Consider the following 57,671-nt stretch of genomic DNA (forward strand, 5'->3'; position numbering starts at 1 on the left):
TTTCCCTGTTGTAAATGCCCTTAATGCAAAATCAAATATCAAAAAAACAATTGCCCAGTAGTTTGAAAATACCATACAGGTAATTGCAATCACTGCTACCATAAAGGCGATAATCCTCACTACATTTTCATTTACTCTTTCAGCTGATACCGGGCAAGATAATTCCATTAGATGCTATTTTGAAAGTAAATTTAAGGAATTTAATTGACCACACCCAGCCCCTACCTGAAAGATGGTAAATAACTAAATTTTCCCGCCCTTATTCAAATTCATTCTTATCTTTAGTAAAGTAAAATTACGCACTACCAGATATAGAATGGATAATTCCGAAAAATTAAATCTGCTCATGATCAAGCTCGAAAACCTGTTGCTTAGGCAACAAGGTTTTGAAGCCGAAATTCAGGCATTAAGAAATGAAGTCAAAGCATTGCAATCGCCAGGTGCTGCAACCATAGCACCAGCAAAGCCTGCCGAACCTGTAATTGCGCTCCCACCAAGAAATACACCACCGAGCGTTGTTATACAAAATCAGGCAACACCCCGCCCCATTCCTGTTCCGGCTCACGTTCAAACGACAGCAAATCAACCACAGCCCAATTTTGCCGAGCGCTTTACCCGCGAAAATATGGTTAAATCTGATTTCGAAAAATTTATCGGAGAAAACCTGATTAGCAAAATTGGTATCCTGATTTTAATTATCGGTGTGGCCATTGGCGCTAAATATGCCATAGATCATGACATGGTAAGTCCACTTACCAGGATTATATTGGGTTATGCGGTTGGTGCCGGCTTAATGGCCTTTGCTATAAAGCTCAAAGCCAAATACGAAAATTTCTCTGCGGTATTAGTAAGTGGGGCTATTGCCATTATGTATTTTATCACCTACGCCGCTTACGATTTTTATGCGCTCATTCCACAGGCACTGGCTTTTGCCTTAATGGTTATATTCACCTCCTTTACTGTTGTTGCTGCCATTAAATACAATAAGCAGGTTATTGCCCATATTGGTTTAGTTGGTGCTTATGCCGTTCCATTTTTGCTAAGCGACGGATCAGGGAAAGTTGGTGTATTGTTTACCTACATGGCCATCATCAACATTGGTATCATGGTACTTAGTTTCAAAAAGTACTGGAAACCGCTATTTTATGCTTCTTTTGGCTTAACATGGCTCATTTTTGTTTCGTGGAGGCTTGATTTAAGCGACTCATATAATTATTTCGGATTAGCACTATTGTTCTCGACCGTATTTTTTATCACTTTTTACATCACCAACCTTGCCTATAAAGTAAGCAAAAAAGAAATTTTTGGCTTTAGCGATGTGGTGATTCTGCTCTTAAATTCATTTATCTATTACGGAATAGGATATTTTATATTATCTAATAATAAAAACAGTGTGGAGCTGTTGGGTTTATTTACACTTGCAAATGCGGTTATACACTTCGTGGTAAGCCTGATTATCTACAAGAAAAATCTTGCGGATAAAAACCTGTTTTACCTTATCCTGGCCATGGTTATCAGCTTTATTACCATGGCCGTGCCTGTTCAATTAAATGGTGGCTGGGTTACTATTTTCTGGGCTGTAGAAGCTGCGGTACTATTTTATTTAGCCCGTATAAAAAAGATTGCCATTTACGAAAAACTATCCTTTCCATTAATATTCCTTGCATTTTTTAGCCTTTTAGAAGATTGGATTACTTATTACGATATTTATGATGGGAATTCTATAACCATTACGCCAATCATCAACGTAGGCTTTTTAACCGCATGCATATTTATAGCCTGTTTCTTCTGGATGTTCAGCATCAATAAAAAAGAAAATGAAACGCCTGCAGAATGGATCTGGATGAGACAGATATTGGGTTATTCCATTCCGGCAATTCTGGTTTTTGTAACCTATGTTGCTTTTAGAATCGAGATTTCTAAATACTTTAACCACCTTTTCGAACTCAGTAAGATTACGGTTAATCCAAAAACTAAATTTTACGATCCGCTTAACGAATACAATTACAATTTCAAAGATTTAAAAACAGCCTGGACATACATTTACACCTTATTTTTTGCTTCAGCTTTAAGTTATTTAAACATCAAAAAACTAAAAAACGGAGAATTGGCTATTGCCAACCTCATCATTAACATCTTTGTTATTATTATCTTCCTCACGTTCGGACTATATAATTTAAGCGAGCTAAGAGACAATTACCTACTACCCGAAAGTAAATATTTTACTATTGGTACATTTAATATCGGCATCAGGTACGTCGCCATTGTCTTTTTTACCCTTCTGATTGTGCAATGTTATCAACTGCAACGCTCGGGACTTTTGAAGAGAAACTTCAGAACAATGTTCGATTACCTTCTCTACATTTCACTGTTGTGGGTTATTAGCAGCGAATTGATCAATATTTTAGAGCTTTCGCACTCCGAAGCAAGCTACAAACTGGGATTGAGCATCCTTTGGGGTATTTTTTCTTTATTCCTGATTAGTATGGGACTCGCCAAAAACAAGAAACACCTGCGTATTGGGGCGATGGCACTGTTTGGCATTACCTTGATCAAACTTTTCTTTTACGATATATATGCGTTGAGCACCATCTCTAAAACCATCGTATTTGTTTCGCTGGGCGTGCTACTGCTAATCATTTCTTTCCTTTACAACAAATACAAACATTTAATCATAGATGATGTTGAAGCTAAAAATTAAACTTTTTATATTGGTTCTGCTTTGCATAACAACTGCAAATGCACAAACCAATTCTTATAAATTTAAAAGGAACATTACCGGTGTTAATACCATTTGGCATAAGATGGTTCTGCCAGATGACTTGTATAAAAAGGCAAATGCAGGTTTTAATGACCTAAGGATTTTTGGTGTAAACGGGAAAGATACCATTGAAGTACCTTATCTATTGAAACAGCGTGCTGATCAGATTACGAGCCACGATGTTGCCTTTAAACAATTAAATCAAAGTACTAACCCTGATGGATATTATTATACTTTTCAATCGCCGGAAATAAATGTCATTAATCAGATCAACCTGATATTTAAGCAGCAAAATTTCGATTGGAAAATAAATCTGGAAGGAAGCAATGATAACAGATCATGGTTTACCATTTTATCAGGCTATCGTATTTTATCGATTAAAAACAATGATACGGATTACCAGTTTACCAAACTGAGCTTTCCGGATTCGAAATACCAATATTTCAGAATTGCAGTAAAAAGTCCTGTTCAGCCCGAATTATCAGAAGCAAAAATTTCTAAAACGGACACAATAAAGGGAACTTATCAGGAGCTGAAATATCAATCATTCAACATTAAAAACGACGTTACCACAAAAGAAACCATAGTTGATGTTGTATTGGCAAATCCGGTTCCAATATCTTATTTAAAGCTGAATGCACAGAGCGACTTCGATTTTTACCGTCAATTTAAAATTGAATATGCAACAGATAGCTTTAAAACCGACAAAGGCATTCAGTACAACTTTGCAAATCTTTACGAAGGCATTATAAGTTCTTTAGAAAAACCTGAATTTCATTTTGCAAATAGCATTACTTCCAGGATAAAAATTACAATTCAAAATAACGACAATAAACCATTACGCTTAAGTGGCCTTGTACTAAAAGGTAATGTATATGAAATTATTGCCAGGTTCGATCAGCCAAACAGCGAATATGCCTTATATTATGGTAATGAAAAAGTTGAAGCTCCTGTTTACGAGATCGAAAAATTTGAAAGTAAAATCCCATTAGGTTTAACCAGTGTAAACATTGGCCAGGAGCAGAAAAATCCAGCTTACACGATTAAACAAGAAAAACCATTGTTCGAAAACAAGGCCTGGCTTTGGGTATTAATGGCCGTGATTATTGCGTTATTAGGTTGGTTTTCGTTTAAAATGTTGAGGAATTAAGATGTTAGACATTTTATTTATGTAAAGAAAATTCCCTATATTAGGTTATATGAAAAGATTAACGATTTTATCTGCGTTAATCATCCCGCTATTTCTTTGTACCTCTTGGGGATTCTTTGCACACCAAAGGATAAACAATCTTGCTGTTTTTACTTTACCCCCCAGCATGATCAGTTTCTATAAAAAGAACATCAAATACATTACCGAACATGCTGTAGATCCCGATAAACGAAGGTATGCGGATACATTAGAACCCCCGCGGCATTATCTTGATGTGGAGAATTACGAAAAAAATATCGATAGCATCCCCGAAAAATGGAACGATGCTTTAGCCAAATATGGTTTAAAAAAGTTAAATACAGATGGAATTGTTCCATGGCAGATTCAGCGTACCTATTATAGCTTGGTTAAGGCTTTTAAAACAAGAGATTCGATCAAAATTTTAAAATACTCAGCAGACTTAGGCCACTACATTGGAGATGCTCACGTGCCTTTGCATACCACCGCAAATCATAACGGCCAGCTCAGTAACCAGGTGGGAATCCATGCGTTCTGGGAAAGCCGTTTACCAGAACTGTTTTCTACAAATTATAATTTTGTTGTTGGCAAAGCCATTTACATCGAAGATCCATTAAAAGAGGCCTGGAAAGTACTTAAACATACCCATAGCTTAGTTGATACTGTTTTGAATTTTGAAGCGGAGTTAAATGCATCATTTCCCTCCAAACAAAAGTATAGCTTTTCAGAGCGCAACAATACAGTGCTTAAACAATATTCTAAAGAATACTCAAAAGCCTATCATGATAAGATGAACAATATGGTAGAAAAGCAAATGCGTGCAGCCATATTAACCATAGGCTCATTCTGGTATTCGGCCTGGGTTGATGCCGGCCAGCCTGAGCTTAAAAACCTGATCAAAACAGCATTATTGCCTGATGAGCAAAAAGAAGAAAAAGCGACCGAAAAGAAATATCAAAGTGGAGTACTTATCGGTCGGGAAATTTAATTATGCTTTAGTCTCTTCGTTCTCAATAATTTCTTCAACCTTTTTTGGCTGAAAGCGGCTTCTAACCGCAGCCCAAATGGCAGGAACAAAAGTAACTACAGCGATAAAGATGATCACAAGCTCAAAGTTGTTTTTGATTACCGGAATCTGGCCTAAAAGGTAACCGCCAATTAACAGCGCGAAAATCCAGGTTACTCCACCAATAATATTATAATAGGTAAAACGGCCAAATGGCATTTTAGCTATACCGGCAACAAAAGGGGCAATGGTTCTGAAAATCGGTAAGAAGCGGCTTAACATAATCGCTTTACCACCATGTTTTTCGAAAAATTCGTGCGATTGGTGGTAATACTTAAGCTTTAAAATCTTGTTTTTCTCTTTAAAAACACCGGCGCCCAAAACACTTCCCAATTTATAGTTTACCGTATTACCTAAAATTGCCGCAACAATTAAAATAACCAACATCACCCAGATATTTAAGCCGGTTTCATGTTCGCCTGCAATAAGTGCCCCCATTGCAAAAAGCAAAGAATCGCCAGGTAAGAAGGGCGTTACTACAAAGCCAGTTTCGGCAAAAATAATCAGGAATAAAATGAGGTAGGTCCAGGTACGATATTCGTTAACAATTTCGGCTAAATGAACATCAATATGGAGAATAAAATCTAAAAGCTGCTGTAGTAGTTCCAATTTATCTGATTTTTGGCAAAAGTATGAATAGTAAAGGGATTAAATGCTTTAAATTGCGATAATAATTAGTTAGAAGAAACCAGGCGCATTTGAAGTTCTCCTTTTTTTGTACCGTCAAGCAAAACAGTATAAACCAATCCTTTTGATATTGCAATTGATTTTGACGTGGTGGTAGGAAGCGAATCTAATGCATTTACAGGAGGCTGTGTAGAAACCGGGGTTACGAGTGCAAAAGAGATCCGCGTTGCTTTACTCAACTTGATGGTGTGGCTTACTCTGTCCCCATATTGCATGTTAAAGGTATCGAAAGCTTTTCCATCATCCTGAATAATTACTTTTGAACCCAGGGTATAACCAAGATTTAAGAAAGTCAGTTTTACTGAGTCTAGACTCTGCTTTACATTATCCTGAAAAACAGTTAATTCTGGTGGACTGGTAGTTGTTTTTCGGGTGTAGTAAATGGAATAATTAGCGCCAATATCAAATTTTTGAGTGGTACTTGCAACATCGACCCCGGTATTTATATTTCTGGATGTAATGGTATAGCTAGAATCTCCGGCAACAACAAGATAATTACTGTTAGAGCCATAAACGGTGGAAGCTCCCGACTGAACACCTTTGAGGAAAAAGTTTTGCGTTGTATCAGTTACAGCAGATTGGAAATACCTGATCTTCGCATCCCCTTTAATGAAATTATCATTCTTTATACAAGAAAAGATCATTAATACAGGGAAAAACAAGAGAAGTATTTTGGGAAATATAAAACGGGTATTTTTCATATAAAATCGCTGATGCTAATAAAACGTAAAGATAACAGAAACGATATGATTTTATTAAAATTAATTATCAGTGATAATATGTGCATCTAAAGTTGCCGCAGTTGTACCGCTAAACCAAATGGTATATATTTTACCGCCTTCTAAACTTGCTGCTTCGATGGTTTTAATACTCCCCGAGCCTACTACATTATATTTTAAATTCAAACCTGCATCTACTGTAAAATAATTAGATGCCTCTTTAAAAAGCAAACCATTAACAAATTGGGTTCCTGCCTGCACCATCACATTTATACCAGTGGTAAAATTAGGCGTAAGGTTAATGAGTTTTATTTTTGCTTTAGTTGCATCTGTATTGCTCAGGTTATCTTCGTAACTTACAATTTCCAGTTCACCTTTTTTATTGGTAACCAGAAAGGTGGTATAGGTAATAGATGGTGTAAAGTTTAAAGATGTATCTGTAGTGGTATTATTAGTGCCAGTATAAGAAACGCTTCTACTGCCCGAAGGTACTTTTAGATATTCGCTGGTTTCGCCAAAGGCTAAGGCAACCGTAGTGAGTTTTTCGTTATCCAGATAAACATCCTGATGCACATCAGCCAGCGATGCATTGACCATTTTAACCTTCGCCTGCCCTTTAGCTACCTCGCCCGCATCATTTTTTTTACAGGATGTTAAGCCAATTGCAGATAAGGAAATAAATAAAATCAGAGATTTTGAGAGATAAGTATAGATTTTCATAGGATGGTTAGTTGGTTGAAAACAAAAATGGCTTGGTCAAAAACCAAGCCATTTTCTATGAAAACTAAAATAATAGTAGATTTTAGTAACTGTTATTTAACATTACCGGCATTACCAACATTAAAACATCTTCATTTTCATCGTTAGTTTGCGGAATTAAAAGACCAGCCCTGTTTGGTGTAGAAAGCTCTAAAGTAACTTCATCGCCACTTAAATTGCTTAACATTTCGATTAAAAAACGTGCATTAAAGCCTATTTCAAGGTCTTCTCCGTCATATTGACAGCTTAAACGCTCATGTGCTTCATTGGCGAAATCCAAATCTTCAGAAGAAATATTCAACTCGCTGCCGCTGATTTTTAACCTTACCTGGTGTGTAGTTTTATTGGCAAAAATTACAACCCTGCGAAGTGTATTTAAAAACAATCCTCTATCAATAATTAATTTATTAGGGTTGTTTGTTGGAATTACTGCCTCATAATCTGGATAGCGTTCGTCTATTAAACGACACACCAAATTGATATTTTCGAATTTAAAGAAAGCACTTGTTGCATTATAATCAACTGATACATTGATATCTGTAGATGGCAAAGCGGCCTTTAAAAGTGTTAATGCTTTTTTAGGAAGAATAAATGATGTTGCTTTATCTGCCTTGCTATCCATACGGCGGTACCTCACCAGTTTATGTGCATCTGTAGCTACAAAAGTGATATGCTGAGGAGACAACTGACAGAAAACACCTGTCATTGCCGGACGAAGCTCGTCATTACTTACCGCAAAAATGGTTTTCGTAATCGCTTCGGTTAAAACCGATGCAGGCAAGTTTACTGAAGAAGCATTTTCTACAACCGGAATTTTTGGAAAATCATCACCATTTTCGCCACTCAGTTTATATTTACCGTCTCCGGCACTAATCTCGATGGCAAAAGTGCTGTCATCAATATTAAATGCAATAGGTTGATCTGGTAAAGTTTTAAGCGTATCTAATAAAATTTTTGATGGAACAGCCACTTTACCTTCTTCTTTTGATTCTACAGCCAGTGCAGTTGTCATACTGGTTTGCAGATCGGTAGCAGAGATAGTTAAGTTTCCATCTTTAATTTCGAAAAGAAAATTTTCTAATATAGGTAAAACCGTGCTGCTGCTTGAGGCACCATTTACAGTTTGTAAGTGTTTTAATAGAGTTGATGTGGATACAATAAATCTCATGATATCATTTAGTCTTCTTCAAAAATATAAAAATTATTTAGCGTACTTGTATTTGCGGTAATAATGTTGAAAAATCGCAAAGAATATTAACAATAACAAGGGAGCCACAACATTTATGAACTGCCATTTGGTTTTTTCGAGCTTAATTTTGGCTTTATCCAATAATCTGATCTTTACTTCTTTATTCCGCAAGGCAATCAGGTTATCTTCATCGGTAAAATAATCGACCACGTTTAACAAGAGAGCCTTATTTCCATATGTCCGTTGCGAATAACGGTCGAAACCCAATGGAAAAGGAGAACCATCTTTTTCAGAAACCTGATTTTTAAATACATCACCATCGCCAATGATAATCATTTTACTTGGTTTACTGGTTAACTCGCTGGTAAAAGGTGCTGTTATACCCGCAGGTAAAGGTCGCCCGGCAAATACAGAAGGGAAACTTCCTTCTAACAGTATCCCAACATTTTGAGGAACACTTTGAAATTCTTTAGGATTTAACTGTTCGGCAACCATTTGCAAGCTGAATGGCTTTGGTGTGTTATATACTTTATTATATGGCGAAGTGCTTAGTATATATGATTTGGTTACGCCTTTTGCGCCTATCGTGTCTACTGTACCCGGGAATTCTGATTTTATGCCATCCAAATTTTTAACTACACTATGTATAGTATCGGGAAGTAAAATCGGGTAATAAATCCAGGGCAGCAATTGCATTTGACCCGCTCCTCCCGCTGCACCTGTTGAAACCGGAATTTCGGCACTATTCGCCGGGTCGGCAATAATGTTGTAATTAATCCTGCCGCCATACATAAAAAGCATGTCGTCGAGGTTGAGGTTATTATTCGTGGCCATTTGTCCGCCCCTACCCCTTAAACTGTCCAACTCTGCCGAAACCTGATCAATACTCCAAAGCACCCTTCCACCTTTCATTACAAAGTAATTGATCTTGTATTTTTCTGTTTCGGTAAAAGGTTTTTTAGGCTTCGCAATAACCATCATGTTAAGTTTATCCAGCCCTTCTTTGGTAATCGTATTTAAATCAACCCTACCTACCACATAATTATTGGCTAATGAAGCCCTTGCATCGTACAGCTGTAAATCGGAGAGTTCTCCATTCGATTCTGTAAAACCAATCCTGGAATTATAACCGTTGATCACTTTTTTCAAACTCGAGGTTAAGGTATATTCCAGATTTTCTATTGAGCGGTTGATATTTTCTTCATAGCTGCCAACCACGTTGAAATTTTGAAGCAACTTAACCGGCATCTGTTTACCATTGCTTTCAATCATCGCCATCGGAACCACAAGTTTCTCCGTTGAACCACTTTCTGTTTTTAAGGTAGTCCGGGTTGCTTCGATGCCGTTTTGTGCCAGGTTGTAGATCACTGTATCTTGTTCCTGTGTACTCAAACCCGCCAAAGGATCAATATAAACCAATTTGAAATTTGCTTTTGAATAAGCTTTATAATCAGACAGGATATCACTTACCGCAGCCTGCAAACGTTTAAAAGCAGGTGGCAATTCGCCTTTTAAAAACACGGTAATGATTATCGGTTTTTCATTTTTTTCGAGTATTGATTTTGTTTTTTCACTTAGGGTAAAGCGTTTGTCGGAAGTAAAATCAAAACGGTGAAAAACATATTGACCAAGTACATTTATAACGATCAATACAGCTATTGCGATAATAAAATTAATCCATTTATTCTGCTGCTTCATTATCGTTTCCCTCCTATGATTAATTTGGTAAACAACAAAAACAGAACAGAGAAGGTAATAAAGTAAATCAAATCTCTGGTATCTAAAACGCCACGGCTGATGGAAGTATAATGCTGATTAATGCCTAAATTGGTTATCGTACTTTCAATGGGCTGAAAAGCAGTAATCTGACTGGTGTAATCAAACCCCAAAAAAGAAAATGCACATAAAGCGGCACAAATAACAAAAGCAATTACCTGGTTTTTGGTCAACGCTGATGAAAATATACCAATGGCAGTAAAAGCTGCACCCAATAAAAATAAACCTATGTAGGAGCCAATAACCGAACCTGAATCGATATTCCCTTCCGGAAAACCAAGTTTTGAAATGCTATAATAATAAATCACAGTGGGGATTAAAGCAAAAAGTACCAGTACCAAACTGGCCAGGTATTTCGCCAAAACGATCTGCCAGATGTGGATTGGCCGGGTAACCAGCAATTCGTAAGTTCCCTCTCTCCTCTCTTCTGCAAAAGAACGCATCGTGATGGCCGGAATAAGGAACATAAAAAGATAAGGTACAAGACTGAAAAACCCACTTAATTCGGCATAACCATAATCAAGTATTGATGTATCAGGAAAGAACCAAAGTAACAAACCTGAAACCAATAGAAAAATGCCAATGGTGATATAAGCAACCATCGAACTTAAGAAACTGAATAACTCGCGTTTAAAAACTGCGTACATGTGCTATTAAAATGCCGAAGTTAACCATTTATTCCTGCAAATTTAAAAGGACTTGATTAAATGCCAGCCTTGCAGACCCAAAAAATAACTTAAGCGGAAGTCCTGAGAAAATTTCAGTCGCAAAAAAAGAGATTATATCATCGTCATTGCGAGAAAGGCTTTTTCAGCCGACAGCCTGCCCCGATTTTCGGGGAAGCAATCTTTCTAGCAAGGATCGCTAACAGGAAAGATTGCTTCGTCTTACCTCCTCGCAATAACGACTTTTCTTCGGATCTGTCAACTATAGCCTGTCGAAGGACCTGCTTAAATACGGCTTTAAGGTGTTTCGACAGGCTCAACATGACAGCATCTAAGGTGAAATCGCCTTTATGATACCCCCTCTTTAAAAAATTTTTATTTATTTAGAAAGAGAACCCTACACCTACAGATAGTACGCGGTTGGTTACTTTTGAAACCTTTGCATCCGAATAATCAAGGTTACTCAAACCCAAACCATAACCAGCATGGATGTTAAAACCATTACTTAGCTGGTAACCCGCTAAGAAATTAACACCGAAATCACCTCTTTTCATTGTTCCGTCCTTTCCAAATTTGATATCCTCTTCTCCTGAATCGGTTATGGTGCTACCACCGCCACTTAGCGTAGCTGTAGATTTATTTTTTCCACTAATGGCCATTGCATAATAAGGGCCTGCACCAATAAAAATCTTCCCGCTACCGAGAGCAAAATTAAACACTGCGTTTACAGGAAGTTCAATATACATTGTACTAATTTTTGAGTTGGCAGTAGCCGTATAAGTGTTTCCTAACTCAGCGTTATAATAATAGAAATCGGTTTTTCCGCCCTTACCAATTAAAGATAGGCCGGGCTGAACTGAAAATACATCCGAAACAGGAATATCCACCGTTCCACCTACATAAAAAGAGGTATTCATTTTTTGTTCGTACCCATTGTTTTCGGTACCTGAAACACCAAAGGTTGGCAATGTTACACCTGCTTTTACCCCGATTTTGATGTCATTGTTGGTTTGAGCTGAAGCTGCAAAGCCCAAGCCTGCAACTGCTAAAAGAGACAGCATTAATTTTTTCATCTGATTTGAGAATTGTTTTTTAGTTTCCATGCTTTTGCCTGTTTGGCAAAAACGCTACAATGATAATAAACTAATTCAATAGTTTGATAAATTTTATTTTTATATCGCTGAAATGATGGAGTTTAGAAACAACAAAGCCCCCAATTTCCTGGAGGCTTTGAAATAATTATGTTGTTTTGTTTTGACTACAAACCAAATGCAAATGCTGCACGGATACCGATAAACGATAAGTTAGAACCATTTTTTGACCAACCTTCGTAACGTACGCCTAAATCGATGCTTGATTTATCAGCAACAGAAAAAGACGCACCCAAAGTTGGAGAATAAGCAAAAGCAGTGCCCGAACCTTCACCTGTTGCAATTGCGGCTCCTACCTCACCAGCACCATAGAAATTACCACCAAAATAATATTTGGCACCAACTTTTAAAGGAATAATACCATCATTTTTCAATGGAGCTCCTAAGCTTTTATAAAAATCTTTTATCTCTTTTTTATAAGAAAATGATAAATATCCTGCTGAACCTGTTAGATTTAATGATTTAGCAACATTAAGTTCGCCTTGCACGGAACCACCAAAACCTACACTATAAACGTCTCCAAAGTCACCAATTGGTAATGCGAATTCTGGTCCAACACTGATTTTGTTAACCGCGCCCTCTGTTTGAGCTGAAGCTGCAAAACCCAGGCCTGCAACCATTAATAAAGATAGTAATACTTTTTTCATTGTTTTTTAAATTATTGTTCGTTAATTATTTTGTGTTTTTAGACAAGCATGATGCCAAAAACGTTACAAATAAAATAAAAAACAGAAAGTACCGACTATAAACAACTGATTAACTGACTGTTAAGTTAAAATTAATTTATTCTAAAACGTTGTATTAAGTTATAAAAATTGGGAGGTTTATATTTTTTGACCAATTAACCAAACAATTAAACTCAATAATTGTTTCACAGCCCAAATAAATAGGCGAACCTGATTCCCACAAATCCTTTACTATCGGATTTGTTTAAGCCGGCAATATTGTTTTTACCCGTCCATGCTTCGTAGCGGATGCCTAAATCGAGTTTATTCCCACCTGAAAGTTTGAATTGGTTGCCAATACCAGGCGACCAGGCAAATAAAGTTTTCTGATTTTTATTTAAAGGTAATGCTGCCCCCAATTGACCTTCGGCATAAAAACTTTCGCCTAGTTGGTATTTCAATCCGGCTTTTGCAGGGATGTACGTTAAATCCTGCACATTAAAAAGTTGGTTCCGCCTACCAAAAAAGTTCATAAAACCTGCATTTAAGGTTAGGGCAAAACTTTCTGCAACCGGAAGATCAGCTTTTACTGACACGCCTAGTCCAATTCCTGAAAGGTTAGAAAAATTGCCAGATGGTAAGCCAATTTCGGCCGCAATGCCAATGTTAGCGCTGTTTTGAGCTTTTAAGAGTACCGGACTTGAAAATAAAAGGACAAAGAGTATAATTTTGATTTTTGGGCTAAGCATGAAGGTTAAGCGGTAAGTTTTCTGAAAATATCTTCTAATGATTGTTGTTGGTGAGCTTTTTTCAAACCTTCTAATGAGTCGTTAGCTACAATTTTACCTTTGCTGATGATGATAATGTCGTCGCAAATGGCTTCAACTTCCTGCATGATGTGCGTGGAAATGACAACAGTTTTAGCAACTCCCAAAGTTTTGATCAACTGCCTGATATCAACCAATTGGTTCGGATCGAGGCCGGAAGTAGGTTCATCTAAAATTAAAACCTCCGGGTTATGGATAATGGCCTGGGCCAGCCCTACCCTTTGGCGATAACCTTTAGATAACATGCCGATTTTTTTATGCTGCTCGGGTGTTAAACCAACCATTTTAATCACTTCATCAATCCGCGCATTTAAGTTTTCGACTTTATAGGTTTGCCCAACAAAACTTAAAAACTCTTTTACATACATATCGGCATAAAGCGGCGTATTTTCCGGAAGATAGCCAATGTGTTTTTTGGCTTCTATAGTCTGAGTTATAATGTTTCTACCAGAAATTTCAGCTGCTCCGGAAGTAGGCGCTAAATAACCGGTAAGCATACGCATGGTGGTTGATTTGCCAGCTCCATTTGGTCCCAAAAAACCCAGAATACGACCAGGTTTAGCTTCAAAGCTGATGGAATCAACCGCTTTTTGCTGATCGTAATGTTTAGAAAGATTTTTAACTGAAATACTCATTGTTGTATGTTTAAACCCAAATTTTCTACAAAATAGTTAAGCTTAGAGATATCGTCATTGCGAGGAGGAATGACGAAGCAATCTTAATGCGATCGCCATTAATCATAGCTGTAAGATTGCTTTCGTACCTCGCAATGACGTTCAAGCTAATTAATATGCGGTGAACTTATTTTTTTATTGTACCTGAATTTATCCAATTCTTCTGATGCCTGAGGCAAATTATCGCCCGATAAAATATCGGCTCCGTTATTTACAAGATGATAATAGACATTTTTTACAGGACTTGCCTTGGCACTTTTATCAATATTGCCCATGGTACCTAAAATAGTGGTGATGCCTTTGCTATGCAGGTATAGGTAAAATTCCTTATCAGGTGCAGAAACACCAACAAAAGCGACTATCCGGTTATTGGGGATGCCCATGCTATTTAACCTTTTTAATTCAGCTTTCTTTTGCACAGAGGCCGAAATCATTAATTCTGGTGCCAGTTGGTGCACTTCTTTTGCCTGGTCGGCAGTGTAGGTAATGATAATCGAATTACTTTCAACTTTATATTGCCTTATTTTTTCGATCACTTTGGCATAAGAAACACTCTTTTTTAAATCTATGGTTAATAAAACCTTGCCTTTACTCCAGTTCAGTACACTATCTAAAGTTGGGATTTTAAATTTAGTTTCATTTCCCTCGTTATCTTTAAGGTTAAAGGCTTTTAATTCTTCGTAGGTATAATTGCTAATTGGTCCTTTCCCTGTAGAGGTTCTATCCAACTGATCATCGTGCATCACTATCATTACCGAATCCTTACTGTAAGCAATATCAAATTCAATAATTACCGGGTTGTAGGTTGTTGCATTGTCGAATGTTTCGATGCAATTTTCAGGAAAACCAGGCATTGGACCACCACGATGGGCACTGATTAAGGGAAAGCGGCTCTCAGGCGACCATTTCAAGAACTGGTATAATTCTGCGGTGGTATTAAACTTAATATATTGATGGCTTTTTTCTCCTGGTTTGCACGAGCTAAACACGGCAATGACTACCAAGAATAGTAAGTGATGGAATTTCATGTTTCAAAAGTAGGAAAAAATGGAAGATGGATGAGGTAAAATGGAATGTTAAATGCTTAATAGTTTAATTGTTCAAAAGGTTAACTGGTTAATTGTTGAAATCGGTTAATCGTATCATCACACCAGTTAACCAATTTATACAGTTTAAACAATTAACCAACCTATGCAAATCCATTTTTAATGGCAAAAACGGCCAACCCAACACGGGTTTTGAGTTCGAGTTTTTCGCATAACTGATCGCGGTAGCTCTCAACCGTTCGTGGACTGCAGAACATTTTGTCGGCTATTTCTTTGTAATTGAGCTCGGTAACCGTATATTTTAGGAATTCTTTTTCACGATCTGAGATTTTAATTTCATTATCCTTTGTTTTATTTAAACTGGAGAAGATAATTTTTGATGCCCAATCGGGATAAAAAAAGCCATTGGCATTTAACCTGGTCAGCGCATTTTCGAGTTCTGCAGGATGTGCATTTTTCAGCAGATAACTCGTTGCACCGTTGCTTACCATTTTTATTACACTTTTTTCTTCTCCCTGCATGCTCAGCGCCATTACTTTTATATCCGGATAATGTTCTTTTAACCAACTTACAGTTTCAAAGCCATCCATTATAGGCATACTGATATCTAAAAGGATCATATCCGGGAGTTTACAATTGCTTTCGAATTTATCAATCAGGTCTTTCCCGTTTTCACATACATAAATCACCTCAAACGCTGCAAAGTTATTAATAATGCCCTGAAGCGCTTTCGCGATAAGGATATGATCATCAACAACAACTATTGTTTTTTTCATGATTGTTTATCTAGTAAAATGGTAAGTGTGGTACCGAAATTGGGTTTACTCTGCACATTAAAATGCCCACCAATTATTTCGGCTCTTTTTTTCATGTTTTTTAATCCAATGCCATCTGCCGTTAACTTAGCATAATCGAAACCCACGCCATCATCCTGTATACGTAATGCTAAAAAAAACTCGGGAGACGATTTTAACCTGATGGAGATGTTACTACAATGTGCGTGTTTTAAACTATTCTGAAGAAATTCCTGCGTAATCCTCAACAACACGTTCTTTTTTACAAACTCCAGCTCAATATGTTCGAAATTATGTTCAAAAGTTACTTTACACCTTTTTAAAGCATTAATATGGTTTACTTCTTCTTGTATTAAAGTTACCAATTCATTTTCAATTACATTATCGTTGGTGAGGTTTTTCGACAAACTCCTTAGATCCTGCAATGATGAATTGATGATCTGATAAATCTGTTCTATTCTTTCATTTTCCTGTGGCACTTTATTTTCATACACCAGCTGCTGCGTATAAAGGCTTACTAAGGTTAATTTTTGCCCGATATTATCATGTAACTCACGCCCGATCTGCTGCATGGTGGCCTGTTGTATTTCTAACTGTGTAGTTAAAAGTTCTTTTTGGTGGATTTCGTTCGTAATCTCGATTTCCTTCAGGTACTCCCTTTTTCGCTGTTTATATTTTTTGATATAAACCATAACGGCCACCACAAACAGCACAAAAAACAGGTTAAACAGGATAATGGTAATTAAGAGTTCTGTTTTCCCCATATAAATGAAATTGAGAATAATATGTACATAACGATACCGGAAATGAGGAAATAGTCAAAATAAACATTCCAAATTGGAAGGTATTTTACCAATAAGTAATAGAAGGTCCAAAATGGTAAAGTACCAATGTAAAACAATGTTACGCCCAAATTAATATAGAACATTCTATTTTTGTTAAAATTGATGATATCAGCAGAGGTAATCTGTTTATAATATTCCATCAGCACTAAAACCATCAAAATAAGACTACCAAAAGTGTAATTAAATGAAAAGATGATCTTACTTCCTTTAAAGTAAAATTCGCTTGGGATAAAGGAAATTAAATACAACAAAGAAAGAATGATGAATAAACCTCTTTTCTTTAAAGATTTTACAGCATACAGCCAGTAGAAAAAGAAAAACTGCAAAGGAATTACTAAATAATTATAAAACTGCGCCTTGGAGAAGGTGATCCAATTTTCACCATACTTACCAAAAAGCTCGCATACAAAAATAAAGCCCAGGTAAAACACAAAATACTTCCAAAGGTTATTTGCCGCGTTTTTATAGTAATAAAAAATGGAAATTATCGCCGCTAATCCTTCTACCAACAGGAGTGCATTGCTTAAAAATGTTTGAAAACCCGACATATTTTACTAATAAGTTTCTTGAACTGCCTCGGCTGGAGGAATCAATTGCCCATGGTTTTGTGCCATTACCTGCCTCGACTGACCATCACTGTTATCAGCATCCATCGCCATCATTGCAACCGGACGTTGTTTTTCGCGATCATCTATTAAATAGGTAGACTCATCTAAAGGATTAAAATCATAATCCTGGCAACTTCCATTGTTGATTTTCTTTTTTAAGGTTGGGATCATCACAATTGTATGTTTCCGGGCATAATCTTTTCCTATCGTTTTTTCATTTTCGTCCCATTCACTTTCTTTAGGATATGCGGCGTAATAGAAACGTACGCCCAGGGCACCTATACCAATCCCCGGATTTCTCTTTTTGGTTTGGTATTCTATATCGGTAATAAATTTTTTAAGTGTTTTTAAACTAAATGAAACCGAATGGGCATCATTTAAACCCAAAGTGCTGTTAATGGCATCCAAATGGTTGTTACGGTACTGATCAACCATCTGTTTAATTGTTCGGGTATCCATTGTATTAGGCTGGCTCCTATCCTCAGTTTTAATTAAACCGATCAGTTTTTGTACCAGATAAAGTACTAATACCCCGAATAAAAATACGATGGCATAAATAAGGAAATCTTTCATGTTCATGATTTGTTTGGTTCTGATTAAAGTTAATGTTAATTATCAAAAGTGATAAAACTTTTAACGATAACAGATGGGGTTTTCCCCATATTTCAATGTTGTTTTTACTGCATTTTATTTTGTTGCATTTACTACTGGTTTTTAGTGCTTTACCTAAGGTTTTTCTAACGCCGTTACTTCAATTTTGGTTAGTGTTTAACACCACGAAATACAAAAGGAACAAGCCGAAAATCCTGAATAAAGTAGGCAGTATTTAAAACCTAAAAACGATGTCAAAAACCTTGAAAAAAGAAGAAAAAGTAGCGTACACAGGAAATCTGAAACCTCTTAGAATAATAGTGCCATTAGTCTATTAAACAAATCACACCAATTATTATTTGCCGTTAAATAAAATCTAAAATCATGGAAAATTTTAAAGAAAGAAAATTAATCTCAGTAAAGGAACTACAGAGGATAAAATCAATTACCCTGGAAGTTAAAGAAAACAGCCACATTACAATCGGTCCAAATGAAAAAATGTTTTCAGATGCTTTACATTATGTATCTATTAAATCATTTGAAGACCTACAAGAATTGAGTATAATTCCACAAGGTTTAAGCAAGGAAAGTGTTTTAAAAGCCATTTCTGATGATGATGATGAATCTTTAGCAATTGCAAAAAAAGACTATAACTTTTCAAAACATAGTGATTGTAAATGTCACGATCATGTTGAGCATTCGTTGCAAACCCAGTTCAAAAACATAAGAAGGAAAAGCAATTTTCAGTTAGCGAAACTACTTACCAATCATCATGGCAAACAGATTTTATGGGATGACTTTGAAGCCATACACGCATATAAAATGACAATGAATTTATTAAGGAATCCGCGTCTAGGATTTAATGTAGTATATTTTGCATTAGATGACATCATCATTAATACTAATGCCACGCTAACCGTTAATTCTGGTACCGATCTTATTAAAGGCAGAAATTTAGTAATACATACCAACGGAAAAATGGATATAAAATCATCCTACCTTTTCTTAAAGTGTAAAACAGCAAAAGCTTATTCGAACAAACTCGAAAGCCATTCTGCTTCAATTTTAACAAATAAATAGATAAAAAATTAGCTTAATAAAAATCATATTAAAATGCATAATATTATTTTAAACGGAACAGATGGAGCTGTAGGTTTCACTGGGCCAGAAGGATTAAATGGTGGTTTAGGTATTAATGGAAACAAAGCAAATTGCCCATGGTGTTGCGATGATGATTGTGCCGAATTAGGTGGGCCTGGAGGGCCTGGCGGACCTGGTGGCAATGGTGGAACAGGCGGACCTGGCGGAGCTGCTGGAAATTTCAGATTAGAAGTAGAAATATACTATGGAGGTTTTAATATTTCCAGTATTGGCGGTAAGGGAGGAGATGGAGGCACTGGTGGCAAAGGCGGCACTGGTGGTAAAGGTGGCAAAGGCGGCGACGGGGATGACTGTGAATTAGGCAGACATGGTGGAAATGGAGGCCATGGCGGAAAAGGCGGGGATGGCGGTTTTGGTGGCCCGGGTGGCAGAGGTGGGGATATCTCTATAGTGATGAAACATAATCAATCTGGAAGCACTCAAATTCCTATGCAAACAAACGGTGGTGCAGGTGGCCGGCCAGGAGTTGGCGGTTCACAAGGTTTAGCCGGACAACCTGGAGATGATGGTAAAACAACAGGGACTTTTTCTAAAAGCAGCGATTGCAAAACCATGGGACCGGTTCCAGGTTGGGGTTCTGAAGGAGGCGTTGGAGTTTCTCCGGTCAATGGGGTTGGTTCAACCGGTATTGAAGGAATTGTAAGTATTATTACAACAGGTACCGATACTCCCCCTACTCCATAATTAATTAGATTGGCGTTTCTCGTCAAAGATCGGTGTTGCATTTAGCGGCGCCGATTTTTTTTCACCATAAAGTTAAACATTAATATTTTTACAATATTGGCCACCTAAACCTGATTGCAGCGAGCACGATCCCGATTTTTCATCGGGAGAAGTAAAGTGGAAAGCAGGAACTCCGAAACCGATAAGCAAACCATTGCTTTCCTAAATATTTTGAGCCATATAAGAGATTTAAGAACATATAAACTCGCTCGTCAAGATGCCTTTCGTCTTTTCTGACCACCTTAGCCACCTAAGGCCACCTGAGTTAAATGCCAGCATTCTAAAATTTATTAATCCATTTTGGCTTGATCAAAAACCTTTTACCTTTTACCTCTTACCTTTTACCTTATTTATTATCTTTGCTGCATTATGGCTCAAAAGAATAACGACGAACAATTTAAAAATGTAATATCACATGCTAAAGAATACGGTTTTGTATTCCAGAGCAGCGAAATATATGATGGCTTAAGTGCTGTTTACGATTATGGCCAATTGGGTGCCGAGTTAAAAAATAACATCAAAACATACTGGTGGAAAGCCATGGTACAGATGCACGAAAACATTGTAGGGATTGATTCTGCAATTTTTATGCACCCTAAGGTTTGGAAAGCCAGCGGACACGTAGATGGTTTTAACGATCCGATGATCGATAATAAAGATTCGAAAAAACGTTACCGTGCCGACCAGTTACTGGAAAATAAAATTGCTGAATTATATTCGGAGTTAGCAAATTTCAGTGCTGATAATAAAGTTAAGTTTGAAGAATTTCAGCAGGAAATATTAGGCCTAAGCGACGAAGGTCAGGCCAGTTGGGTACCCACTTTTAAGGATGAAGCTACCATTTTGGATAATGCAAAATATCCTTTTGTTAATGAGGCAAGCTGGAGATTTGTTAAAAAAGGTTTAACCCTTGAGGTAGAGATGAACCTGGCGCTTAAATCTGAAAATTTAGGTCAGTTAAAAGATTTAATCGTTGATTATAAAATAATCTGCCCGATTTCTAAAACATCAAACTGGACAGATGTACGCCAGTTTAACCTGATGTTTAGCACACAGTTTGGTGCAATGGCTGAGGGCAGTGATGAAGTTTATCTTCGTCCGGAAACCGCTCAGGGTATTTTTGTAAACTTTTTAAATGTTCAGAAATCGGGAAGGATGAAAATTCCTTTTGGTATCGCACAGATTGGTAAAGCTTTCAGAAATGAAGTAATTGCCCGTCAGTTTATTATGCGTATGCGCGAGTTTGAGCAAATGGAAATGCAATTTTTTGTACGCCCCGGCGAAGACACAAAATGGTTCGAATACTGGAAAGAAGCACGTTTAAAATGGCACAAAGCTTTAGGTACAGCACCTGAGAAATACCGTTACCACGATCACGTTAAACTGGCGCATTATGCCAATGCGGCAACCGATATCGAATTCGAATTCCCATTTGGCTTTAAAGAGGTTGAAGGAATCCACAGCCGTACCGATTTCGATTTAAAACAGCATGAGAAGTTTTCTGGCAAGAAATTGCAGTATTTCGATAACGATTTAAACGAAGAAGGTAAACCTTATGGCAATTATATTCCTTATGTAATCGAAACTTCGATTGGTTTAGACCGCATGTTTTTGTTAACCATGATTAATGCTTTTGAAGAGCAGGATTTAAGTACCGAAGATAAACAGGATAGCCGTACTTTATTGCGTTTACACCCTGCTTTGGCCCCATATAAAGTAGCCATTTTCCCACTGACCAAAAAAGATGGTTTACCGGAAAAGGCACGTGAGATTATGGATGAGCTGAAATTCGATTTCAACTGTATTTACGAGGAGAAAGATGCAATTGGTAAACGTTACCGTCGTCAGGATGCCGTAGGTACTCCTTTCTGTATTACCGTTGATCACCAGAGTTTAGAGGATAATACGGTTACCATCCGCCACCGCGACAGTATGGAGCAGGAACGTGTAGCCATTGCTGATTTAGGAAACATCATAGGATCAGCAGTGAGCTGGAAAACTTTGCTATCTTAATTTTGACCACCTAAAACACCTGAGGGCAGCTCAGTTAATTTAATGATATTTAGTCGCAGGTTAAAACCTGCGACTTTTTTGTATAATAAAAATGGATTTAGCCGAACACTACAATAAACTTTATACCGAATCGATTGCCAAAATAGCTCAGGGTGAATACGAAATTGACCATTTAATTGATTCGGCTACTGATCAGCGTATGGGGATTACTTTGGTGATCAGGCCTGATGCTGCAACGAATCATAATATCCAACAGTTTTTAAGTGAGGCTAAATCCATTGATCCTGACCAGTATTATTATCAAAATGCAGATATTCACATCACTTTAATGTCGATCATTTCCTGTTATAATGGTTTTGATCTGAAGGATATCAATGTTCAGGATTATATTCCGCTTATTCAGCAAAGTTTAGCCAGGTATAAAAGTTTCAAGATTCAGTTTAAGGGCTTAACGGCATCTCCATCCTGCATTTTAATCCAGGGATTTTTAACGGATACCTTAAACGAAATCAGGGATGACCTGCGCACAATATTCAAAAATTCAGATCTGCAACAAAGCATTGATAAACGCTATACCATTCAAACAGCCCACTCCACAGTAATTCGTTTCAGATCAGAACTAAAAAATCAAGCTGCACTGATTAATCTAATTGAAAAATACAGAGATTTTGATTTCGGGACTTTTGACGTTAAACAGATCGAACTGGTTTATAACGATTGGTATCAGCGGGAGAAATTTGTTAAAAAGCTGCATACCTTTTCATTAGACCTTAACTAATTTCTTTATCTTCGCGTAAATTTATTAACCATAACAAATTAGCCCTCGTGAAAGTACCTTTTAAATTATCCTTATTGGCATTGGTATGCCTTCTCATTACTTCATCCTGCAAAAAAGAAATTGATTACCACCCTGAATGGGATACATCCTCTATGAGCGGAAAAGTTGATGGTGTTTTATTGCAGTGTACATTTACAACGGCCCAAACTTATGTGATAGGCGATAAAACAACTCTACAGATTTTGGGAAATAAAGTAACCAGTGGTTTTAGTTTAGTAATTAGTGATTTTAAAGGTGTTGGAACATATACTATATCCGACAGTAATATTGCTACCTATCTACCAAATGTAACTGGCTTACAAGATGCTTACCTTAGTACCTCTAACGGTACAATTAAGATAACCAGTTATTTAGCTAACCAATATATTAAAGGTACTTTCGAATTTAAAGGACAAAATTATGTGACTTCAGCCACCAAAACCATTAGCGAAGGCCAGTTTAGCATTAGTTTGGTGCCAGCAAAAATCCCTGAATCGAATAATAGTACAAATAACTTAAGTGCAAAGGTTGATGGCACTGTAACTGGCTTTACCGGCGAGGCTTCATCAGTAATGTCTCCCCTTGGCAAATTATTAACCATTACAACAGTCAACGGAGATAAACGCCTGCTTATTTCAATAATTGACTACAAAGGTGTAGGTACTTACGATATAGCTAAAGACGGAACTGGTGTTTATATGAAAGACCAAGGTCAAACCGGTTCATTTTATGCAGATGCGGGCACTTTGGTGATTACAAGCGAAGCCGGAAATAAGTTGAAAGGAACATTTTTCTTCAGTGGTGGCAACCAGAATACCACCATAAAAACATCGGTAAATATTACAGACGGGACTTTTGATTTACCTTTTAGTAAATTATAAAAAGTTAAATTTTAAAATATGGAAGCCGTTGATTTAATAATCAGCGGCTTTTGTTTTGACAGAGGTTTTGCGAGTAATCCTTCAGTCACAAAAAACAAATGCCCATGATGTAATTTCTTAATCAAAAGCTTGAATGGTATATTTGTTTAGCGATCAAAATCATTTTATATGAAAATTCCACAGAAGTTTTTTGCCCGTCGACATGAAATTGCAGCAGATTATTTAAAAGAATTAGATAAACATCTTGATGACATTGTATCTGGTCGTGCGACAGAAATGTTTGAGGTAAGAGATTTTGCCGATTTAATCCACATACACCCAACTCATTTAAGTAATACGATTAAAGCTGCTACCGGCCATTCGCCATGTTTCTTTTTTGAAGAGCGTTTAATGGAAATTTCTAAAGCAATGTTGCAGAATGTAAGTATGCCCATTGCCGAAATTGCCAGGATATTAACTTACGATCCATCTAACTTCACCAAGTTTTTTAAACACTTCGCGGGTCAAACCCCAAAACAGTATCGGGAGGCTTATTTCGAGTCTTTAGCAACAAATAAGGAAATTGTCACCATATAAAACTTAAACAGTCACCATTTTTACTTAAGCTGTCACCATTTTTACAGCCAATTTCCATCTAATTTTGTTTAACAAATAAAAAGAAAATGGAAACACAAAATAAAATTGCCCTGGTAACCGGCGGTAGCCGCGGATTAGGAAAAAATGCTGCTTTAAAAATCGCTGCAAAAGGAATTGGCGTAATCGTTACTTATCAGTCTAAAAAAGAGGAGGCTGAAGACACCGTTAATGAAATCAAAAAATTAGGTGTACAGGCAGCGGCCTTACAGCTAAATGTAGCCGATACCAAAACTTTCGATACTTTTTTTACTGAGGTTAAAACGGTACTGAAGTCTGTTTTTAATGCCGAAAAATTCGATTTTTTAGTAAATAACGCAGGTATTGGTATCCATGCTTCTTTTGATGAAACTACCGAAGAACAGTTTGACACATTGGTAAACATCCAGTTTAAAGGCGTATTCTTTTTAACTCAAAAAGCCTTGTCGCTGTTAAATGACGGCAGTGGGATCATTAATATTTCTACGGGCCTCGCCCGTTTTGCCTTACCAGGTTACGCGGCTTATGCATCAATGAAAGGCGCAATGGAAACCTTAACCAAATACCAGGCTAAAGAATTGGGTGCAAGGGGAATCAGATCGAACATTGTTGCCCCAGGCGCCATAGAAACCGATTTTGGTGGCGGTGCAGTACGTGATAATGAACAGCTTAATGCAGGCATCGCTTCGAACACCGCTTTAGGCCGCGTAGGCTTACCAGACGATATTGGTGGCGTGGTGGCATTTTTATGTACCGAAGATGCAAGATGGATAAATGCACAGCGCATTGAAGCATCTGGCGGTATGTTTTTATAGACTTTTAGCATTTTTTAACCACTAAGACACGAGGACACAAAGAAATTAATCTTTGTGCCTTGGTGGTTATTTTTTCATTGTAGCTTGTCAACGCTAACCGCTAAACGCTCAGCGCCAAACAAAATCTTCGAACAGAAAATAAACCGCATCAAAAGGCGTTATCCATCAAAACCATCAGATGCGTAAAGTACTTCTACCTACCTTTTTATTTTTAATTATTGTTACAGCTGCAAATGCCCAAAAATGGACAGATGCGGAGTTCCGCCGGGCAAATACCGCAGCAAATGCTTCTTATTTAACCAATGAAGAGAAAAATGTGGTGATGTATATGAACCTGATCCGCATTGATGGCGAAAAGTTTTATTACACTTTTTTAGAAGATTACATTAATAACTACAACGCCAAAGTAAAGCAATATAGAAACTACAACGAACTGCGCATTACCCGGAACAACTCATACTATACTTCTCTGCTAAAACATTTACGGGGAATAAAAAATTTACAGGTATTTTATCCTGACGATAAACTCACTTCTTTAAGCCGTAGCCATGCGCAGGATTTAAACAGAAATAACCTCGATACACACGAAAGTAGCAATGGTGATAAATTTTCGAAACGTTTATCTAAATATTTCCCGAATAAGGCCATGAGTGAAAATATCGATTTTGGTTATTCCAACAGCCTTGATATTGTTTGTCATTTATTGCTAGATTGTGGCGTACCATCGCTTGGTCACCGGTTTAATTTGATCGACCAAAAAAACAAGCTGAATACCGTTGGAGTAAGCATACAGCCGCATCCATCCTACAGTTGGTGCGCGGTGATTGATTTTGTTGCACAACCAGCATCTTACAGTAACAACGAGTAAAAAGTCTAAATGTTCTAATTACAGCGTCAATAAAAATTTAATTGTAAATTGCGCCAAAAATAACAGAACAGTTTTAAGTAATGCGTATCGCCATTTTAGCCGTCATAGATTTTTTTCATCCTCCGTTTAAAAAATTTATTTCTTTACATAATTTCAGGTATCTGGCTACTGGTGGTGGCACTTTATTATTGGGCATTTTAAGTTATTATTTCGCTTACTTTTTCATTTTTAAAACTGAAGAGGTAAACTTTGGGGTAATTGTGCTACAAAGGGAAACAGCTTCGTTACTGGTAGATTATGCCGTTGCCATCCCAACCAGCTTTTTGCTTAACAAATACGTCATATTTACGCACAGCGAGCTGAAAGGACGTGTACAACTTTTTAGGTTCATGAACCTGCAGTTTATCAATATTCTGGCTAATTATGTGTTACTGAAATTTTTATTAGAACTTTTACGCGATTACCCAACTTTATCAATGCTTTCGCGGATTGTGGTTTCGGTTTTAATGGCGCTATTTAGCTATTTGTACCAACATTACTTTACATTCAGCGTGAAGAAAATTGGGGATAAAAAAGAAAAAAAGGATTAATCAACATTAGTAATTGTTTGCCACGGAGACACAGATTATCACGGATATATTATAGCGAACAACTAAAAAACCCGGCCCATTGGCACAAATCTTTGTACCTAAACCGGATGGAAGCGGTATCCTTTGCTGTTATCCTGAGCGGAGTCGAAGCGCAGCAAAAGATATAGCGAACAGCCCGACCGGAGCCTTCCGATGAAATGCTACAGCACCTTTTCTAATCATTTATGTCATCTTTTTTGGAAAGCAGTTTCACAAGCATTTCGGTTTCTTCAGTCCCGCCTTCACTTCAAGTCCTCACTCGTGCCTCGTTTCGGGCTTTACGCTCCAGTCGGGTTTAGGCGGCCACAATGTTGCTCCTATTGTCGTTTTTATAGCAAATTGCAAAGAAAACCAGGTTTATCAGCATAAACCTTTGTTAATAAACGGGATGGAAGCGGCATCCTTTTGCTGTCAGCCTGAGCGGAGTCGAAGGGCAGCAAAGATATAGCAAACAGCCCGGCAGAACCTTTCCGATGAAATGCTACAGCACCTTTTCTAATCATTAATGTTATATTTTTTGGAAAGCAGTTACACAAGCATTTCGGTTTTTACAGTCGCGCCTTCACTTCAAGTCCTCACTCGTGCCTCGTTTCGGGCTTTACGCTCCAGTCGGGTTTAGGCGGCCACAATGTTGCTCCTATTGTCGTTTTTATAGCAAATTGCAAAGAAAACCAGGTTTATCAGCATAAACCTTTGTTAATAAACGGGATGGAAGCGGCATCCTTTTGCTGTCAGCCTGAGCGGAGTCGAAGGGCAGCAAAAGATATAGCGAACAGCCCGACCGAACCCTCCCGATGAAATGCTACAGCACATTTATGTCATCTTTTTTGGAAAGCAGTTCCACAAGCATTTCGGTTTTTACAGTCCCGCCTTCACTTCAAGTCCTCACTCGTGCCTCGTTTCGGGCTTTACGCTCCAGTCGGGTTTAGGCGGCCACAATGTTGCTCCTATTGTCGTTTTTATAGCAAATTGCAAAGAAAACCAAGTTTATCAGCATAAACCTTTGTTAATAAACGGGATGGAAGAAGCAGCTTTCCAAATCCATAAGCCATCTCTTTCTTCCCTACAAACCTTTATTACGTTAACCTGTTAATTTATGCGGCTGCTTTCTTGTTAAGATAAAAACAACATCCTAACTTAGCTGCCGACCAACTTATTTCATAAATAACCATGAGCCATTTTAATGATTTTAATAATGCGCAGGTAGCCAGATTGCCCAACCATTTAAAGCAATTTATTGTTGCCCAGAATTACGAAAAATACACGCCTATAGACCAAGCGGTGTGGCGTTATGTAATGCGCCAGAATTACAGTTATCTTAAAAATGTTGCTTATTACCCTTATATAAAAGGCTTGCAGCGGGCCGGTTTGAGTATCGAATACATTCCTGATCTGCAAACAATGAACGATAACCTGGGCAAAATTGGCTGGGGAGCGGTTACGGTTGATGGCTTTATTCCACCAGCAGCTTTTATGGAATACCAGGCTTATCGCGTTTTGGTTATTGCGGCTGATATCCGCCAGATTAATCATATCGAATATACACCTGCACCCGATATTATACACGAAAGTGCCGGTCACGCGCCGATTATTGCCGATACCGATTACAATAATTACCTGAGTTATTTTGGATCAATCGGGGCAAAAGCAATGTTTTCGGCAAAGGATTTTGAACTGTATGAAGCCATCAGGAAACTTTCTATCTTGAAGGAGGCAGTAGATGCAGATGAATTTCAGATTGCTAAAGCAGAAAAAGAATTACGCTACATCAGCGAAAATATGGGCGAACCTTCTGAAATGGCCCTGCTTGGCCGCCTGCACTGGTGGACGGTTGAATATGGATTGATCGGCACTCTGGAAAACCCAAAAATTTATGGTGCCGGATTGCTTTCGTCAATAGGTGAAAGTGCAAGCTGCATGCAAAGCGAGGTGATAAAACTTTGGTACAATATTGATACGATTAACTATCCGTACGATATTACCAAACCGCAGCCACAGCTTTTCGTTACCGAAAATTTCCAGAACCTGATTAATGTGCTGGAAGAATTTGCCAATACCATGGCTTTTAGAAAAGGTGGAACAGAAAGTATTATGAAAGCTATTGCCTGTAAAAATGTGGCCACCGCAGTTTACAGTTCGGGCTTGCAGGTAAGTGGCGTATTTACAGATATGGGCATTAATCCTAAAGATGAGGTAACCTTTATTAAAACAACAGGTTTATCCGCATTGGCATTTAATGGTAAACAATTGACTGGACATGGCAAAGATTACCATGCTGATGGTTTTTCATCACCCGTTGGCCGTTTGAAAGGATCAGAAAAACCATTGGAAGACTATAGCCCATCAGAGCTGGAATCCTTAAACATCATCAGCGGTGAGCAGACTGAATTAACGTTTGAAAGCGGAATTAAAGTTGCGGGAGTAGTTAAAGATATTATTACCCAGAAAGATAAGGTGATTTTGATTGCCCTTAACGATTGTACGGTTACTGAAAGTAACGGAAACATCCTGTTTAAACCTGAGTGGGGTGTATACGATATGGCAATTGGCGAGAAGATTGTGTCTGTATTTAACGGAGCTGCGGATAAAGACGCGTATGAGGAGATTACTTTGATCAGTGGCGAAAAAACGCACAAAATTACCTATGATGATAAAACCTTAAAACTGCATGCTTTATACAAAACAGTAAGGGAAATTAGGGAAGGTGGTGAAAACCTGGAACAACTTGGCGATATCTTTGCACAATTAAAAACAAATCACAGACAGGATTGGCTTTGTGCATTGGAAATCCTCGAAATCATTTATCACAAAAAAATCTATCACCAATTGGAAAAGGAAATCCAGGTATATCTTGAAATTAAAGCAGGCAAAGAGCTGGACCATACTAAACTGATTAATGATGGCTTACATGTGATTAAAAACCCGGTAAGCCAGCTACTGGTAGAAGATTGATTTATCTTTTAATTTATTAACTTTACATTATGACAACCATCACAGTACAAGTAGATAACGAACAAAATGCAGTGCTTTCTTGAAAAGATGCTCAAGGCATTATCTTTTGTAGAAGATGTTGATATCAAAACCCATCAGCCAAATATGGTTGAGGAACCAAGGGGATCTTATCAGAAATTAAAAAAAGCAATTGATAATACAGAAGGAAATTTAATGTTCAACGATATTAAGGATCCATCTAAATGGCAAAGTGATTTAAGAGATGAATGGCAAATCAATTAACTAATTTGAATATGATAATTGAAATTAAGCAACCAGTTACTAAAGAAAAAGTTCTTGAAGCAATCCAGAAGGCATCTTCAGGAGTTGTTAAAAAATCTTTACGCAAACATTTTGGAAAACTACAACGAAATTTAGATAGTGTGGATTACCAAAAAAAGTTAAGGGATGAGTTCATTTAGTTTTGTAGCTGATACAAATTTTCTTATTGATGTCCATGAGGGATTAGAGAAAACTGAGTCGTTTCTTGATGGTACAGCCATTGTATCCGTAATTTCAGAAATAGAGTTATTAGGATGGCATTTATTATCAAAAGAAGAAAAATTATCTCTCGAATCTCTCTTGAGCGATTGTGTGATTATTGAACTGAATTCAGAAATAAAAAGAATAGCCATTTCAATACGGCAAAAATTTAAAATTAAGACGCCAGATGCAATTATCGCAGCTACATCAAAATTTCTTCAAATCCCATTAGTTACATCTGATAAAGGTTTTAAATCAATTCCAGATATTGAATTAATACTGATTTAAAATTGATTTCTTCCGCCTCAACCTCTTAACTTTACAACAATTTTTAACATTTTTTAATGAACATTATAATTACAGGCGCAAGTAGCGGAATCGGTTTCGAAACCGCTTTAGAGTTTAGCTTACATAAAGAAAACAAGATTGTTGCCATTGCCCGTTCGGCAGATAAACTGCGTAAACTGCTGGAGATTGCCCGCGGCATTAATCCCGATTGCACACTTTTACCAGTAGAATTTGATATTGTAAACGATGATTATGCCGCGCTGATCCCTTTTTTAAAAGAGCGTTTGGGTACAATCGATATCCTGATCAACAATGCGGGTGCTTTAATTAACAAACCTTTTTTAGAAACCACAGAAGCTGATTTGGGCGAGATGTTGCAGAGCAATGTGATTTCGCATTTCAGGATGATCCAGAATCTTTTACCTTTAATGCAAAGCGGAAGCCATATCGTCAACATCGGCAGTATGGGCGGTTTTCAGGGAAGTGTTAAATTCCCAGGGCTTTCTGCTTATTCGGCAAGTAAAGCAGCCTTACATACTTTAACCGAATGTTTGGCATTTGAATTGGCTGAAACCGGAATCAAGATCAATTGCCTGGCCTTAGGATCGGCGCAGACTGAAATGCTTGAAACTGCTTTTCCAGGTTACCAAAGTCCGGTGATGGCTTTCGAAATGGGCAAATATGTAGCTGATTTTGCAAAAACAGGACAGAAATTTTTTAATGGTAAGATTTTGCCTGTTGCAGTTACTACGCCATAATATCATAATTTTTAGTAATTTACGGCTGTAATTGAAAAACTAAAAAAAATCTATGGAAACAAATTCACCTTTTAAAGTAGCGGATAGCGGAAAAAACGCTGCTATTGTTAGCTACATTTTTCTTATTGGTTGGCTGATATCGTACTTTGCGATGTACAAAGATAATAGAACGTCGCTGTCAAGCTATCATTTAAGGCAATCACTATTGCTGCATTTAGGCATTATTGTACTCAATGTAGCCGTAACAATACTTGCCATTATTATACCAACTGCACTTTTTGGATATTTAAGCTATGTGGTTTATATCGCATATATTGTTTTTATCATTTTAGGTGTAGTAAGTGCAAATAATGGTGAGCAGAAAGCTCTTCCATTAATTGGCGACAAAGCTCAAAGCCTTTTTCCAAGTATTTAATCGAAACCAAATATTTTAATTCGAGTCCGGGTAAGTTATCCGGACTTTTGTTTTAACTCATTTTCAACATTTTAATCGACTTTAGATATTTTTTATATCTTTGGCTCCAACATATGAAGAAAATAATAATTGTCATTTCGTTTTTCATTTTGTCTGCCACCGCAGGAAAAGCCCAAACCATCTTACCCGCACAATACCAGGAACTGGTAAAACAATTGGTTGCCAATCTTCCAAAAAATGTAACGGTAACCGAAAACAATTCTTCAACAAGTTCAACTTCACTGATCGATTTCGCTAAGAGCATGTTGGGTATCCCCTATCGTTATGCTACGAGCAACCCTAAAGTTGGTTTCGATTGCTCTGGTTTTGTAAGCTATGTATTCAGTAATTTTGGCTTTAAGGTTCCGCGTTCTTCACGCGAGTTTAGCTATGCGGGTAAAGAAACCAGCTTAGAAAATGCAAAAGTAGGTGATGTATTGATTTTTACAGGGAGTAATTCAAGAATAAGAAGAATCGGTCACGTTGGAATTGTTTATTCGATTGATGAAAACGGAATCAAATTTATCCATGCTTCTTCGGGCAAAGCACATCAGGTAACCATTACCGATCTCGATGGTCACTATAAAGCCCGTTTCATGAAAATCGTGAGTATCCTTTAATTACTTTTTATATTTCCACATTCTCGTTTTTCCTTCTGCAAGCCATTCTAAAGTGGTTTCCAGTCTTTTTATTTTGGTTGCCTCAGTTTTAGCCTCCTCAAGCCACAATATATAATCTTTTTTATTGGAAGGACTGAAATTCTGGAATACGGCTAAAGCATCAGGAGCTTCATTTAAGGCTTCCATAAAATATTCGGGTATAATCAACTCTTTCTTTTCTGTAGATTTTGGTTTTGGAGGCAGTTTAACATTATCCTCATTTAATTGAATGGCCTGTTGAATGTAGGCGATCAGGATTTCGTCTGAAGGTAAATCTTCAAAAGATGTTATTTTGCCCAATAAGCCCATAGCTTCCGAACGTTCTTTAAAAATCCTATATTCATCGTTCATCAACGATCCTTTCCAAAAGCCAAAGGCACAATGATGCTTAAAGGAAGCCATGTGACAAATCGTACCTTTATAATCGAAGAAGGGCATTCCCCATTTTATTTTCTCTTCAATCCGCGCATCGGCTTTATGTACCAGATTCCTTAAATGATCTAAAATCGGAATGGCAAATTCTGCCGAATTGATGATGTACTGATCTATCTGAACCAGGGTGTGCATAGCTGAAAAATTTGGTTATTAAATTTACAGCAAAACAATCTTTAAAGCAAGTTCTACATCTCCCTTGTTAAGGAATTTCTTTGCCAGTTCATGCAATTCCCTTTCCCGGTTTGTACTGTCGCCAATGGAGGCATCAAGCACTTCTTTTACTTCAGGATTTGTACTAATCAGATCGATTTCTTCATCACCTGGTAAATGCTCAACATTACCGAGCATCCCCAAATCGTTGCCGGTTAATACTTTCGAAAAACGGACGGAATGTGGTAAACGGTCTACCCCAATCCCTAATTTAGCCAAAGGTTTTGCCACTTTAAACAAATTATCGTTTGTAACCCTGCAATACCAATCGCCACCCAAACGGGCTACCAGATCGATTTTCGCCTGATCGATTCTACCGTTTTCATCTAAAATTTCTTCGTTGATGTGAATTACTTTTATCTCGGCCAGAATGAGATTACCAGCACCGTGATTATCGCCTAACGAAATCACATCGTTCACCACACATTCAAACTGTACCGGCGCCTCGGCCACCCTTGGCGGTTGAACCAGTTCTGATTTCAGCATGGTAAAACCTGCTTTCTCAAATTCGTTTACCCCTTTGGCATATTCGGTACTGGCCAGGCTCATCTGTTGCACCATATTGTAATTTACGATATTGATGACGCACTCTTTAACCTGATGAACATTCTCTAAAGTATGTTTGGTCGTGTTATCGCGTACCCTCCGGGCAGGAGAAAAAACACAGATCGGTGGATTGGTACTAAACATATTAAAGAAACTGAAGGGACTTAAATTGATATTACCTTCGGCATCTATGGTTGAGGCAAAGCAAATCGGACGCGGAGCGATAGCATACTGCAGGTAGTTTTGTAGTTCTACAGGGGTTAAATTGGAGGTGTTTAGGGTTAGCAAAGTTTTATTGAGTTAAATGTTGGAAGGTTGAGGGAATAAAAATTAGATAAACTGCTTGGTTAAATGTTGGAAGGTTGAAAGGTTCTGGGTGCAAAATTAAGCAAACGGTTTAGTTAAGATTTGAAATGTTTCAGGAGCAGAATAAGAGATCATATCCCTTTTTTCAAAACTTTCTTTTTCTTTTCGAAATCTCTCAAGTAATCGATAAGTTTTTTTGCTTTGGAGGAAAACTCGATGCATTTGGCATAAAGAAATTTATAATCGGCTGTTAAAAGTTTTTTGGCTTCTTCCAGCACTATAATTTTATTTCTAAACTCACCTGAAGAACCTTTTGCATAAACCAAAAAACGGATAAAATCTGGATTATTGTTATATTCAAATCCTTCAGCAACATTATCAGACATAGACATCGCTGCTCTTCTAAATTGATCTTTCAATCCAAAATCAGATTTCATCGGCTCTAAATCTGAGATCCGGTAAGCCTCAACTCCAACCTCTTTAGCTATTTGCCAAATTTCTAAATCTTCAAACTTCTCAACTTTTGCCATTACCAAAATTGTATAAGTGAAAATATTAAAATATAATTAATTTACAATCAACATATTCAGTTGAACAAATTACGATTTCTTTAATTGGGATTCAATCTACTCCCAAAACATTCCAACTTTACAACTTTTTAACCTTACAACTTTAAATTTGCAATTACTTCTTCAATGCCAAAATTGAAAAATCCGTATCAGCCTTTATAATTGTATTGGTTAAGGCACCTAAGCCTGTTATTTCCATTTCAACTACATCACCCGGCTGTAACCACTGTACTTTATAGTTAGGATCGTTTAACAAACCTGTACCGTTTAACTCTAAGAAGCATCCTGTTCCAACCGTTCCTGAGCCGATTACATCGCCAGGCAGAATATCTACACCATAGGCACAACGTTCAATAATTTCGGCAAAAGTCCAGTCCATATCGGCGGCGTTTCCTTTTGATACTTCGATCCCATTTACGCGACAGGTCATTTTAAGATCGTAAGTATTACCCACATGACCTTCTTTAGGCGCAACTTTGTACTGGATCAATTCATCTGGGGTTACTAACCAGGGACCTATTACAGTTGAAAAATCTTTTCCTTTGGCAGGGCCTAAATTCAACAGCATTTCTTCCATTTGCAAGGTACGGGCACTCATATCGTTCATTACCATATAACCGGCAATATATTCATCGGCATCTGCAGCTTTAACATTTCTACCTTTTTTTCCGATAACAATGGCCAATTCTAATTCAAAATCGAGTTTATCGAAATGATCAGGCATGCATTCAATTTCGCCTGTACCCTGAATGGCATTGTGGTTGGTAAAATAAAAAATCGGATATTCATCAAACTGCGGGATCATATCAACCTTACGGTTCCTACGCGCCGCTGCAACGTGCTGCCTGAAGGCATATCCATCACGGCAACTGATTGGGTGCGGAACAGGAGCTAAAATTTCATAAAAAATTTCTTCCTTGGCTTCCAGGCTTCCTTCTTTAATCTGATCATCAATACTTTTCGCCCTTTCCATCAACACCTCTCCTCCCTGCAAAAATTCGTTCATGTTATCAGGAATAAGCTTATCGCAACTATTTAAGTTATAGATATGCCCATTTACGAACACACCAAGATGCTCTCTGTCTTCGGTTTTATAGGATACAAGTTTCATATATCATTTGGTTAAATATGCGGTAAAGCTAAGCAATTAGGTTATTCAAAATAAAACTTAGTACGTATTATTTTAACACAGTATATTGTTGAAGGGTTGGTTTTATTACAGGAAAATCCTTTGGCTGAAGTCCTCTGTAACGTTTTTTATTAGAAAGTAAGCTACCAATCAATAATCCGCCCGATACGCCCGCAGGTACACCTGCAGCAATAAGCACAATCGATTCTACAAGTTTATCACTCTTAGCTGCCAGTACAAAAAAGGTTAAACCTCCGGCAATAGCCAATGGTGCAATGAGCCCCCTGCGGTGGATGTACAACGCGCTGATGCTATCGGCGCTGAGCTTTAAAGTATCCCTTCGGTTTCTGATTAAGGTTAAGCCATTATCAGAGGCCGCATAAAAAGCACCCCTTACTGCGTGTCCACTACGGTCTACAACCCGGATATTATATTTTGCCCTTTGCTGTGCAAAACCAGTAAAACTTAACGCGAAAAAAAATAAGCAAGTAAAAATAAATTTCATTGAGATAGTGCTATAAGTAAGTAATTAAAGATAATTAAAATTTCAACTTTTAAATAAAATACTTACCTTGGCTGCATTAAAACCATGATCTTAAAAGCATTACATATTAATCTCGTAAACGATGCCATTGCTGCGCGTCGTTATAAGATGCTTTCCAAGCTGATCATGGCGCAGTATTCTCTGTAATTTATTCAACCTTTCTTATTATTTGAAACGCATTTGCGTTTTGATTGTTTATTCTTTAGGATTTTTCTTTCTAACCATAACATCATTTAATTATGCCTATTTATCACAAATTAGGGCAAATTCCAGCTAAACGCCATACGGTTTTCCGCAAACCCGATGGAAATCTTTATGCCGAAGAATTGGTATCAACCGAAGGTTTTTCCAGTTTGTATTCGCTGGTTTATCATTGCCATCCGCCAACCATTGTAAAACATCTGGGAGAGCCCTATAGCGTAGAACCAAAAATTGCCCGCGAGAAGCATTTGAAACACACGAGTTTGATCGGCTTCAAGATTAAACCTGAAGATGACTTTTTAAAAAGCCGGAAACCGGTATTGGTTAATAGCGATCTCCACATCGTGCTGGCAGCTCCAAGAAAATCGATGACGGATTATTTCTACAAAAATAGCCAGGCCGATGAGATGATCTTTGTGCACGAAGGGTCTGGGAAACTGAAAACTGGCTTTGGGGAAATCAAATTTGCTTATGGCGATTATCTGATTATTCCAAGGGGAACCATTTACCAGATGGAATTTGATAATGAACAGAACAGGCTGTTTATTGTAGAAAGTTTTAGCCCGTTAAGACCGCCAAAAAGGTATTTAAACCAGTTTGGACAGTTAATGGAACATTCTCCTTACTGCGAACGCGATTTAAGGTTACCTGAAAACCTGCAAACATATGATGAATACGGCGATTTTAAGGTATTGATTAAAAAACAGGGATTAATTTACCCTTATACTTATGGTACACATCCTTTTGATTATGTAGGCTGGGATGGTTACCATTATCCTTACGCTTTCTCGATCCACGATTTTGAGCCTATAACCGGCCGCTTACACCAGCCACCTCCGGTACATCAGACCTTTGAAGGACATAATTTTGTAGTCTGCTCTTTTGTACCGCGTAAGTATGATTATCATCCCGATTCTATTCCGGCACCTTATAACCATAGCAATGTAGATAGTGATGAAGTACTTTATTATGTTGACGGTGATTTTATGAGTCGCAAAAGCGTGGTTAAAGGACAAATTACTTTACACCCTGGCGGTATCCCACATGGTCCACACCCGGGAACCGTAGAAAAATCGATAGGGAAAGAAAAAACGGATGAACTGGCGGTGATGATCGACCCTTTTAAACCTTTAATGCTTACGCAGGATGCATTGGATATAGAAGATGAGAATTACCATAAAAGCTGGCAGATTAATGTAGAATAAAATTAGTCGGGAGACCGGAGACCGGGGTCCGAGGATAAAGTGCAGAAGAACTATATGGCGAGCAATCATCCAACATTTAAACTTTATAACATTCAACTTTACAACATTTAACAACAACATATCACATCCGGCTTCGGACCTCCGACCTCGGACTTAAATAACAACAAACAAATGGAAACACAAACATTCGCAGAAAAGATAGCTAAGGCACCAGATTTTTTGCCAATTAACGGAACAGATTATATTGAATTTTACGTGGGTAATGCCAAGCAGGCCGCTCATTATTATAAAACTGCATTTGGTTTTCAGAGTTTGGCTTACGCCGGACCAGAAACAGGTGTACGCGACCGGTCATCTTACGTATTACAGCAGGGAAAAATCAGGTTGATTTTAACCACGGCATTAAAATCTGATCATCCGATTTCAGAACATGTAAAAAAACATGGCGATGGGGTAAAAGTATTGGCTCTTTGGGTTGATGATGCTTACAGCGCGTTTGAAGAAACTACAAAACGTGGCGCTAAACCATACATGGAGCCTAAAACGTTAACAGATGAACAAGGTGAAGTTAAAATGAGTGGTATTTACACTTATGGCGAAACGGTGCACATGTTTATTGAGCGTAAAAACTATACCGGAACTTTTATGCCAGGTTACCGTGTTTGGGAAAGTGATTATAAACCAGCTGATGCGGGTCTTTTATATATCGACCACTGTGTGGGCAACGTAGGCTGGAACCGTATGAATGAGGCTGTACAATGGTATGAAGATGTGATGGGTTTTGTAAATATCCTATCTTTTGATGATAAACAAATCAACACCGAATATTCGGCTCTAATGAGCAAAGTGATGAGTAATGGCAATGGTTATTCGAAATTCCCGATCAACGAACCTGCTGAAGGTAAAAAGAAATCGCAGATTGAAGAATATCTTGAATATTATGAAGGTGAAGGCGTTCAGCATATTGCTGTGGCTACAAAAGATATTGTGAAAACCGTTAGAGAGCTAAAATCGCGTGGTGTAGAATTTTTAAGTGCCCCACCAGAAGCTTATTATGATATGATGCCACAACGTGTGGGTAAAATTGACGAAGAAATATCTCTATTGGAAAGCCTTGGCATTTTGGTTGATTGTGACGAAGAAGGTTACCTTCTACAGATTTTCACCAAGCCGGTTGAAGACCGCCCTACCCTTTTCTTTGAGATTATTCAGCGTAAAGGCGCACAAAGTTTTGGAGCGGGTAACTTTAAAGCATTATTCGAATCGTTAGAGCGTGAGCAGGAATTAAGAGGCAACTTATAATATTATCACTAACTAAACTTAGGGCAATCAGTGATCTGGTTGCCTTTTTTGATAGATCTTCCATTCTGCTACACTTCATCCGATAGCTATCGGATCGAGATGACGTTTTTTTATTTAGCTCGTCATTCCCGCGCAGGCGGGAATCTTAATGCTTATGAAACATAACATGCATTAAGATTCCCATCAACCCGATAGCTATCGGGTTGGGAATGACGAAACTTCTCTAAACTACAACACTTCCCCCAAATGTTTATAATTCGATTTTATCGTATCCAAAACCTCGCTCATTTTACCACCGAGCATTAATTTGGCCATCGATTCTGTCATTCCTTTGATTTGTGCCCATTCTATTTTTGGTGGCATGGCTAAAGCATTAGGATTGGTCATAATATTTAACAATACAGGCCCTTCCTCACTTAACGCATGACTGATCGCTGTCTCCACTTCATCGGGTTTAGCGACCGTTATTCCTTTAAAACCCATGGCCTGTGCCACCAATGCAAAATCAGGATTGATCATATCCGTTTCATTATCAGGCAATCCATCAACTTCCATTTCCAGTTTTACCATTCCTAAAGCACGGTTATTAAACACAATCAGTTTTATAGGAAGATTATATTGTTTAATGGTAGCCAAATCACCTAAAAGCATTGATAAACCGCCATCACCACAAAGCGCAATCACCTGTTGTTCTGGATGTGCCAATGCTGCACCAATGGCCATCGGCATCGCATTTGCCATAGAGCCATGATTAAAGGACCCCAGCATTTTACGTTTGCCTGTTCCATCGATAAAACGTGCGCCCCAAACACAACACATGCCAGTATCTACTGTAAAAATGGCATCGTTGGCGGCTAAACGGTTAAGGGTTTCAGCTACAAATTCAGGCTGGATCTTATTTTCTTCACCCTGATCTTTCACATAAACCTGCTGCTGTTCTTTAACTTTCTGATAAAATTCCAATTGAGATTTTAAGAAACTTTCATCTTCTTTCTCCTTTATAAGCGGCAACAATGCTTTAATTGAATCGCTGATGTTTCCACATAAACCCATTGTAAGTTTTGCCCGTCTGCCCAATCGTTCAGGTTTTTCGTCAATCTGCACGATCTTATTTTTTACCGGCATAAAGTTTACATAAGGAAAATCGGTACCCAACAAAAGCACCACATCGGCCTCATGCATAGCATGGTAACCAGATGGCTGGCCGAGAAGCCCAGTCATACCTACTTCATAAGGATTATTATACTGAATTCCCATTTTACCGCGGAAAGAAAATCCAACCGGCGCTTTTAGCTTGGCGGCAAGTGCTACTACTTCATCATGTGCTTCTGCAGCACCAATACCGCAATAAAGCATAATTTTCTTTTCGCTATTGAGCAGATCCGAAAGCTCATTTAATTCCAGATCAGATGGGCGGATTACCGGTTTATTGTTGAAGAGCTGCATCGATGTTACACTTTCTACCGCATCCAGTTGTGCTACATCGCCCGGCAAACCGAATACGGCAACACCTTTTTTATGGATAGCATGCTGAACAGCCGTTTGAAACATTCTTGGTACCTGCTCGGCAGTGGTGGCCACCTGGTTATAGTAGCTGCAGTCGTCAAATAATTTAATGGTATTGGTTTCCTGAAAAAAGTCCATGCCAAATTCACCTGTTGGGATGGTTGATGCAATGGCAATTACCGGTACATGAGAGCGGTGCGCATCGTAAAGACCGTTAATGAGGTGTACGTGTCCTGGTCCGCAGCTGCCTGCACAACAGGCAATCCCGTCGAGCTCCGCCTCAGCTGCTGCCGCAAATGCACCAACTTCTTCATTGCGGACATGGATCCACTTTATTTTACCGTTTCTTCTTACTGCATCGTTAAAATAATTTAAACTGTCTCCGGTAACGGCATAAACTCTTTTTACACCAACCTCAACCAGCATTTCAACCAGTTGTTCTGCAACGTTTTTACTCATGAGGGTATTTTTTAATCAGGATTATTACACCTAATAAATAGCTGAAGCGCATATATTGTTTTAAATGAAAGGCAGAAAAGCACCCAATCTGACTTAGCAAAGACTTATATGTTTTAAGTTGTAACATAAGTAACGCTATATCAACAGTATGAAGTTTCTTCACTAAAACTTCATAATTGAAGTGCACCTTTGAAATAACAAAACACGAAGCGATTTCAATTTTGTTAAATTCTAAAAACTCATAATTAGTTTTTTAGTTTTCCGGTTACCCTTATCTGATACCTCATGTATTGCAAAATACATGAGGTTTTTTGTTAAATTAGATAACACATACCTACCTGATCGATTATGAAAAACAAATGCATTGTAATTCTAATTTTAGCAATATGCTTATTTAATGTTGGCTTCAGCAAGGCAAAATCAACTGTTACGAGCTATTTTTCAGAAAAAGAATTTAACAGCTTTTTCCCTCAGCGGAATAAATTTTACAGCTATACTTCCTTTGCCAAAGCCGTTTCTGCAATGTCATTTATTAAAATCAAGATCGAAAAACGGGGCGAGTGGATTTATAAAATCACCAGAACGGATAAAAGGACAAATAAAGCATCTGTAATTCGACAGGATAAAGACTGGAACGAAACCTGGGCAAAAGCAAAACCTTACAGCACTTCAACTATCGATTATGCTGATTTCTGTGCTTCAAAAGACATTAATATAAACAAAAAAGAACTTGCTGCTTTATTCGCTCATATTGCTCACGAAACCCGGAATGGGGTCAACAATAAATATAATGATGGTTTAATGCTTAACCACGAATTGGATACCAATGCCAATTATACTGTTGCCAATGTTACCTACCTTGCTGTTGCCGGGAAAAAATATTATGGCCGCGGTCCCATTCAATTGAGTTACAACAGCAATTATGGTTTTGCATCAGACTGTATTTTTGGTGATAAGAAAATTCTACTTAACAACCCCAACATGGTTAGCACCAATGCCATAACAGCCTTTGAAACCGCAATTTATTTCTGGATGACGCCCCAGGGTGCAAAACCATCTCCTCACGATGTCATCACCGGAAAATGGAAACCATCTGCGGCTGAAATACAAAAAGGATATAAACCCGGTTTCGGAATGACCATTAATATTGTAAATGGCGCATTAGAATGTAATAAGGGAAGTGATACGCCTGCAATGAAAGACAGAATCGGCTTTTATCAGTACTTTTTGAAAAAGTTTAATGTAATGGATGCCAACTGTTATTGCGATTGTGGAAAAATGCAACCGTTTTCAGGGTAAGGGATTGGGTTTTTAATGGAAATCGTCATTGCGAGAAGGCTTTTCCAGCCGACAGCCTGTCCCGACATTCGGGAAAGCAATCTTACGACTATCGCTGGTAGCGAGCGCTTTAAGATTGCTTCGTACCTCGCAATGACGACTCTTTTAATAAAATATTATAATGAAAAATGATTGTACTAAAACTACTCCGTACTTTCTTTAAGCATTTGATACAGATCTGCTGCGCCACCATCAAATTTGGTTCCGTTTACATAAAATGATGGGGTTCCATTTACACCACTGCGCATACCACTGTCAAAATTATCTTCTATGATGGTTTTGATCTCTTCTGAAGCACTGTCTTGCTGAAACTGCTCTAAATCCAAGCCAATGGTTTCGGCCAATTCGTCAAATAGTTCAGCATTTAAACGGTACTGATTTTCATAAAGTGCATCGTGCATTTCCCAAAATTTGCCCTGTAAAGCTGCTGCCTCTGCTGCTATCGCCGCTGGAAAAGCATATTCGTGTGCATTGGCCAAAGGAAAATGACGGAATATAAATTTAATCTGATGACCAAAGGTTTCTTCAATTTCTTTCATAATGGGATAAGCATCTCCACAGTATGGACATTGGTAATCGCCAAACTCCACAATGGTTATACTTGCCGAATCATCACCTTGAATATGATCCTGACTGTTTATTTCGGGTTTTAATGTGCTCATGGTTTATTTCTTGCTTAATTCTTCTAATGCATCTAAAATGCCATCGGCACCAGGGTTAACCGCTACAGGCGATAAATAACTCCAGGCAATTTTGCCTTCTTTATCAATTACGAAAAGTGCTCTTTTACTCTCCCCAACTTCCTCATCGTACACGCCATAAGCTTTAGAAACTGCACCTTTTGGTTCAAAATCTGCCAGTAATGGAAAATGTAGTTTTCTGTTTTCTTCGAAGGCGAGGTGGCACCAAACGCTATCAACCGAAACCCCGAAAATCTGCGCATCATATTTGCTGAAATATTTGAGCATCTCGTTATAAAGGGCCATCTGGTCGCTGCAAACCGGGCTCCAGTCTGCCGGATAAAAAGCCAGGATAACATTTTTACCTTTAAAATCTTTAAGTTTTATTTTTTGATCGGGAGTAGCATTCAATTCGAAATCTGGTGCTGTAGCGCCTTTTTCTAACATATTATCGAGTTTAAATTAAATCGTTTATTAATTAACAGTGTACCCTTACTGTTGTTTTGCTTTGAAACAAAAAGCTTAGCCTAATTTTTGCCTTTTGATTAAATAAGACTGGAGAACAGGATAAAAACCTTCGTTCATATCGGCATCAATCAGATCGATCTTATATTGGGCACATTTTAAGGCAATTTGCCGGCGGTAGCTGGAAACAGCAGCAGTATAATTTTCCTTTACCTGGTTGGTATGCACTTTGATGGTGTCGCCGGTTTCCATATCAATAAACTGGTATGGGCGGTTTTCAAATTCAAAATCTACTTCTTTTGATTGATCAACCACATTAAAAACCACCACTTCGTGTTTGTTAAATTTCAAGTGCTGTAAAGCATCAAAAAACTGATCGGTTTTATCGGCGCTGGTCTGTGTATTGAAGAGATCGCTGAAGATAATTACCAATGAGCGTTTATGGATCAATTCTGCCACCTGGTGTAATGCCTCGCTTAAATTGGTCTGTGCATTTATGTTCGGTTTATGCAACAGTTCTTCCAATTGGGTAAATAAATATTTCTGATGAACCGTAGTCGATTTTGCCGGAGAATTTAAAAGTATTTCATCAGTGAATAAGCTTAATCCGAAAGCATCACGTTGTTTCTTTAGCAGGTACATTAAAGATGCAGCAGCCTGTATCGAGAAAATCAGTTTGTTATTTTTCGGTTCCGGAAAATACATCGAAGAGGAAACGTCGATTACAAACTGGCAGCGCAGGTTGGTTTCTTCTTCAAAGCGTTTGCTGTAAAGTTTATCCGTTTTGGCGTATAATTTCCAGTCGATATTTTTAACGTTATCGCCATTATTGTACTGGCGATGCTCGGCAAACTCAACCGAAAAGCCATGAAAGGGACTTTTATGCAAGCCCGTAATAAAACCTTCTACCACTTGCTGGGCAAGCAATTCTAAATTACCATAGCTTGTTTCGTTCTCGTAGTTTACAGCCTGCATATCGTAAAGCTAATAAAAGATTTATTAAAAAAATGAAAAATTAGCCAACACTTCCGAAGTTTCAAATTCAGGCGCAGAGCTATTGCAAACTGGAAATTGCAAACTGCAAATTAATTTGGGCGTTCCCCAAGGGGCGGGCTTTTCAGGGCTGCGCTGCGCTCCGGTACCGATGAAAAATCGGTACTGAACCCTTACAATCCCTAACGCAAAACCCACCGCTTCAAAGACCTCGCAGGTTTGTGCTACTATCCGTGGTAAATAAACCCGATAGGAGCGAACACGTAGTGCAACGAAGTAAAGCGTATAGCGGGGCTGAAAACCCCTATGAAAAACTGAACCTTCGTTTCCAAAAAAATCCCAAACTCATTAAAGAATTCAGGATTAATATTTTAAAAGACCTCGCAGGTTTCGAAAACCTGCGAGGTCTGATTATCTTTTTGGATTTAATTATTTCTTCGCAATCCTATACAAATGTCCGTTATCGGTTACCGAATAAAGCGCTCCGTCTTTACCTTCTGCCATATCGCGGAAACGTTCGCCTTTGCCCTCTAATAACCGCTCTTCGCCAACTATTTTATCATCTTTAATGACCAAACGGATAATATGCGAACCACCCAAACCGCCTACAAATAAATTACCTTTCCACTCGGCTATGCTGTTGCTGTTATAAAAAGCAATGCAACCAGGTGAAATACTTGGATTCCAGTAATAAACCGGCTGTTCCATTCCTTCTTTTTGCTGAATGCCATCGCCAACTTTTTTACCGCTGTATTCTGTTCCATAGGTAATAATGGGCCAGCCATAATTTTTTCCTGATTTAATGATGTTTACCTCATCGCCACCTTTAGGACCAAATTCGGCTTCCCATAAATCGCCTGTTGATGGATTAATGGCCAAACCATCCGGGTTACGTAATCCATAAGCATAAATTTCAGGTCTGGCATCCGCTTTACCTGCAAACGGACCGTTAGCAACCGCTTTTCCATCAGTAGTAAGGTGCAGAATTTTTCCTAAGGAAGAATTTAGATATTGCGCCTGTATCCTGATATCATTACCCGAACGTTCGCCTGTACTTACAAATAAGTTACCGTTTTTATCAAATACAATCCGCGATCCATATTGTAGTTTGCCTGTATAAGCTGGTGTAGCACGGTAAATAATGGTCTGGTTTTCTATCGAAGTTTCGTTTGCAGCAAGTTTTCCTTTGGCTATGGCCAATAAAACACCTTTATCCTGAGGCTCCGAATAAGCCCAATATATCATTCTGTTTTTCGCAAAGTTTGGATCTAAAGTTACATCCAGTAAACCACCCTGACCGGAAGGATCAACCTTTGGTAAACCGGTAATTTTTTTGCTCAGTTTTCCATCCGGCGTAAGGATCACCATGGTGCCCTGTTTTTGTGTAATCAGGAAACCTCCGTTAGGAAGTACCGAAATTGCCCATGGATTTTCCAACTTTTCATTGATAACCGTAATATCCAGAGGAGTTTTGGTTTTTATGCCAGCAATTCTGGTCTGCCCGGCAAAGGCAGGTTTATAATCAGCCGATGGTTCGTTGGTTTCAACAGGGTTTTGAGCCGATACACAGGCAATATTTGCACAGTTTAGGGCCAAACCTGCCAATAAAATACCTAAAGTTTTATTGTTAAATAAGTTAATAGACATGATTGTTAGTTTTTTATTAAAGAAACAAAATTATGTTTGCAATAAAAAACCCAAATCCATCAAATGAACCTGGGTTTTAAATATGTTACAAGCCTTTAGGCTTTGATCTTTTTGCTTGAAGCTAAATTAAACTAATTGTTTGTTTAATTTTTCTGCTAAAATAGATTTTGGAACAGCACCAACTTGTTTGTCTACAACTTGTCCATCTTTAAAGTATAATAAAGCAGGGATGTTACGGATACCAAACTGCATTGAAATTTGAGGGTTGTTATCAACGTTTACTTTTCCAACTACCGCTTTACCATCATATTCTTTAGCGATTTCTTCTACAACTGGACCAACCATGCGACAAGGGCCACACCATTCTGCCCAAAAATCTACTAATACGGGTTTATCTGATTTTAATACAAGCTCCTCGAAGTTTGCATCTGTGATTTCTAATGCCATAATTATTTTTTTTATGTTCAAATATATGTATTCAATTGTAATGCCATAACATCTGTAATGTCAATTTGACATTATTTTGGTAAAGCGGTGAGCGCCAAGCGGACAGCGATAAGCGTTTGATAAACCCAAAACGCTAAGCGCCAAACACCAAACGCTAGTTTAGCTTATAATTTACAACATTCATTCCCATCAATTGTTCTAAGAACTTGTTATTGGGGTTTATTTTTAAATTTTTCGAAGGTAAATCGAGCATAATCTGCTTTTCGCTATCAAAAACGGCGAAGTTAAGTTGGCAGTTCTGTTGTTCAGAGTTTGCCTTATTGTCTGCTAATATGGCTTCAATTTCTCTCATCAATTGGTCGTTAACCCGCTCAATCGGTACCTGGATGGTTAAACTTTTCGCCAGTTTATCACGCAGTTCGGACATGAGGTTGATTGCCGTAATCTTAAATTCCCAATCTCCCGCTTTTCCGAAACGTTCTCCTACCCTTCCCCTGATTTGTAAGAAATATCCTTCGGTTAAAAATGATTTGAACTTCAAAAAGTCTTCTCCAAACAAGGCCATTTCGCTGGCATCTTCATAATCTTCGAAAACAAAAGTTCCGAAAGGTTTACCGGTTTTGGTAATCCTTTGCGATGCCGTTACCACCAAACCACCTACACAGAGTTCACGGTTTTTCAGTTTTTCGAATTCGGCCAAAACCTCTTCGTTGCTATCGCCCATACGCACTTTGTTGATGATGCTGAGCTGCCTAACCCCATGGGTGCAGAATTTATCGAGTTCGAGTTTATAATTATCCAATGGGTGACCTGAAAGGAAAATCCCGATGGCATCTTTCTCATACTTCAACCTGTCCATTAAAGCCCACTCCGGCGAAACTGGTAAACTAGGTTCTAAAATCAGATCAGCTTTTGATCCACCGAACAATGAAGCCTGGGAAGTGCTTTCGTTATTCTGGAAATCGTTGGCATATTTGATAATTTTCTCAATGCCATTCATCTTATCGTTAGGGCCGATGTAAAAATACTGTGCCCTATGTCCGCCAAAGGCATCAAAAGCACCGCTGTACACGAAACTCTCGTAAGCTTTTTTGTTTACAATACGGGTGTTAGAACGTTTTGCAAAATCGTAAACACTGGCGTAATGACCATTACCCGTACGTTCTTCGATAATACTTTCTACCGCTTTTTCGCCCACGCCTTTTACTGCCGACATTCCAAAACGGACTTCTCCTTTGGCATTAACAGAGAATTTAAGATCAGATTCGTTTACATCAGGACCTAATACGGTAACACTCATCTGGCGACATTCTTCCATAAAGAAAGCCACCTGTTTAATATCACTCATGTTGTTGGAAAGCACCGCAGCCATATATTCGGCAGGGTAATGTGCCTTTAAGTATGCGGTTTGATAAGCAATCCATGCATAACAGGTAGAGTGCGATTTGTTGAAGGCGTAGGATGCAAACGCTTCCCAATCTTTCCAGATTTTTTCTAAAGTTGCCGCATCATGGCCTTTCTCTGCGGCCTGCTTTACAAATTTAGGTTTCATTTTATCCAGAACGTCTTTCTGCTTCTTACCCATCGCTTTACGCAGTACGTCGGCCTCACCTTTGGTAAATCCGGCCAGTTTCTGCGATAAAAGCATTACCTGCTCCTGATAAACGGTAATACCATAAGTTTCTTTCAGGTATTCTTCGCAGGCATCTAAATCGTATTTAATTTCTTCCTCACCATTTTTACGGCGTACGAAACTTGGGATATACTCCATCGGTCCCGGGCGGTATAAGGCGTTCATGGCAATTAAATCGTCGAAAACTGTAGGCTTAAGCTCCTTCATGTACTTCTGCATCCCCGGACTCTCGTACTGGAAAATCCCGATGGTTTCGCCACGCTGGAAAAGCTCGTAAGTCATTACATCATCAATCGGGAAATTATCCGGATTGAGGTCGATTCCATGTCTTTTCTTCACCAGTTTTACGGTGTCCTTAATCAGGGTTAAGGTTTTTAACCCTAAGAAGTCCATTTTTAATAAACCGGCGCTTTCTACAACGGAGTTATCAAACTGGGTAACATATAAATCAGAATCTTTGGCAACTGATACAGGAACGAAATTGGTAATATCGCTTGGGGTGATAATTACCCCGCAGGCATGAATACCCGTGTTCCTTAACGATCCTTCTAAAATCTGCGCCTGTTGTATGGTTTCGGCACTTAAATCTTTTAACCCACCGAGGTTTTTCAACTCTACCACGCGCTCATATTCATCGGGACGTAAAGCGTCTTTTAAACTCTTTTCATCGAGTGTAAAGATTTTAGCCAGCTTCATGTTCGGAATCAGCTTGGCAATTTTATCGGCCTCGAAAAGTGGCAAATCCAATACACGGGCAGTATCCCGGATAGAAGATTTTGCCGCCATAGTTCCGTAGGTAATAATCTGCGCCACCTGGCTGGAACCGTATTTATTGATTACGTACTCCATTACGCGGCCACGGCCCTCATCATCAAAATCGATATCAATATCGGGCATGGATACACGATCGGGATTTAAGAAACGCTCAAAAAGGAGATCGTACTTAATCGGGTCGATATTCGTAATCCACAGGCAGTAGGCAACTACCGAACCGGCAGCAGAACCACGCCCCGGACCTACCGAAACATCTCTCCGGCGGGCTTCGGCAATAAAATCCTGTACAATCAGGAAATAACCCGGATAACCTGTTTTCTCAATCGTTTGTAATTCAAAATCCAAACGCTCGGTAACCTCAGGGGTTAACGTACCATAACGTTTTTTGGCACCCTCGTAAGTAAGGTGACGTAAAAATTTATTCTCTCCGCGTTTTCCACCATCGGCTTCATCTTCGGCAACCAAAAATTCTTCAGGGATATCGAATTTCGGTAAGAGTACCTCACGGGCAAGTTTATAAATTTCAATTTTATCAAGAATTTCCTGAATATTCAGGATCGCCTCGGGCAGGTCGGCAAAAAGCGCCTTCATTTCATCGCCCGATTTGAAATAGTATTCCTGGTTTGGCAATCCATAACGGTAACCACGACCACGGCCAATTGGTGTGGCTTGTTTTTCACCGTCTTTTACACAAAGTAAAATATCGTGTGCGTTGGCATCCTTTTTATTAATGTAATAGGTGTTATTGGTTGCAATCAGTTTTACGGCATGTTTATTTGCTAAAGAGATTAAAGTTTCGTTTACACGGTCTTCATCTTCCTGACTATGGCGCATTACCTCAACATAAAAATCATCACCAAATTGAGCTTTCCACCAAAGTAAAGCCTCTTCTGCCTGATTTTCGCCGAGGTTTAATATTTTATTGGAAATCTCTCCGGAAAGATTTCCGGAAAGCACGATGATATCTTCTTTATACTGTTCAATTACCTGTCTATCGATACGCGGCACATAATAAAAACCTTTTGTATAGGCTATCGACGACATTTTAGCCAGATTATGGTATCCTTTTTTGTTTTTCGCCAACAATACCATCTGGTAACCGTTATCTTTTGCGGTCCGGTCTAAGTGGTTATTACAAACAAAAAACTCCACACCAACAATCGGCGTCATCACCACCTCTGTTGGTCGTTCGCCAGCCTCAATTGCGGCAGCGTTTTTAGCTTCAGCAGCTTTATTATGGTTTAAAACATTATTAACAAAATGGAAGGCACCCATCATATTGGCATGATCGGTCATAGCTACCGCGGGCATTTTTTGTGCTGCGGCGGCTTTTACTAAATCGGGGATACTGATGGTACTTTGCAATACCGAAAACTGGGTGTGGTTATGCAAATGCACAAAGGTGGCTGCCGCAAGTTCTTGTTTATTACCTGCAAGGGCTTGTTTAGAAATCCCGCTGCCTTCAGTTTTTTGCTGGCGCTTACGGATTTCATCAGATGCTGCTTTTAAGTTGATGTGTTTTAAACCAACCCCATCAATTAATCCAGGATTTACCTCCCTAAAACGCGGAAAATATTCCACATCTACAAGTAGTTCTTCTTTTTTAAAGACCTCTCTTTTTACCAGCTCTAAAAAACAGCGTGTAGTAGCTTCCACATCGGCAGTAGCATTGTGGGCTTCGTTAAAAGGAACACCAAATAAATAGGAGTGCAACTCGGTTAGGGTTGGCAGTTTAAACTTACCGCCCCTACCTCCTGGCAATTGTAAAAGCTGCGCGGTAACTTCGGTACAGGTGTCTAAAACAGGCATCTCTGCCAGGCGGTTGGCTACACCAAAACGATGAAACTCGCAGCCCATAATGTTTACATCGAAGCCAACATTCTGGCCTACAATAAATTTGGCTTTATTTAAAACTTCGTTAAACTTAGCCAGCATTTCATCAAAACCGATCCCCTGTTCAACAGCCAGTTCGGTAGAAATACCGTGAATCCTTTCGGCATCGTAAGGAATATTAAACCCCTCTGGCTTAACCAGATAATCCTGATGTTCAACCAATCTCCCCATCTCATCGTGCAATTGCCATGCAATCTGTATACAACGCGGCCAGTTATCCGTATCGGTAATTGGTGCATTGAAATTGCGGGGCAAACCAGTGGTTTCAGTATCAAAAATTAAGTACATATTGTGCAGTAAAGAATCAGTCGTTGTAGAATAATAACGGTTCTTCAAAAATAAGGAATTTGAAGGCTGATGCTGTCATCATTTTATCAACAAAATATAGTGGAAAATAAGAAAATATATTTAGAGCAACGCCTTCTTTTTTGATCAAACCCATGTTATTTGAAGAGCAACGACAGTGGCGTTTTGGGTTCATTCAGCCCTGCTTTTGGTACAAGTCCCGATAAAAATCGGGTGCTTTCCCCGTCAATCAGGTCTAGTTTACAAAGGCTCGTGCACAAAATCTTTAAAAGCAATAGTGTAAAAACCTTAGAGGTTTATTTACTGTTAGGCACTTTTTCCCGAAGAACCGCGTCACTTGGTAAATAAACCTGATAAAGTGGAAAGCCCGCATCCCGATTTTTCATCGGGAGAGGACTTGAAACGATAGCAGGGCTTCACTAACCGAAGTGTAACTGCCGGCCATTTCCAAAATAATATTGACCACCTAAGCCATTCAAGAACATCTAAGTAGAGCGACTTAAAAACCTGCGAGATTTAAAACTTACCTTTTTGACGTTTCCAACAAAAACAATATAATAGCAGCTTGTTAAATAAAGTTAAACTTGCTTAAAAAGAAAGGCTTCAATAAAAAAACTGTTATTTTAGGAATATACTAGGATTCAAAATTGCCAACATACGCCATGAAACTCATTTTACTTTCTCTTTTTATTTTGGGAACTGCCTCATTTGCATCCGCACAAAAGCAGATTAATATGGAATTGAAAAAGCAACTCGATTCTATTTTACAACTCGATCAGGGCATTAGAGAGTTTGGAGATACAGAAACCTCTGAAGGGAGAAAAGACACTATTGCAGCATTATTTAATTCTTCGAAAGAGGTGCTTCAAAAAAGTCAATGGATGATAATGAAGGAAATAGATTCCATTCATCTTAAAAAAGTTGAAGCCATTATTGCAAAATATGGTTATCCCGGAAAAACACTTGTGGGTGAACCAGCAAATACCACCGTGTTTTATGTAATACAGCATAACCCTGCTATTATTCCAAAATATTATCCACTGATTGAAAAAGCAGGCAAGAGTGGGGAATTACCTTTTAAATACACCGCCATGATGTTGGATAGAAAACTGAGCAATGAAGGGAAAGAACAAATATATGGCACACAGGTATATGGAATACAAATTATGAATCCCCAAACCGGAAAAAAAGAATTTTTCCAATATGTTATCCCCATTAAAGACGCTAAAAACGTAAATCGAAGACGTAAGGAAGCGGGTTTCGATACAACTGTTGAAGAAAATACCAGGCGATTTGGCTTTTCTTATAAAGCATATACGATGGACGAGATTAAGAAAATCACAAAACCATCCAATTAAAAAAAACCTCGCAGGCTTTGAAAATCTGCGAGGTTTAAAACTTATTCTTTTAACGTTTCCAACAAAACTTTTGCGGCCTCTTCTGATGAGCCTGGGTTTTGTCCGGTAATGAGCAAACCATCCTTTTTCACATAAGAACTCCAGTCGGCGCCTTTGCTGTAATGGCCACCAATTTTTTTAAACTCATCCTCCAATAAAAAAGGCACTACATCGGTTAATTTAACAGCCTTTTCTTCCGAATTTGAAAATCCGGTTACGGCTTTACCTTTTACTAAAGGATCGCCATTTTGATCTTTAACTTTAATTAATACACCTGGCGCATGACATACGAAAGCCACTGGTTTTTCGGCTTTATAAAATGCTTCGATAAGTGATATAGATTTTTCATCATTTGCCAAATCCCATAACGGCCCATGACCTCCCGGATAAAATACGGCATCGTAATCCTCTTCGTTCACCGTATTCAGTTGAACGGTATTTGCAAGAATTTGCTGCAACTCTTTATCTGCTTTAAATCTTTTTGTTGCTTCAGTCTGCGCATCAGGCGCATCGCTTTTAGGATCAATGGGTGGCTGCCCTCCTTTTGGCGAAGCTAATGTGATCTCTACTCCTGCATCTGCCATTAAATAATATGGCGCTGCGAATTCTTCAATCCAAAAACCTGTTTTTTCACCAGTATTTCCCAGCTCGCTGTGGGATGTTAAAACCGTTAATATTTTCATGATGATATTTTTTTAATTATTAATTTACTAAACTAATAGAACTATTATATTCTTCAATGCGTTCAGAATGACAAGAACTATCAACTGAGAACCGCAAACTGAAAACTGTTTAAAAGTGCTCCTGGCTCACCAACTCACTCACCTCGTATCCTTTTTGCCTGCATCTTTCTATAATATGCACCAATAAATCGGCTTCCATTTTAGGCTCACGTGCCATAATAAACAGGTATTTTTCATCGGGATGCCCAACTACTACATAACTATAATCATCGGCCAGTTCGATAATCCAGTAACCGATTTTAAAAGGCCATAAAAACTGGGCTTTCATATCACCATCGGCTTTTTCATCATCAAAAAACAATTTAGAAGTAATCGATTTTTCTTCAGGTTTGCCCTCTTTATGATAAGTGGTGTACACATCGAAATGATCGTCATCAGCCAATGTGTAAGTCTCAGTAGTCTGTTTCCAATGTTTATCTAATAATGTTGGGATTGAATATAATGAATACCATTTGCCCTCAAAGGCTTTATAATCGATATTCGAAATGGGCTTGTTTTCCATAATTTGTTAGAACAAAAAAACGCTGTTTAATACTTACTAAGTAAACCCTGATTAAATTATAAAGTTTTGAAAAGCATTTTTAAACCTTATATTTATTTCTACCTTCGATGGATATTTAACGATTGCAAACCATTAAAAATATAATATATGAAAGTAACGGTTGTTGGCGCAGGCGCAGTTGGTGCCACTTGTGCAGATAATATTGCCCGCAAAGAATTAGCGAACGAACTTGTTTTATTGGATATTAAAGAAGGTTTTGCCGAAGGTAAAGCAATCGATATGATGCAAACGGCTACCCTTTTGGGCTTCGACACCAAAATTACCGGGGTTACAGGCGATTATAGCAAAACTGCCGGTTCGGATGTGGTGGTTATTACTTCGGGTTTGCCGCGTAAACCGGGGATGACCCGTGAAGAACTGATCGGCATTAATGCAGGTATTGTTAAAGGCGTTGCCGAAAATATTTTAAAATTCTCTCCGGAAGCCATCTTCATTGTAATCAGTAACCCGATGGATACCATGACTTACCTGGCCTTAAAATCATTGGGTTTACCTAAACACCGCATCATTGGGATGGGTGGAACCTTAGATAGCTCACGTTTCAAATTTTATTTATCGCAGGCTTTAAACTGCAATCCGAACGATTTGCAGGGTTTTGTAATTGGCGGTCATGGCGATACCACAATGATCCCGTTAACCCGTTTAGCTACTTATCAAAGTTTACCGGTAAGCAATTTACTCGATAAATCTACACTAGATAAAGTTGCTGCTGATACCATGGTGGGTGGTGCTACTTTAACCGGACTGATCGGAACTTCTGCCTGGTACGCACCAGGAGCAGCCGGAGCAGCATTGGTTGAAGCCATATTACGTGATGAGAAAAAACTATTTACCTGCTGCGTTTCGCTGGAAGGTGAATACGGACAGGAAGATATCTGTTTAGGTGTTCCCGTAATTATTGGCCGCAGCGGCTGGGAAAAAATCATCGATTTTAAACTAACTGAAGATGAGCAGGCAGCATTTAACAAAAGTGCCGATGCGGTGAGGAACATGAACAGTGTACTGGCAGAAATGAAACTGGTTTAACACCATTCTGAAAATTAGCTTTTAGCGAAAGTATTAAATTACAAGAATAGCCTTCCTCGATTCGTCATTCCCAACTCGATTGGGAATCTTAAAGCCTATTGCATTAGGATTCCCGCCTGCGCGGGAATGACGATCGTCCTTTTACATTCATCTATTTATGATGATCTATAAGCAGCTTCTTACCTAAGCATAAAAGCACATAAAAAACAATGAGATCAATTTCAATCCCGCTTAAACTGATAAATTTACAGGACGACGGCTTTCACCTATTGTTGGAAGTTGTTGTTTTTAAAGAAAAACATCTTGTTGTGCTGGATACCGGTGCATCGCGGAGCGTATTTGATAAATCTTTAATTGAGCAACACCTGGCTGAAACACTGCAGGTATCAGATGAGATTAATGCGGCCACTCTTTTTACTACCACAACCACCATCCAGGCCACTATACCTGAGGTAAAAATCGGCAGCTTAAAAATCAAAGCATACGAAACTGTAGCTTTCGATCTTCAATCGGTTAGCGATACCTACCAACAGTTCGGTCACCCGCCCATTATGGGCATTATTGGCGGGGATATTTTAATGCAATATAAAGCCGTAATAGATTATAATAAAATGGTTTTAAGGCTTTATAAGTGACCAATCATGAAAAAGGACATTAACGATAGGAACGACATTATCTTTTTGGTAGATACCTTTTATAAAAAAGTTGCGCTTAACCAAACCATCGGCCCGATATTTACCGATGTTGCCAAAGTAGACTGGGCACATCACCTGCCAAAGATGTACGATTTTTGGGAAAGCATCCTTTTTGGCAAAGCCACTTACAAAGGCAACCCAATGCTAGTCCATTTTGCATTGAATGATAAAACATCACTGCATACCGCAGAATTTGAAACCTGGAAAACGATCTTCTTTAATACTGTTGATGATCTTTTTGAAGGCGAAAATGCCAATCTGATTAAACAAAAAGCGCAATCAATTGCCGATTTGATGCATTTTAAAATCAATTCTCCTCAGCAGAAAATCAAAATCGTGTAAGAAAATTATGTTTTGATTTAAACTGGTTTCTTTATAAATTTAGTTAACCAAACTTAAATCAATTATGAAATTCCTAAGAATCTTTATTGGCATTATTGTCATATTGGCAATAATTATTATTGTGGGCGGCTTTTTCTTGCCAAAAACTTATACCGTAAGCAGATCTACTGTAATTAACGCCCCTGATACGGTAATTTACAAGAACATTGCCGACTTTAAAGAATTCTACAAATGGAACCCCTGGGCAAAAATGGAACCTACTGCCAAAACTACTTATGGTGGCGTTGCCGGCCAGCCAGGCCATTTATATGAGTGGAAAGGCAAAGAAACGGGAAGCGGCTATATGAAAATTAAAAGTGTGGAGCCGAACAAACTGGTTGATATTGAATTAAAATTTATCGAACCTTTTGAAAGTTTAGCGGATACAAAATTCGAGATCCAGCCTGAAGGCGCCAGCAATAAGGTAACCTGGACCATGAGCGGAGAAAATAACCTGATCAGTAAATGGATGTGTGTTTTTGTAAGCATGGATAAAATGATCGGAAAAGATTTTGAGGATGGGTTGAAATATTTAAAAGAAAAATCGGAGAAAGGGGTTTAGAGTTTTAGCCGCTGTAATATAGTATTGTCAGTCTGAGCGAAGTCGAAGACACATGAGTCAAATACTTTTATTTTTCAGCCACGGATACACGGAAAACACGGAGTATTTTTGAAGAAATATTTGTCATGCTGAGTGGGGCCCAAGTAAATCTCTGGTCAGAAAGACTATTTCCGAAGTCAGGGGCTAAAGTGTAGAAAAATATTATGTATCTCCTATGCGGGCGCCATTTCGATCCCACAGATTCGGGACTCCGCTTCAGTCGGGATAACCTCTGCTCTATAAAAACTTTGCGCCCTCTGTGCCTTTCCTCTGTTACCTCTGTGGTTAAAAACATAATCTGCCTCTCAAAGAGAGGCTTTTTTTTTGCTTCAATTGATGGTCAATCAAACAATTATGTCGGCTTTGGGTTAAAAAAGTATTAAAAGTCGCCTAACCATCAATTAAGATTTTGTAATTCGCTATTTTTTAGATTACTTGCTGACAAATGAATTTATTACTTGTAGAAGATGAACCGAGTGTGGTTTCCGTAATTTCGAGAGGCCTGAACGATGAGGGCTTTACCGTGAGTATTGCTCCTGATGGTTCGATAGGAAAACAGATGGCAATGGAAAACCAGTTCGATCTGATTATCCTCGATATCATGCTACCCGGAATAAATGGACTGGAACTTTGCAAAATCATTAAAGAGCAGAAACCTAATACCCCAATTATTATGCTTACGGCATTAGGTACAACCGAAAATGTGGTTAACGGATTAGATAATGGTGCGGATGATTATTTGATTAAACCTTTTAAATTTGCAGAACTTTTCGCCCGTATCAGAATGTTGCTGAGGCGTTACCATGGGGTGGTTTCTCAGGATCAGATTATTACCGTAGCCGATCTGCAGATCAATTTAAGTGCTAAAACGGTAAAAAGGAATCAACAGGAAATTATACTTACCGCAACAGAATATCGCTTATTAGAATACATGGCCAAAAACCGGTCAAAAATTTTATCACGGATCGATATTCTTGAAAATGTTTGGGATATCGACTTTAACCTCGGCACCAATGTGGTTGATGTATATGTGAATTACCTCCGCAAAAAAATAGACAAAAATGCAGATCAGAAACTCATTCACACTGCAGTAGGCTTAGGTTATATATTGAAGGAAAAATAGATGAAGATCGCAAAAAAAATCACTTTGCTCTTTGCCATATTATCGGCTGTGATCATTTCACTTTTAAGTGGTTTTGTTTGGTATTTCTCCAATGAGTTTGCATTTGAAGATTTTTACAAACGTTTAGAGGCCAGGGTTAACATTGCCGCGCAGATTAAACTCTACGAAGATGGCAACAATAGCGCTTATGCAAAATTGCGTAATCAATACCTGGAGCGCTTACCTTCTGAAAAAGAATATATAGTACTTGCGGGTGAAGCTATTGATAAGGTTGACCGCGAATTACCAGTCAGCTTTTATAACCGCATTAAAGCCGGTTACATGGCCCGTTATAGGGTTGAAAATCATTTCTATGCCGGGAAATTTTTTAAAAGTGCTGATAAGGAATACATTGTTGTGGTTTCTGCCAATG

Annotated in this window: 59 protein-coding genes (2 of these 59 only partly in view); 29 read left to right on the top strand and 30 right to left on the bottom strand. The window is 38.3% G+C overall.

The genetic code is table 11. From position 1 onward, the window contains the following. Window positions 1–168, bottom strand: the beginning of a protein-coding gene (locus U859_RS0109610; RefSeq protein WP_025143169.1) for a DUF4395 domain-containing protein. It extends 276 nt beyond the left edge of the window; only the first 168 of its 444 coding nucleotides appear in the window; its start codon is at window positions 166–168; the stop codon falls past the left edge of the window. A 178-nt stretch (window positions 169–346) separates the two neighbouring features. On the opposite strand from U859_RS0109610, the gene U859_RS0109615 reads away from it, so the two are divergent. From U859_RS0109615 to U859_RS0109625, 3 genes are read left to right on the top strand one after another with little or no spacing between them, the layout of a single operon-like run. Beyond that, window positions 347–2,701 (top strand): DUF2339 domain-containing protein, encoded by a 2,355-nt coding sequence (locus tag U859_RS0109615; protein ID WP_240183034.1) that lies wholly within the window; start codon window positions 347–349, stop codon window positions 2,699–2,701. Continuing rightward, window positions 2,679–3,911 carry a hypothetical protein gene (locus tag U859_RS0109620; RefSeq protein ID WP_025143171.1) on the top strand — a complete coding sequence of 411 codons (1,233 nt, stop codon included), beginning with the start codon at window positions 2,679–2,681 and terminating at the stop codon, window positions 3,909–3,911. Before U859_RS0109615 ends, U859_RS0109620 begins: the two co-directional genes overlap by 23 nt. Before the next feature lie 49 nt (window positions 3,912–3,960). Continuing rightward, window positions 3,961–4,917: a zinc dependent phospholipase C family protein gene (locus tag U859_RS0109625; RefSeq protein WP_025143172.1), complete on the top strand. Its 957-nt coding sequence runs from the start codon at window positions 3,961–3,963 to the stop codon at window positions 4,915–4,917. Here U859_RS0109625 and U859_RS0109630 read toward each other — a convergent pair whose 3' ends face one another. The 15 genes from U859_RS0109630 to U859_RS0109705 form a co-directional block, all read right to left on the bottom strand. After that, window positions 4,918–5,604: a DedA family protein gene (locus U859_RS0109630; protein WP_025143173.1), complete on the bottom strand. Its 687-nt coding sequence runs from the start codon at window positions 5,602–5,604 to the stop codon at window positions 4,918–4,920. Window positions 5,605–5,669: 65 nt separating this feature from the next. Beyond that, window positions 5,670–6,326 carry a DUF4397 domain-containing protein gene (locus U859_RS0109635; RefSeq protein WP_162799909.1) on the bottom strand — a complete coding sequence of 219 codons (657 nt, stop codon included), beginning with the start codon at window positions 6,324–6,326 and terminating at the stop codon, window positions 5,670–5,672. Between the two features lie 117 nt (window positions 6,327–6,443). Then, on the bottom strand, window positions 6,444–7,121 hold the full coding sequence (locus tag U859_RS0109640; protein WP_025143175.1) for a DUF4397 domain-containing protein: 678 nt from the start codon (window positions 7,119–7,121) through the stop codon (window positions 6,444–6,446). 82 nt (window positions 7,122–7,203) lie between these two features. Continuing rightward, window positions 7,204–8,328: a DNA polymerase III subunit beta gene (dnaN, locus tag U859_RS0109645; protein ID WP_025143176.1), complete on the bottom strand. Its 1,125-nt coding sequence runs from the start codon at window positions 8,326–8,328 to the stop codon at window positions 7,204–7,206. Window positions 8,329–8,361: 33 nt separating this feature from the next. Next, window positions 8,362–10,047 (bottom strand): gliding motility-associated ABC transporter substrate-binding protein GldG, encoded by a 1,686-nt coding sequence (gene gldG, locus U859_RS0109650; protein ID WP_029985605.1) that lies wholly within the window; start codon window positions 10,045–10,047, stop codon window positions 8,362–8,364. Next, entirely contained in the window at window positions 10,047–10,772 is a 726-nt protein-coding gene (gene gldF, locus U859_RS0109655; RefSeq protein ID WP_025143178.1) for a gliding motility-associated ABC transporter permease subunit GldF, read from the bottom strand. Before gldF ends, gldG begins: the two co-directional genes overlap by 1 nt. A gap of 401 nt (window positions 10,773–11,173) precedes the next feature. Then, on the bottom strand, window positions 11,174–11,893 hold the full coding sequence (locus U859_RS0109665; protein ID WP_025143180.1) for a porin family protein: 720 nt from the start codon (window positions 11,891–11,893) through the stop codon (window positions 11,174–11,176). Between the two features lie 155 nt (window positions 11,894–12,048). Further along, entirely contained in the window at window positions 12,049–12,588 is a 540-nt protein-coding gene (locus U859_RS0109670) for a hypothetical protein (protein WP_025143181.1), read from the bottom strand. 224 nt (window positions 12,589–12,812) lie between these two features. Further along, entirely contained in the window at window positions 12,813–13,355 is a 543-nt protein-coding gene (locus U859_RS31005; RefSeq protein ID WP_025143182.1) for a hypothetical protein, read from the bottom strand. 5 nt (window positions 13,356–13,360) lie between these two features. Next, window positions 13,361–14,068, bottom strand: a complete 708-nt coding sequence (locus U859_RS0109680; protein ID WP_025143183.1) for an ATP-binding cassette domain-containing protein — start codon at window positions 14,066–14,068, stop codon at window positions 13,361–13,363. Window positions 14,069–14,214: 146 nt separating this feature from the next. Beyond that, window positions 14,215–15,135: a glycerophosphodiester phosphodiesterase family protein gene (locus U859_RS0109685; protein ID WP_025143184.1), complete on the bottom strand. Its 921-nt coding sequence runs from the start codon at window positions 15,133–15,135 to the stop codon at window positions 14,215–14,217. Between the two features lie 161 nt (window positions 15,136–15,296). Then, window positions 15,297–15,929 carry a response regulator transcription factor gene (locus tag U859_RS0109690; RefSeq protein ID WP_025143185.1) on the bottom strand — a complete coding sequence of 211 codons (633 nt, stop codon included), beginning with the start codon at window positions 15,927–15,929 and terminating at the stop codon, window positions 15,297–15,299. Then, window positions 15,926–16,711, bottom strand: coding sequence for a sensor histidine kinase (locus U859_RS0109695; RefSeq protein WP_025143186.1), 786 nt, complete (start codon window positions 16,709–16,711; stop codon window positions 15,926–15,928). The genes U859_RS0109690 and U859_RS0109695 overlap by 4 nt, the downstream gene beginning before the upstream one ends. Further along, window positions 16,690–17,340 carry a hypothetical protein gene (locus U859_RS0109700; protein WP_025143187.1) on the bottom strand — a complete coding sequence of 217 codons (651 nt, stop codon included), beginning with the start codon at window positions 17,338–17,340 and terminating at the stop codon, window positions 16,690–16,692. The genes U859_RS0109695 and U859_RS0109700 overlap by 22 nt, the downstream gene beginning before the upstream one ends. A 6-nt stretch (window positions 17,341–17,346) precedes the next feature. Beyond that, window positions 17,347–17,973 (bottom strand): hypothetical protein, encoded by a 627-nt coding sequence (locus U859_RS0109705; RefSeq protein WP_051584672.1) that lies wholly within the window; start codon window positions 17,971–17,973, stop codon window positions 17,347–17,349. Between the two features lie 402 nt (window positions 17,974–18,375). Here U859_RS0109705 and U859_RS0109715 point away from each other — a divergent pair, with 402 nt between their 5' ends. The 16 genes from U859_RS0109715 (at window position 18,376) to U859_RS0109800 (ending at window position 32,104) form a co-directional block, all read left to right on the top strand. Further along, window positions 18,376–19,071 carry a hypothetical protein gene (locus U859_RS0109715; protein WP_025143190.1) on the top strand — a complete coding sequence of 232 codons (696 nt, stop codon included), beginning with the start codon at window positions 18,376–18,378 and terminating at the stop codon, window positions 19,069–19,071. A 33-nt stretch (window positions 19,072–19,104) separates the two neighbouring features. After that, window positions 19,105–19,836, top strand: a complete 732-nt coding sequence (locus U859_RS0109720; protein WP_025143191.1) for a hypothetical protein — start codon at window positions 19,105–19,107, stop codon at window positions 19,834–19,836. Between the two features lie 408 nt (window positions 19,837–20,244). Then, a complete protein-coding gene (locus U859_RS0109725; protein WP_025143192.1) occupies window positions 20,245–21,888 on the top strand; it encodes a glycine--tRNA ligase in 1,644 nt (547 codons plus the stop codon). Window positions 21,889–21,979: 91 nt separating this feature from the next. Further along, window positions 21,980–22,666: a 2'-5' RNA ligase family protein gene (locus U859_RS0109730; protein ID WP_025143193.1), complete on the top strand. Its 687-nt coding sequence runs from the start codon at window positions 21,980–21,982 to the stop codon at window positions 22,664–22,666. A 47-nt stretch (window positions 22,667–22,713) separates the two neighbouring features. Then, window positions 22,714–23,586, top strand: coding sequence for a DUF6252 family protein (locus tag U859_RS0109740; protein WP_162799910.1), 873 nt, complete (start codon window positions 22,714–22,716; stop codon window positions 23,584–23,586). 168 nt (window positions 23,587–23,754) lie between these two features. Further along, window positions 23,755–24,162, top strand: coding sequence for a helix-turn-helix domain-containing protein (locus U859_RS0109745; protein ID WP_025143195.1), 408 nt, complete (start codon window positions 23,755–23,757; stop codon window positions 24,160–24,162). A gap of 86 nt (window positions 24,163–24,248) precedes the next feature. Beyond that, a complete protein-coding gene (locus tag U859_RS0109750) occupies window positions 24,249–25,013 on the top strand; it encodes an SDR family oxidoreductase (protein WP_025143196.1) in 765 nt (254 codons plus the stop codon). A gap of 178 nt (window positions 25,014–25,191) precedes the next feature. Then, on the top strand, window positions 25,192–25,881 hold the full coding sequence (locus U859_RS0109755) for a CAP domain-containing protein (RefSeq protein WP_025143197.1): 690 nt from the start codon (window positions 25,192–25,194) through the stop codon (window positions 25,879–25,881). An 80-nt stretch (window positions 25,882–25,961) separates the two neighbouring features. Further along, complete coding sequence (locus U859_RS0109760; RefSeq protein WP_025143198.1) at window positions 25,962–26,471, top strand: GtrA family protein; 510 nt, start codon at window positions 25,962–25,964, stop codon at window positions 26,469–26,471. Window positions 26,472–27,680: 1,209 nt separating this feature from the next. Further along, window positions 27,681–29,462, top strand: a complete 1,782-nt coding sequence (locus U859_RS0109770; RefSeq protein WP_025143199.1) for an aromatic amino acid hydroxylase — start codon at window positions 27,681–27,683, stop codon at window positions 29,460–29,462. Window positions 29,463–29,549: 87 nt separating this feature from the next. Further along, on the top strand, window positions 29,550–29,744 hold the full coding sequence (locus U859_RS0109775; protein WP_025143200.1) for a hypothetical protein: 195 nt from the start codon (window positions 29,550–29,552) through the stop codon (window positions 29,742–29,744). Next, entirely contained in the window at window positions 29,729–29,923 is a 195-nt protein-coding gene (locus U859_RS0109780; protein ID WP_025143201.1) for a hypothetical protein, read from the top strand. The genes U859_RS0109775 and U859_RS0109780 overlap by 16 nt, the downstream gene beginning before the upstream one ends. After that, on the top strand, window positions 29,910–30,272 hold the full coding sequence (locus tag U859_RS0109785; RefSeq protein WP_025143202.1) for a type II toxin-antitoxin system VapC family toxin: 363 nt from the start codon (window positions 29,910–29,912) through the stop codon (window positions 30,270–30,272). Before U859_RS0109780 ends, U859_RS0109785 begins: the two co-directional genes overlap by 14 nt. A gap of 56 nt (window positions 30,273–30,328) precedes the next feature. Further along, window positions 30,329–31,030, top strand: coding sequence for an SDR family oxidoreductase (locus U859_RS0109790; RefSeq protein WP_025143203.1), 702 nt, complete (start codon window positions 30,329–30,331; stop codon window positions 31,028–31,030). Between the two features lie 52 nt (window positions 31,031–31,082). Then, window positions 31,083–31,445 carry a hypothetical protein gene (locus U859_RS0109795; protein WP_025143204.1) on the top strand — a complete coding sequence of 121 codons (363 nt, stop codon included), beginning with the start codon at window positions 31,083–31,085 and terminating at the stop codon, window positions 31,443–31,445. 113 nt (window positions 31,446–31,558) lie between these two features. Then, entirely contained in the window at window positions 31,559–32,104 is a 546-nt protein-coding gene (locus U859_RS0109800) for a C40 family peptidase (RefSeq protein WP_025143205.1), read from the top strand. Here the strand turns inward: U859_RS0109800 and U859_RS0109805 are convergent, their stop codons facing one another. The 5 genes from U859_RS0109805 to U859_RS0109825 form a co-directional block, all read right to left on the bottom strand. Beyond that, window positions 32,105–32,710: a YdeI/OmpD-associated family protein gene (locus U859_RS0109805; RefSeq protein ID WP_025143206.1), complete on the bottom strand. Its 606-nt coding sequence runs from the start codon at window positions 32,708–32,710 to the stop codon at window positions 32,105–32,107. It lies immediately after the preceding gene. Between the two features lie 24 nt (window positions 32,711–32,734). Beyond that, a complete protein-coding gene (locus tag U859_RS0109810; protein ID WP_025143207.1) occupies window positions 32,735–33,622 on the bottom strand; it encodes a flavin reductase family protein in 888 nt (295 codons plus the stop codon). A 149-nt stretch (window positions 33,623–33,771) separates the two neighbouring features. Further along, entirely contained in the window at window positions 33,772–34,170 is a 399-nt protein-coding gene (locus U859_RS0109815; protein WP_025143208.1) for a four helix bundle protein, read from the bottom strand. Between the two features lie 154 nt (window positions 34,171–34,324). Continuing rightward, window positions 34,325–35,320 carry a fumarylacetoacetate hydrolase family protein gene (locus U859_RS0109820; RefSeq protein ID WP_025143209.1) on the bottom strand — a complete coding sequence of 332 codons (996 nt, stop codon included), beginning with the start codon at window positions 35,318–35,320 and terminating at the stop codon, window positions 34,325–34,327. Window positions 35,321–35,387: 67 nt separating this feature from the next. Then, on the bottom strand, window positions 35,388–35,843 hold the full coding sequence (locus tag U859_RS0109825; RefSeq protein WP_025143210.1) for a hypothetical protein: 456 nt from the start codon (window positions 35,841–35,843) through the stop codon (window positions 35,388–35,390). Window positions 35,844–36,121: 278 nt separating this feature from the next. On the opposite strand from U859_RS0109825, the gene U859_RS0109830 reads away from it, so the two are divergent. Both U859_RS0109830 and hppD read left to right on the top strand, forming a co-directional pair. After that, on the top strand, window positions 36,122–37,288 hold the full coding sequence (locus U859_RS0109830; protein WP_025143211.1) for a homogentisate 1,2-dioxygenase: 1,167 nt from the start codon (window positions 36,122–36,124) through the stop codon (window positions 37,286–37,288). A 171-nt stretch (window positions 37,289–37,459) separates the two neighbouring features. Beyond that, a complete protein-coding gene (gene hppD / locus U859_RS0109835; protein WP_025143212.1) occupies window positions 37,460–38,590 on the top strand; it encodes a 4-hydroxyphenylpyruvate dioxygenase in 1,131 nt (376 codons plus the stop codon). 228 nt (window positions 38,591–38,818) lie between these two features. Here hppD and U859_RS0109840 read toward each other — a convergent pair whose 3' ends face one another. Then, window positions 38,819–40,555, bottom strand: a complete 1,737-nt coding sequence (locus tag U859_RS0109840; protein ID WP_025143213.1) for a thiamine pyrophosphate-dependent enzyme — start codon at window positions 40,553–40,555, stop codon at window positions 38,819–38,821. Between the two features lie 348 nt (window positions 40,556–40,903). Between U859_RS0109840 and U859_RS31010 the strand changes: the two genes are divergently transcribed. Next, complete coding sequence (locus tag U859_RS31010) at window positions 40,904–41,854, top strand: chitinase (RefSeq protein WP_025143214.1); 951 nt, start codon at window positions 40,904–40,906, stop codon at window positions 41,852–41,854. Between the two features lie 182 nt (window positions 41,855–42,036). On the opposite strand, the gene U859_RS0109850 is transcribed toward U859_RS31010, so the two are convergent. The 6 genes from U859_RS0109850 to dnaE form a co-directional block, all read right to left on the bottom strand. Beyond that, window positions 42,037–42,555, bottom strand: coding sequence for a DsbA family protein (locus U859_RS0109850; RefSeq protein ID WP_025143215.1), 519 nt, complete (start codon window positions 42,553–42,555; stop codon window positions 42,037–42,039). Between the two features lie 3 nt (window positions 42,556–42,558). Beyond that, entirely contained in the window at window positions 42,559–43,020 is a 462-nt protein-coding gene (locus U859_RS0109855) for a redoxin domain-containing protein (protein ID WP_025143216.1), read from the bottom strand. 75 nt (window positions 43,021–43,095) lie between these two features. Further along, a complete protein-coding gene (locus U859_RS0109860) occupies window positions 43,096–44,013 on the bottom strand; it encodes a DUF58 domain-containing protein (RefSeq protein ID WP_025143217.1) in 918 nt (305 codons plus the stop codon). A 447-nt stretch (window positions 44,014–44,460) separates the two neighbouring features. Then, entirely contained in the window at window positions 44,461–45,678 is a 1,218-nt protein-coding gene (locus U859_RS0109870) for a PQQ-dependent sugar dehydrogenase (protein WP_029985611.1), read from the bottom strand. 126 nt (window positions 45,679–45,804) lie between these two features. Continuing rightward, a complete protein-coding gene (gene trxA, locus U859_RS0109875; protein ID WP_025143220.1) occupies window positions 45,805–46,125 on the bottom strand; it encodes a thioredoxin in 321 nt (106 codons plus the stop codon). A gap of 154 nt (window positions 46,126–46,279) precedes the next feature. Next, window positions 46,280–50,713: a DNA polymerase III subunit alpha gene (gene dnaE, locus U859_RS0109880; protein ID WP_025143221.1), complete on the bottom strand. Its 4,434-nt coding sequence runs from the start codon at window positions 50,711–50,713 to the stop codon at window positions 46,280–46,282. Between the two features lie 680 nt (window positions 50,714–51,393). On the opposite strand from dnaE, the gene U859_RS0109885 reads away from it, so the two are divergent. After that, entirely contained in the window at window positions 51,394–52,089 is a 696-nt protein-coding gene (locus U859_RS0109885) for a DUF6624 domain-containing protein (RefSeq protein ID WP_025143222.1), read from the top strand. 41 nt (window positions 52,090–52,130) lie between these two features. On the opposite strand, the gene U859_RS0109890 is transcribed toward U859_RS0109885, so the two are convergent. After that, window positions 52,131–52,811, bottom strand: coding sequence for a type 1 glutamine amidotransferase domain-containing protein (locus U859_RS0109890; RefSeq protein ID WP_025143223.1), 681 nt, complete (start codon window positions 52,809–52,811; stop codon window positions 52,131–52,133). Window positions 52,812–52,920: 109 nt separating this feature from the next. Continuing rightward, window positions 52,921–53,373, bottom strand: coding sequence for a lipocalin family protein (locus U859_RS0109895; protein ID WP_025143224.1), 453 nt, complete (start codon window positions 53,371–53,373; stop codon window positions 52,921–52,923). 147 nt (window positions 53,374–53,520) lie between these two features. Between U859_RS0109895 and mdh the strand changes: the two genes are divergently transcribed. The 6 genes from mdh to U859_RS0109925 form a co-directional block, all read left to right on the top strand. Beyond that, window positions 53,521–54,459 (top strand): malate dehydrogenase, encoded by a 939-nt coding sequence (gene mdh / locus U859_RS0109900; RefSeq protein WP_025143225.1) that lies wholly within the window; start codon window positions 53,521–53,523, stop codon window positions 54,457–54,459. A 209-nt stretch (window positions 54,460–54,668) separates the two neighbouring features. Next, entirely contained in the window at window positions 54,669–55,094 is a 426-nt protein-coding gene (locus U859_RS0109905; protein ID WP_025143226.1) for an aspartyl protease family protein, read from the top strand. Between the two features lie 6 nt (window positions 55,095–55,100). Continuing rightward, window positions 55,101–55,496 carry a group III truncated hemoglobin gene (locus U859_RS0109910; RefSeq protein ID WP_025143227.1) on the top strand — a complete coding sequence of 132 codons (396 nt, stop codon included), beginning with the start codon at window positions 55,101–55,103 and terminating at the stop codon, window positions 55,494–55,496. 64 nt (window positions 55,497–55,560) lie between these two features. Then, window positions 55,561–56,097 carry an SRPBCC family protein gene (locus U859_RS0109915; protein ID WP_025143228.1) on the top strand — a complete coding sequence of 179 codons (537 nt, stop codon included), beginning with the start codon at window positions 55,561–55,563 and terminating at the stop codon, window positions 56,095–56,097. 484 nt (window positions 56,098–56,581) lie between these two features. Next, window positions 56,582–57,259, top strand: coding sequence for a response regulator transcription factor (locus U859_RS0109920; protein WP_025143229.1), 678 nt, complete (start codon window positions 56,582–56,584; stop codon window positions 57,257–57,259). Then, window positions 57,260–57,671 carry the 5' portion of a sensor histidine kinase gene (locus tag U859_RS0109925; RefSeq protein ID WP_025143230.1) on the top strand. Its footprint extends 941 nt past the window's final position, so the window shows 412 of its 1,353 coding nt (coding positions 1–412); its start codon is at window positions 57,260–57,262; its stop codon lies beyond the right edge, outside the window.

It is taken from the genome of Pedobacter jeongneungensis, from assembly GCF_000633455.1.
GTDB lineage: Bacteria > Bacteroidota > Bacteroidia > Sphingobacteriales > Sphingobacteriaceae > Pedobacter > Pedobacter jeongneungensis_A.

Excerpts from the sequence above, each read along its gene's own strand:
- U859_RS0109615 (WP_240183034.1), top strand. The coding sequence starts at position 347 with ATGATCAAGCTCGAAAACCTGTTGCTTAGGCAACAAGGTTTTGAAGCC.
- U859_RS0109620 (WP_025143171.1), top strand. The coding sequence starts at position 2,679 with ATGATGTTGAAGCTAAAAATTAAACTTTTTATATTGGTTCTGCTTTGC.
- U859_RS0109625 (WP_025143172.1), top strand. The coding sequence starts at position 3,961 with ATGAAAAGATTAACGATTTTATCTGCGTTAATCATCCCGCTATTTCTT.
- U859_RS0109635 (WP_162799909.1), bottom strand. The coding sequence starts at position 6,326 with ATGATCTTTTCTTGTATAAAGAATGATAATTTCATTAAAGGGGATGCG.
- U859_RS0109640 (WP_025143175.1), bottom strand. The coding sequence starts at position 7,121 with ATGAAAATCTATACTTATCTCTCAAAATCTCTGATTTTATTTATTTCC.
- dnaN (WP_025143176.1), bottom strand. The coding sequence starts at position 8,328 with ATGAGATTTATTGTATCCACATCAACTCTATTAAAACACTTACAAACT.
- gldG (WP_029985605.1), bottom strand. The coding sequence starts at position 10,047 with ATGAAGCAGCAGAATAAATGGATTAATTTTATTATCGCAATAGCTGTA.
- gldF (WP_025143178.1), bottom strand. The coding sequence starts at position 10,772 with ATGTACGCAGTTTTTAAACGCGAGTTATTCAGTTTCTTAAGTTCGATG.
- U859_RS0109665 (WP_025143180.1), bottom strand. The coding sequence starts at position 11,893 with ATGGAAACTAAAAAACAATTCTCAAATCAGATGAAAAAATTAATGCTG.
- U859_RS0109670 (WP_025143181.1), bottom strand. The coding sequence starts at position 12,588 with ATGAAAAAAGTATTACTATCTTTATTAATGGTTGCAGGCCTGGGTTTT.
- U859_RS31005 (WP_025143182.1), bottom strand. The coding sequence starts at position 13,355 with ATGCTTAGCCCAAAAATCAAAATTATACTCTTTGTCCTTTTATTTTCA.
- U859_RS0109680 (WP_025143183.1), bottom strand. The coding sequence starts at position 14,068 with ATGAGTATTTCAGTTAAAAATCTTTCTAAACATTACGATCAGCAAAAA.
- U859_RS0109685 (WP_025143184.1), bottom strand. The coding sequence starts at position 15,135 with ATGAAATTCCATCACTTACTATTCTTGGTAGTCATTGCCGTGTTTAGC.
- U859_RS0109690 (WP_025143185.1), bottom strand. The coding sequence starts at position 15,929 with ATGAAAAAAACAATAGTTGTTGTTGATGATCATATCCTTATCGCGAAA.
- U859_RS0109695 (WP_025143186.1), bottom strand. The coding sequence starts at position 16,711 with ATGGGGAAAACAGAACTCTTAATTACCATTATCCTGTTTAACCTGTTT.
- U859_RS0109700 (WP_025143187.1), bottom strand. The coding sequence starts at position 17,340 with ATGTCGGGTTTTCAAACATTTTTAAGCAATGCACTCCTGTTGGTAGAA.
- U859_RS0109705 (WP_051584672.1), bottom strand. The coding sequence starts at position 17,973 with ATGAAAGATTTCCTTATTTATGCCATCGTATTTTTATTCGGGGTATTA.
- U859_RS0109715 (WP_025143190.1), top strand. The coding sequence starts at position 18,376 with ATGGAAAATTTTAAAGAAAGAAAATTAATCTCAGTAAAGGAACTACAG.
- U859_RS0109720 (WP_025143191.1), top strand. The coding sequence starts at position 19,105 with ATGCATAATATTATTTTAAACGGAACAGATGGAGCTGTAGGTTTCACT.
- U859_RS0109725 (WP_025143192.1), top strand. The coding sequence starts at position 20,245 with ATGGCTCAAAAGAATAACGACGAACAATTTAAAAATGTAATATCACAT.
- U859_RS0109730 (WP_025143193.1), top strand. The coding sequence starts at position 21,980 with ATGGATTTAGCCGAACACTACAATAAACTTTATACCGAATCGATTGCC.
- U859_RS0109745 (WP_025143195.1), top strand. The coding sequence starts at position 23,755 with ATGAAAATTCCACAGAAGTTTTTTGCCCGTCGACATGAAATTGCAGCA.
- U859_RS0109750 (WP_025143196.1), top strand. The coding sequence starts at position 24,249 with ATGGAAACACAAAATAAAATTGCCCTGGTAACCGGCGGTAGCCGCGGA.
- U859_RS0109755 (WP_025143197.1), top strand. The coding sequence starts at position 25,192 with ATGCGTAAAGTACTTCTACCTACCTTTTTATTTTTAATTATTGTTACA.
- U859_RS0109760 (WP_025143198.1), top strand. The coding sequence starts at position 25,962 with ATGCGTATCGCCATTTTAGCCGTCATAGATTTTTTTCATCCTCCGTTT.
- U859_RS0109770 (WP_025143199.1), top strand. The coding sequence starts at position 27,681 with ATGAGCCATTTTAATGATTTTAATAATGCGCAGGTAGCCAGATTGCCC.
- U859_RS0109775 (WP_025143200.1), top strand. The coding sequence starts at position 29,550 with ATGCTCAAGGCATTATCTTTTGTAGAAGATGTTGATATCAAAACCCAT.
- U859_RS0109780 (WP_025143201.1), top strand. The coding sequence starts at position 29,729 with ATGGCAAATCAATTAACTAATTTGAATATGATAATTGAAATTAAGCAA.
- U859_RS0109785 (WP_025143202.1), top strand. The coding sequence starts at position 29,910 with ATGAGTTCATTTAGTTTTGTAGCTGATACAAATTTTCTTATTGATGTC.
- U859_RS0109790 (WP_025143203.1), top strand. The coding sequence starts at position 30,329 with ATGAACATTATAATTACAGGCGCAAGTAGCGGAATCGGTTTCGAAACC.
- U859_RS0109795 (WP_025143204.1), top strand. The coding sequence starts at position 31,083 with ATGGAAACAAATTCACCTTTTAAAGTAGCGGATAGCGGAAAAAACGCT.
- U859_RS0109800 (WP_025143205.1), top strand. The coding sequence starts at position 31,559 with ATGAAGAAAATAATAATTGTCATTTCGTTTTTCATTTTGTCTGCCACC.
- U859_RS0109805 (WP_025143206.1), bottom strand. The coding sequence starts at position 32,710 with ATGCACACCCTGGTTCAGATAGATCAGTACATCATCAATTCGGCAGAA.
- U859_RS0109815 (WP_025143208.1), bottom strand. The coding sequence starts at position 34,170 with ATGGCAAAAGTTGAGAAGTTTGAAGATTTAGAAATTTGGCAAATAGCT.
- U859_RS0109820 (WP_025143209.1), bottom strand. The coding sequence starts at position 35,320 with ATGAAACTTGTATCCTATAAAACCGAAGACAGAGAGCATCTTGGTGTG.
- U859_RS0109825 (WP_025143210.1), bottom strand. The coding sequence starts at position 35,843 with ATGAAATTTATTTTTACTTGCTTATTTTTTTTCGCGTTAAGTTTTACT.
- U859_RS0109830 (WP_025143211.1), top strand. The coding sequence starts at position 36,122 with ATGCCTATTTATCACAAATTAGGGCAAATTCCAGCTAAACGCCATACG.
- hppD (WP_025143212.1), top strand. The coding sequence starts at position 37,460 with ATGGAAACACAAACATTCGCAGAAAAGATAGCTAAGGCACCAGATTTT.
- U859_RS0109840 (WP_025143213.1), bottom strand. The coding sequence starts at position 40,555 with ATGAGTAAAAACGTTGCAGAACAACTGGTTGAAATGCTGGTTGAGGTT.
- U859_RS31010 (WP_025143214.1), top strand. The coding sequence starts at position 40,904 with ATGAAAAACAAATGCATTGTAATTCTAATTTTAGCAATATGCTTATTT.
- U859_RS0109850 (WP_025143215.1), bottom strand. The coding sequence starts at position 42,555 with ATGAGCACATTAAAACCCGAAATAAACAGTCAGGATCATATTCAAGGT.
- U859_RS0109855 (WP_025143216.1), bottom strand. The coding sequence starts at position 43,020 with ATGTTAGAAAAAGGCGCTACAGCACCAGATTTCGAATTGAATGCTACT.
- U859_RS0109860 (WP_025143217.1), bottom strand. The coding sequence starts at position 44,013 with ATGCAGGCTGTAAACTACGAGAACGAAACAAGCTATGGTAATTTAGAA.
- U859_RS0109870 (WP_029985611.1), bottom strand. The coding sequence starts at position 45,678 with ATGTCTATTAACTTATTTAACAATAAAACTTTAGGTATTTTATTGGCA.
- trxA (WP_025143220.1), bottom strand. The coding sequence starts at position 46,125 with ATGGCATTAGAAATCACAGATGCAAACTTCGAGGAGCTTGTATTAAAA.
- dnaE (WP_025143221.1), bottom strand. The coding sequence starts at position 50,713 with ATGTACTTAATTTTTGATACTGAAACCACTGGTTTGCCCCGCAATTTC.
- U859_RS0109885 (WP_025143222.1), top strand. The coding sequence starts at position 51,394 with ATGAAACTCATTTTACTTTCTCTTTTTATTTTGGGAACTGCCTCATTT.
- U859_RS0109890 (WP_025143223.1), bottom strand. The coding sequence starts at position 52,811 with ATGAAAATATTAACGGTTTTAACATCCCACAGCGAGCTGGGAAATACT.
- U859_RS0109895 (WP_025143224.1), bottom strand. The coding sequence starts at position 53,373 with ATGGAAAACAAGCCCATTTCGAATATCGATTATAAAGCCTTTGAGGGC.
- mdh (WP_025143225.1), top strand. The coding sequence starts at position 53,521 with ATGAAAGTAACGGTTGTTGGCGCAGGCGCAGTTGGTGCCACTTGTGCA.
- U859_RS0109905 (WP_025143226.1), top strand. The coding sequence starts at position 54,669 with ATGAGATCAATTTCAATCCCGCTTAAACTGATAAATTTACAGGACGAC.
- U859_RS0109910 (WP_025143227.1), top strand. The coding sequence starts at position 55,101 with ATGAAAAAGGACATTAACGATAGGAACGACATTATCTTTTTGGTAGAT.
- U859_RS0109915 (WP_025143228.1), top strand. The coding sequence starts at position 55,561 with ATGAAATTCCTAAGAATCTTTATTGGCATTATTGTCATATTGGCAATA.
- U859_RS0109920 (WP_025143229.1), top strand. The coding sequence starts at position 56,582 with ATGAATTTATTACTTGTAGAAGATGAACCGAGTGTGGTTTCCGTAATT.